A 57671-nucleotide genomic window follows, 5' to 3' on the forward strand; every position below is an offset into this window, starting at 1 on the left:
CGTAATCTGTCGTGCGGGCCGCGCTGCTGCCCGAGAAGAGAACATCGTCCGCATCGGCAACAACGCCGCGCGCACTGTATTGAATGTCTTCTTCGTCATCGTCCATCCGTTTACCGGAGAACAGCGCTTCGTCGGTTTTGCGCCCCATCGGGTTGGCGAATTTATCCGCCAGACGTTTGCGGCGAGCCAACGCGCCGCGCAGGATACGTGCCCGGCGGGGTTCACGGCGAGGNCAATTTTTTCGGCGATGCTGACCCATGACCAGCCAGTGAAGAGCGTCAGCCCGGCCGCCCAGATACACAGAAGCGCAATAGTACCGCCACTGCTGTGCAGCATCGGTTGCAGCGCGGTGCTGAGCAGGCTGCCAATCACACCGCCTGAGGCGAAATACCAGATGTCGTCGGCGTTAATCGCCGCCAGCCCACAGGAGGTCAGGATCAGCGCCAGCACGCCAATCAGGCGCAGCGATACGGCAAAGTAATCAATGTAATCTTCGTTAGCGCGATGCCGGTAGGCAAACCAGCAACCGCCGATGATAATCACCGGGAGGGTGTAGGCCATCACGCCAAAAATAAAGAACAGCGTATCCGCAAGCCATGCGCCGGGCGCACCGCCAAGATTATGGATAGGCTCATGCCAGGCGGTTTGTGACCAGCTGGGATCGGAGGGGTTAAAACTGAGTAGCGCTGCCATCAGCCAGATGGCAAAAAGAGAACATAGGATCAGTAACGCCTCCAGAAGTCGGCGCCCGCTGCTTAATCTTGTCAATCTGACTTCTTTGTCTTCAGTGTATTCCTGGCTCAAGAAAGGCTCTCCAGGTTTCGGGCTTTTCCTGCCCGATGCTAAAACGGACAACAGCGCCGGGTCTCCCCGGCACTGTTGCTGTATGGATTAACAGGAGTGTAATCAAACTATGTCGATTTTGCACCTGTTCCGTATTAGCGAGTCTTAATTACCAGACGATTGCTCTGTTTGACCTCTTCCATGACCACGTAAGTACGGGTGTCGTTTACACCCGGCAGACGCAGCAGGGTCTCGCCCAGTAACTTACGATACGCTGACATATCCGGTACACGGGTCTTCAACAAATAGTCGAAATCGCCGGAAACCAGATGACACTCTTGAATTTCTTCAAGTTTCTGTACAGCGGAGTTGAATTGCTCAAACACATCCGGCGCACCACGATTCAGAGTAATCTCAACAAAAACCAGAAGTGATGCATCCAGATAATGCGGGTTCAACAGCGCGGTATAGCCCTGAATAAAACCCTGTCTTTCCAGCCGGCGCACACGCTCAAGGCAAGGCGTCGGAGAAAGTCCCACTCGTTTAGAAAGCTCGACGTTGGAAATACGCCCATCCTTTTGCAACTCATTCAGAATGTTGCGATCGATGCGGTCGAGATCTTTGCCTGGGCGCTTCTTGCTATCTACCATTATTATTGTCTCTCTGTATTCCTTCCCTACTCCTGTCTGGACTCTTAGCACGTCACTGTTCAGAGTCTGCGCCCGTTGTTTACGTGCCGCTCTGTTGGCAGAGACATGACGTAACCCAGGGTACGTGTTGAGAAGACCGTTGCCAGTCGGCAGCTATCGCTATCTCGTATGGCGTCTGTCCACGCCATGCGCGGATTGCGCTAGCCCGGGTATACACGGAACCGTGTATATAAATGGTATTTGCATGCAGGGTAATTCAGCACACGCGAAACACTTCTTTAATCTTCCTTGAATGTTTTCGCAAAAGCACAGGTGATTGTCAAAGCAAAACATCGATTTTTAGTACAACATGCCAGATATTCCTGAGCTGCCCCTGCTGATCCTCATGTTTTCGACTTATAACATGCGCAATTTCAGAAGAAATAATTATAGTCAGCGGCGAAAAAATCGACTATCCATTGGCGTTTTCTATTACACATATTGCTATCAACATTGCTGAGCCCTTTTTTTACTGCAACAAATTCCCTACAATCGCGGCAAACGTCTGCCAACAATTATGGGGATCTCATGGGCACGACCAAACACAGTAAATTACTTATTCTGGGTTCCGGCCCTGCGGGATACACCGCTGCGGTCTATGCTGCGCGCGCAAACCTGAAACCGGTGCTGATTACCGGCCTGGAAAAAGGCGGTCAGCTGACCACCACCACCGAAGTGGAAAACTGGCCTGGCGATCCTAACGACCTGACCGGGCCGCTGCTGATGGAGCGCATGCATGAGCATGCAACCAAGTTCGACACTGAAATCCTGTTTGATCACATCAACAAGGTGGATCTGCAGAACCGTCCGTTCCGCCTGACCGGCGATAATGGCGAGTACACCTGTGATGCGCTGATCATCGCCACTGGCGCTTCTGCGCGTTATCTGGGTCTGCCGTCCGAAGAAGCGTTTAAAGGCCGCGGCGTTTCTGCCTGTGCGACCTGCGACGGGTTCTTCTATCGCAATCAGAAAGTCGCGGTCATTGGCGGCGGCAACACCGCTGTTGAAGAAGCGCTGTATCTGTCGAATATCGCCTCTGAAGTACATCTGATTCACCGCCGCGATTCATTCCGCGCGGAAAAAATTCTTATCAATCGTCTGATGGATAAAGTCGCCAGCGGCAACATCGTGCTGCACACTCACCGTACGCTGGAAGAAGTGACCGGCGATCAGATGGGCGTGAGCGGCCTGCGTATTCGTGATACTCAGAACACTGACATCGTTGAGACGCTGGAGGTCGCGGGCCTGTTTGTCGCGATCGGTCACAGCCCGAACACGGCGATTTTCGACGGTCAACTGGAACTGGAAAACGGCTACATCAAAGTGCAGTCCGGGATCCACGGCAACGCCACCCAGACCAGCATCCCTGGCGTGTTTGCCGCAGGTGATGTAATGGACCATATCTACCGTCAGGCGATCACCTCTGCAGGCACCGGCTGTATGGCTGCGCTGGACGCAGAGCGTTATCTCGACGGCCTGGCTGACGCGTGCAAATAATCTTTACAAGTCAGTAACAAAGGTAAAGAAGGCGACGAAAAGTCGCCTTTATTTTTGCCCCGATGTAACATTGCCGTGCCCAATAAAACTCATAACTGCACCTGCTAAGCACGCAATGAATAAAACCCGTCAACAAGAGCTTACCCGCTGGTTAAAACAGCAGAGCATCCTGTCCCGTCGCTGGCTGACGATCTCTCGTCTGCTGGGCTTCGTCAGTGGGATCCTTATCGTCGCGCAGGCCTGGCTACTCGCCCGCACGCTCCATCACATGATCATGGTGAACATTCCGCGCGAAGCCCTGCTGCTGCCGTTCGTGCTGCTGGTGTTGACTTACGTGCTGCGCGCCTGGGTGGTGTGGTTGCGCGAGCGCGTCGGGTTTCATGCCGGGCAAACCATTCGCTTTGAGATCCGCCGTCAGGTGCTTGACCGCCTGCAACAGGCCGGTCCGGCGTGGATTCAGGGTAAACCCGCCGGGAGTTGGGCGACGCTGATTCTGGAACAAATCGACGACATGCATGATTACTATGCCCGCTACCTGCCGCAGATGGCGCTGGCAGTCTGCGTGCCGTTGCTGATCGTGATTGCGATTTTCCCGTATAACTGGGCCGCCGCGCTGATTTTGCTCTGCACCGCGCCGCTTATTCCGCTGTTTATGGCGCTGGTGGGTATGGGCGCGGCCGATGCTAACCGTCGTAATTTTCTGGCGCTGGCTCGCCTGAGCGGTCATTTTCTCGATCGTTTGCGCGGCATGGACACCCTGCGCCTGTTCGGGCGTGGCGATGCAGAAACTGAAAACATCCGCCACGCGTCGCAGGATTTTCGTCAGCGGACGATGGAAGTGCTGCGTCTGGCGTTTCTCTCCTCCGGCGTACTGGAATTCTTCGCCTCGCTGTCGATTGCGTTGGTGGCGGTCTATTTCGGTTTCTCCTACCTCGGCGAATTTAATTTCGGCTCTTATGGCCTCGGTGTGACGCTCTCCGCCGGTTTCCTGGCGCTGATCCTGGCACCGGAATTTTTCCAGCCGCTGCGCGATCTCGGCACCTTTTATCATGCCAAAGCGCAGGCCGTTGGTGCGGCAGACAGCCTGAAAACCTTTCTTGAAACGCCGCTGGCGCAGCCTGAGCCGGGTGAACATATGCCTGCTGACAACGAGATGGTCAGCATTCAGGCGCAGGGGCTTCTCATCAAATCGCCGGAAGGCAAAACGCTGGCCGGACCGCTCGATTTTGAACTTGCCGCCGGGCAGCGCGTAGTGCTGGTCGGGCAAAGCGGTTCCGGGAAAAGCTCGCTGCTGAATACGCTGGCCGGTTTTCTCCCTTACGAGGGCAGCCTGCGTATTAATGGCGTCGAGCTGCGCGAGCTGCATGCTGAAAGCTGGCGACGCCTGATCAGTTGGGTCGGACAAAACCCGCAGCTTCCCGCCGCCACGCTGCGTGAGAACGTGCTGCTGTCCGATCCGGATGCCAGTGACGAACAACTGCAGGCCGTGCTCGACGCCGCCTGGGTCAGCGAATTTATTCATCAGTTGCCGCAGGGCATCGACACGCCCACCGGCGACCAGTCCGCGGGACTTTCCGTTGGTCAGGCGCAGCGTGTTGCCGTCGCCCGCGCGCTGCTGACGCCGTGCCGGTTGTTATTACTGGATGAACCCGCCGCCAGCCTCGATGCGCACAGCGAATTGCGCGTCATGCAGGCTTTAACAAAGGCGTCGACTCGCCAGACCACGCTGATGGTCACGCATCAGCTGGAAAATCTGACCGACTGGGACGCCATCTGGGTGATGCACGACGGCCGTCTGGTTGAACAAGGGCGCTATGCGTCGCTGGCGCAGGCGGAAGGCTCGTTTGCCCGCCTGTTGGCCCACCGTCAGGAGGAGATTTAAATGCGCACACTGTTTCCTTACCTGGCGCTCTATAAACGCCACAAATGGCTGCTGTCGCTCGGCGTCGTGCTGGCGATTATTACTCTGCTCGCCAGCATCGGCCTGCTGACGCTGTCGGGCTGGTTTCTGTCGGCTTCCGCAGTGGTCGGTGTCGCCGGACTGTACAGCTTTAATTACATGCTGCCTGCGGCGGGTGTTCGCGGCGCGGCGATTATCCGTACCGCCGGGCGCTACTTTGAGCGTCTGGTGAGCCATGACGCGACGTTCCGCGTATTGCAGCATTTGCGTGTCTTCACCTTCAGCAAACTGCTCCCCCTCACCCCTGCCGGGCTGGCGCGTTTTCGCCAGGGCGAACTGCTTAACCGCGTGGTGGCAGATGTCGATACGCTTGATCATCTCTATCTGCGGGTGATTTCGCCGCTGGTGGGCGCGCTGGTGGTCATCCTGGTGGTGACGTTTGGCCTGAGTTTTCTTGATGTCACGCTGGCGCTGACGCTGGGCGGCATTATGCTGGTGACGCTGCTGGTCCTGCCGCCGATGTTCTATCGCGCCGGAAAACCAACCGGTGAAAGTCTGACCCGTCTTCGTGGTCAGTACCGTCAGCAGGTGACGGCGTGGCTGCAGGGCCAGGCCGAACTTTCGCTGTTTAACGCCAGCACCCGTTATCGTCAGCAGATGGAACAGACTGAAATGAACTGGCATGAGGCACAGCGCCGCCAGTCTGAACTGACGGCGCTGTCGCAGGCCGTTATGTTGCTTATCGGCGGGGGNGGTGATTGCGATGCTGTGGATGGCCGCGGGCGGCGTCGGTGGCAACAAGCAGCCTGGCGCGCTGATTGCCCTGTTCGTCTTCTGTGCGCTGGCCGCCTTTGAAGCGCTGGCACCGGTCACCGGCGCATTCCAGCATCTCGGCCAGGTGATTGCCTCCGCGTTACGCATCAGTCAGATCACCGAACAGCAGCCGGAAGTCACCTTCCCGGAGACCGCAACGCCGGTGCCGCAACAGGTCAGCGTGACGCTCACTGGCGTCTCATTCCGCTATCCGGAACAGGTACAACCGGCGCTGGACGGCATTTCCGCCCACATCGCCGCAGGGGAACACGTGGCTATTCTCGGGCGCACTGGCTGCGGGAAATCCACCCTGCTGCAGTTGCTGACCCGCGCCTGGGACCCGCAGCACGGCGAGGTTCGGCTGAACGGCAGCCCCGTGCGCGAATTCGACGAAACGTCGCTGCGCCGCACGATGAGCGTCGTGCCTCAGCGCGTTCACCTGTTCAGCGCCACGCTGCGCGACAACCTGCGGCTGGCGAAACCGGACGCAACGGACGATGAGCTAAAAACGGTCCTGCAGCGCACCGGGCTGGACAAACTGCTTGAGGACAACGGTCTGAACAGCTGGCTTGGCGAAGGCGGTCGTCAGTTGTCGGGCGGCGAGTTGCGCCGACTGGCCATTGCCCGCGCGCTGTTGCACGACGCACCGCTGATGTTACTGGATGAACCGACCGAAGGGCTGGACGCGGCAACCGAGAGCCAAATACTTGATTTACTTGCGGTTGTGATGCGGGGAAAAACCGTGCTGATGGTGACGCATCGCCTGCGCGGACTGGCGCGTTTTGATCAGATAATTGTAATGGACAACGGACAAATTATTGAGCATGGTAGTCACGCAGATCTGTTGATGAAACAGGGGCGTTACTACCGGTTCACGCAGCGTCTGTAGGCTATTATAAATCATCGATTGCCATGTAAGAGGTCGTCCTGGCATGCGTCTGGTCCAGCTATCCCGTTACTCGATTGCGTTCCCCTCGCCAGAAGGGGCTCTGCGTGAACCCAATGGGTTACTGGCATTAGGGGGCGACCTTAGCCCGGCGCGGCTATTGATGGCGTACCAGCGCGGCATTTTCCCCTGGTATTCGCCGGGCGATCCGATTCTGTGGTGGTCGCCCGACCCCCGCGCCGTGCTGTGGCCGAATGAATTTCATGTCAGCCGCAGCATGAAGCGCTTCCATAAAAATTCGCCCTATCGTGTAACGCTGAACCATGCGTTTGAACGCGTGATCGAAGGCTGCGCCAGCGATCGCGAAGAAGGCACGTGGATCACCAGCGACATCGTCGAAGCCTATCACCGCCTCCACGAGCTTGGTCATGCGCATTCGATTGAAGTCTGGGAAGAGAATGAACTGGTGGGCGGCATGTATGGCGTGTCGCAGGGCGCGCTGTTTTGCGGCGAGTCAATGTTCAGCCGGGCAGAGAATGCCTCTAAAACCGCGCTACTGGTCTTCAGCGCCGATTTCTCCCGTCAGGGTGGCAAACTCATCGACTGCCAGGTGTTGAACAGCCACACGGCCTCCCTGGGCGTAACAGAGATACCCCGGCGGGTTTATCTTGAGCATCTTTCCGCGTTACGGGTGCATACGCTCGCGCAGCGTTGCTGGGTGCCGAGAACGCTCTTTTCCCCTTCGGTATAAATGTTTTCGAAACATTTTTTTATCAGGGTGATATAATTGTGCCGAAGAGTCGCTTCTGCATCTTGCCCCGCCGCCGTTTGGGACCGTTCGAGTCAGTTAATTCCGCTGCTCCCTCTCTACGTTTGCGCTGTCATACGGTCTTTTCGTGTGGCATCAGGGTAATGCGCAAAAACGACTTTTGCGTTTTTTACGCACAAATCTTTACTTAATTACTGAATTTCGGCATTATCTTGCCGGTTCAAAACTACGGTAGTGATACCCCAGAGGACTAGATGGCCAAAGAAGACAATATTGAAATGCAGGGTACCGTTCTCGAAACGTTACCTAACACTATGTTCCGCGTAGAACTGGAAAACGGACACGTGGTAACCGCGCATATCTCCGGTAAAATGCGTAAAAACTATATCCGCATTCTGACGGGCGACAAAGTGACTGTTGAGCTGACCCCGTACGACCTGAGCAAAGGCCGCATTGTCTTCCGTAGTCGCTGATTGTTTTAATGCCGTAACGGCAACCGAATTATTATGCTGAAAGGCCGGGAGTGCTTCCCGGCCTTTTTCCATGGTATGACGGACGAAAAAAAACGGGCTTTCGCCCGTTTTTTAATGCGGTAAGAAAATTAATGTGCCGCTTCCGGTTTGTGCTTTTGTGCACTCTGGAAATCATACGTCAGCGCATTTTTCTCTTTATCCAGTTCGACGGTGACCTGACCGCCATCAACCAGTTGACCAAACAACAGCTCGTTCGCCAGTGGTTTCTTCAGGTTGTCCTGAATCACACGCGCCATCGGACGTGCGCCCATTGCGCGATCGTAGCCTTTGTCTGCCAGCCAGTTGCGGGCATCCTGGCTCACTTCCAGCGACACGCCTTTCTGATCCAGTTGCACCTGCAGTTCGACGATGAACTTATCGACTACCTGATGGATAACCTCGGTAGAGAGGTGATCGAACCAGATGATGTTGTCCAGACGGTTACGGAACTCCGGCGTAAAGATCTTCTTGATCTCTTCCATCGCATCGGTGCTGTTATCCTGCTGGATAAGGCCGATGGATTTACGTTCGGTTTCACGTACCCCGGCGTTGGTCGTCATTACCATCACCACGTTGCGGAAGTCCGCTTTGCGGCCGTTGTTATCGGTCAGCGTACCGTTGTCCATCACCTGCAGCAGCAGGTTGAAGACGTCCGGGTGCGCTTTCTCGATCTCATCGAGCAGCAGCACAGCGTGAGGATGCTTGATCACCGCATCAGTCAGCAGACCGCCCTGGTCAAAGCCGACATAACCCGGAGGCGCACCAATCAGGCGGCTCACCGTGTGGCGTTCCATATATTCGGACATATCGAAACGCAGTAGCTCAATGCCCAGCGCTTTCGCCAGCTGAACGGTTACCTCGGTTTTCCCGACCCCGGTCGGCCCGGCGAACAGGAAAGAACCTACCGGCTTGTGATCGTGACCCAGACCGGCGCGGCTCATCTTGATGGCTTCGGTTAACGCCTCTATGGCGTTGTCCTGACCAAAGACCAGCATTTTCAGACGGTCGCCGAGGTTTTTCAGCGTATCGCGATCGCTTTGCGAAACACTCTTCTCCGGAATACGCGCAATGCGCGCCACCACAGATTCGATGTCCGCCACGTTGACCGTTTTCTTGCGCTTGCTGACCGGCATCAGACGTGCCCGCGCGCCCGCTTCGTCGATCACGTCAATCGCTTTATCCGGCAGATGACGATCGTTGATGTATTTCACCGCCAGCTCCACCGCCGCACGCACCGCTTTCGCGGTATAACGCACGTCGTGGTGCGCTTCGTACTTCGGTTTCAGGCCGTTGATGATCTGCACCGTCTCTTCCACCGACGGCTCGGTGATATCAATTTTCTGGAAGCGACGCGCCAGCGCCCGATCCTTCTCAAAAATGTTGCTGAATTCCTGATAGGTGGTGGAACCAATCACCCGAATCTTGCCGCTGGAAAGCAACGGTTTGATCAGATTGGCGGCATCCACCTGCCCACCCGACGCCGCACCCGCACCGATGATGGTGTGGATCTCGTCGATGAACAGAATGCTGTTAGTATCCTGCTCCAGCTGTTTCAGCAGCGCTTTGAAGCGCTTTTCAAAATCGCCACGGTATTTGGTACCCGCCAGCAGTGAACCGATATCGAGCGAGTAGATAGTGCAATCGGCAATCACTTCCGGCACGTCACCCTGCACGATGCGCCAGGCGAGACCTTCGGCGATGGCGGTTTTACCGACGCCGGATTCCCCCACCAGCAGCGGGTTATTTTTACGACGGCGGCACAGCACCTGGATAGCGCGCTCCAGTTCTTTGTCCCGTCCGATTAACGGGTCGATGCCGCCAACACGCGCGAGCTGATTGAGGTTGGTCGTGAAGTTTTCCATACGTTCCTCCCCACCTGCTTGTTCTTCGCTGTTCGGTTGGCTTCCGGCATCGGAAGACTGGCTCGGCTCGTCTTTGCGCGTGCCGTGAGAAATGAAGTTCACCACATCAAGGCGGCTGACTTCGTGTTTACGCAGCAGGTAAGCCGCTTGCGACTCCTGCTCACTGAAAATAGCAACCAGCACATTCGCACCGGTAACTTCGCTGCGACCGGAAGACTGAACGTGAAAGACCGCGCGCTGCAGCACACGCTGGAAGCTGAGCGTCGGTTGCGTATCGCGCTCTTCTTCACTGGCGGGCAGGACGGGTGTGGTTTGTTCGATGAAGGCTTCGAGTTCCTGACGCAGCGCCACCAGATCCACGGAGCACGCTTCCAGTGCTTCACGGGCCGATGGGTTGCTGAGCAGAGCCAGCAACAGATGCTCGACGGTCATAAACTCATGACGGTGCTCGCGCGCTCTGGCGAAAGCCATATTTAAACTGAGTTCCAGTTCTTGATTGAGCATAGGCACCTCCCCCAATTTTCATGCCTGTCTTCAGGCTTTTTCCAGCGTACACAGCAACGGATGCTCGTTCTCCCTTGCGTATTTGTTCACCATCGCCACTTTGGTTTCTGCGACCTCTGCGGTAAACACACCACAAATGGCCTTACCTTGATAATGAACCGTGAGCATCAGTTGCGTTGCACGTTCTACATCATAAGAAAAGAATTTTTGTAACACGTCAATAACAAACTCCATGGGAGTATAATCATCATTGACCAATATCACTTTATACATAGATGGCGGCTTTAGCGCATCGCGCAGTTTATCTTTTGCCAGCTGGTCAACGTCCAGCCACTCTCTGGTCTTGCTCATCGTCAGTTATCATCTTTGGTTACAGGTGCCGGCAGGCCTGAAGCTCACCGCTGACAAGAGTCTACACACTATTGAATCTACACGAGATCGCAGATAACTATCATCTATTGTTGCCATCCGCGACGGCTGTCACATTCCCCGGTAATAGCGTTAACTGCTTCAAATTTTGATTCATTTTCCACCGTTTCGCGACGCCATCCCCTTGACGCGATACCCGCTTTATCTACATTCTACTGACGAGAGTTGGCGAGGATTTGAACAACCCCCACTCTACCACCGGTCATTCCATCTACTTATAAAGATTTACGAAGGATGTCGAAGTATGGAAATGGGTACTGTTAAGTGGTTCAACAATGCCAAAGGGTTTGGTTTTATCTGTCCCGAGGGCGGCGGCGAAGACATATTCGCTCATTACTCCACCATTCAGATGGATGGTTACAGAACGCTAAAAGCCGGGCAATCTGTTCGGTTTGATGTCCACCAGGGCCCTAAAGGCAATCATGCCTCAGTGATTGTGCCCGTCGAAGCAGAAACGACTGCATAGCTCTTATGCATTATTGTGTACATCCCGCAGGCAAAATGCCAGTCCTTATGACTGGCATTTTTTTCGCTTATTCGCGCGCCAGCGCATCCACCGGATCGAGTCGGGCCGCGTTACGTGCAGGCAACCAGCCAAACAAAACGCCGGTCAGCGTCGAGCAGAAAAACGCGGTCAACAGCGCCAGCGGTGAGAAACCAATCTCCCAGCCCGGTAAAAAGAGCTGCAACACAACGGCGATCATCAGCGACAGCGTCACGCCAAGCGCACCGCCCACCAGGCACACCAGTACCGCTTCAATTAAGAATTGTTGCAACACATCGCTGGCCCGCGCACCGACCACCATACGGATGCCGATTTCACGCGTTCGTTCCGTCACCGACACCAGCATAATATTCATCACGCCAATCCCGCCGACCACCAGCGAAATCACCGCTACCAGCGTCAGGAACAGCTGAAGAGTATGTGTGGTCCTTTCCGCCGTTTTCAAGACGCTGTCCATATTCCAGGTGAAGAAATCTTTCTTACCGTGGCGCAACGTCAGTAACCGGGTCAACTGTTGCTCCGCCACCGCGCTGTCATAACCCTCTTTAACCCTGACGGTGATGGAGTTTAACCACGACTGCCCGACCACGCGGCCTGACATGGTGGTATACGGTAGCCACACGCGCAACACTTTGCTGCTGCCGAACATTGACTGTTTCTCATCCGCCACGCCAATGACCGTTGCGGGCGTATTGCCCACCAGAATGACTTCACCCACGACCCGCGCCTTGTTGGGAAAGAGCTGGCGACGGCTGTTGCTGTCGAGTACCACCACCTGCGCGCGGCCGTTGAGCTGGATATCGTTAAACGTATTCCCTTCGCTGAAGGTCATGCCGTAAACATTAAAATATTGTCCGCCGACGCCTTCCGCGTTCGCCNNGACCCAGGACTGTTTCTGAATCGCCAGCAGATCGTCATATTTCAGCGACTGCTGGTATTGCGGATCGTCGTCGCCAAAATCTTTGCCGGGGTAGATATCAATCGTATTGGTGCCAATCGCCCGAATGTCCGCCAGCACCATCTGTTTGGCGGCATCGCCTACCACCACAATCGACACCACCGAGGCGATGCCGATGATAATCCCCAGCATTGTCAGCAGCGTACGCATTTTGTTGGCCGCCAGCGCACGCCAGGCCATCGACAGCGCTTCACGAAAACCGCTGGTGAACTGCCGCCAGCCGGAACCGTTCACCTGACGCGGGCTGACCGCCTGCGACTGCGCCGCGCTTTTCGCCGGGGGATTCGCAATAATCTCCCCGTCGCGGATTTCGATAATCCGTTCCGCCTGCGCCGCCACCTGCGGATCATGCGTCACGATAATCACCGTGTGGCCCTGCTCTTTGAGCTGATGCAGGATCGCCATCACTTCATCGCCGGAATGGGTATCCAGCGCCCCGGTGGGCTCATCCGCAAGGATTACCTGCCCGCCGTTCATCAGCGCACGGGCAATACTCACGCGCTGCTGCTGGCCGCCGGAGAGTTTTGATGGCTGATAATCCACACGATCGTCCAGCCCAAGCCGCTTCAGCAGTTCCAGCGATCGTTGCCGCCGCGCTTTGCGTTCGGTTCCGGCATAAACCGCCGGGATCTCCACGTTCTGCGCCGCCGTCAGGTGCGAGAGCAGATGATAGCGCTGAAAGATGAAGCCAAAATGTTCGCGGCGCAGCTTTGCCAGCGCATCGCCATCAAGCGTGGCGACATCGGTTCCGGCCACGCGGTAGGTGCCGCTGCTCGGCTTATCCAGACAGCCGAGGATGTTCATCAGCGTCGATTTTCCCGAGCCGGACGCGCCGACAATCGCCACCATTTCGCCCGCTTCAATGCTGAGCGTGATCCCTTTCAGCACATCAACGCTGCCGTCCCCGGAAGGATAACTACGCCGAATATTATTCAGCTCAAGCAGTGCCGTCATTTCGCGGCCCCGGGCTTGCCTTCGCCGGTAATCACTTCATCACCCTCTTCAAGCCCTTTGGTGATCTCCACGTCGGTGTCGTTGCGCGCGCCGATGGTCACTTCGCGCTCTTTGACCTCGCCGTTACGCAGCAGCCGCACGTTATAGCGGTTGTCGCCAACAGCNNTCGCCAAGTGCCGACAGCGGAATGGTCATCACGTTTTTCACGCCGTTGAGCTGAATGTGCACCTGTGCGGTCATCTCGAGGCGCAGCACGCCCTGCGGGTTCGGCACTTCAAACCGGGCATAATAGAAGATGGCGTCATTCACTTTTTCCGGCGTCGGCAGAATGTCTTTCAGCGTGCCTTCGTAGCGCGTCAGCGGATCGCCCAGCACCGTGAACCACGCTTTTTGCCCCGGTTTCAGGTGAATAACATCCGCTTCCGATACCTGCGCTTTCACCAGCATGGTGCTGAGATCCGCCAGCGTCAGGATATTCGGCGCCTGTTGCGCAGCGATGACCGTCTGCCCCTGCAGGGTGGTGATCTGCGTCACTTCNTGTAGTCGAGATTAGTTTTCGCGGTATCGAGGGTGGCCTGATTGCGTTTGATCTGTGCTTCAATGGTGCCGATTTGCGCCTGTTTGACGGCGAGATCGGTCGCCGCGGTGTCCAGATCCTGCTGTGAGATCAGGTTGGTTTTCGCCAGCTTTTGTTGCCGCGCCAGCGTCACCTGCGCCAGTTTCTGCTCCGCCTGTGCCTGTCGGAGCTGCGCACGCAGTTCCATCAGCGTCGCGTCCACTTCTTTGATCTGGTTTTGCGCCTGTTCCGGGTCAATAACCCCCAGCAGCTGATCTTTTTTCACCTTATCGCCAATGTTTACCGACAGCGTTTTCAGCTGACCGCTCACCTGCGCGCCCACGTCCACTTTACGCAGCGCATCGAGTTTGCCCGTCGCCAGCACGCTCTGTTGCAAATCTCCCTTGCGAACAATCAGCGTCTGATATTGCGGAAGCGGGGCATTCAGCGTGCGCCACAGCCAGACACCGGCAATGACAATCAGCACGGCCAGAATCAGATAAATTTTTTTGCTTTTTCCCTTCAAATTCATAAAAAGTCCAACGCTATGCACGGGCATAAATAAAGGATGATTTTATCTAAACCTGACCTCAACGAAACCCTCTCTTTTATCAGTGGGTCCCGTTTGTTTAGACAGTATTGATTATTTACCTGCTGAAATAATGCCATCCCTTCCTGACCAACAGATTTCATCATGTCATTCATCGTCGAAATACCGCAATCGGAATCCACGCAACTGAAGTCAGGCTGGCAGCTTTTTCAGTTATTGAGAACCGGAAAACTGATCCCGGGGCTGGCGTGGCGCAATCCTGCTTATCGTCACAAATTCATGCTTCGTTCGCTGGCGACGCCGTTCAGCACCTTACGCTTCTTGAATGATCTGGCGCAGCAGCCGCAACTGATGCAAATCCTCAACGCGCAGCCAGGACTGCCCTGCCGTCTGCATCGTCCGTGGTTATCGATTACTATGCCCCGCACGCAGGCGATTGACGCGCTGCGCTGGCATTATCAGCAATTCACCAGAGTGTTACCAGTACGGGTATTTAACCGCTACCTCACGCCCAATGGTGTGACGCTGGCGGTGCTAAGCGGTAAAGACGAGCAGAGGTATACGGTGCGCCTGCGGGCCGATGCGATGCTGGACAAAGAAGGCGAAGCGACGCTGCTGTTTTGTGATTCGCAGGAGACCATGCTGGCGGAGCTGACCTTTACGTTGTGCCGCGTCGGCGGTAAAAACACGCTCTACATCGGCGGTCTGCAGGGCGCTAAAGCGCAGGTTCCGCATGCGCGGATCCAGACGGCGACCAAAGCCTGTCACGGTCTGTTTCCAAAGCGTCTGCTGGTGGAAGCCGCCATGACGCTGGGTCAGCAGCTTGGCGCAGAGCAGATCCGCGCGGTGAGCAATGAAACGCATATTTACCGCAGCCTGCGCTATCGCCGGAAAAAACACGAACACCTGCATGCGGATTACAACAGTTTCTGGGCGTCGCTCGGTGCCAGCGTCGACGGGCACGGCGATTATCTGCTACCGCGCGACATGCCGCGCAAGCCGATGGAGGAGATTGCCAGCAAGAAGCGCGCCGAATATCGCCGTCGCTACGCGCTTTTAGATAGCCTGCATCACCAGACGCGGGAAACGTGCCAACGCTAATCCGCTCTCCCGCGCGCCAGCCACAGCACGCGGGAGAACATTTTTCGCAGCAACGTCGGGACGGCCTCAATACCGCGCCGCCCGGCCTCCATGGCCACTTCAATCGCCAGATCCGGCTTGGACGAACGATGAATGGCTTTGATGATCACCCGTCGCATGTTCATCGGAACCCCTTCCGGGATCTGCGCCACCCGGTGATAAACGCCTGCGAACCCTTGTTTATACATGAAGTGCTCCATGTCCATCGCCGGTAATGCGGTCAGGTGATCGCGCTCCAGCTCACCGTCATTGTTGAGCAGGCTGCGCACCGTCGCGGCATATTTTTTACCGGCCTCGTCGCCATCGACCAGTACGTGCCACTCGATGCCCATCCGGCGGGCGAACTTGATCAGTGGTTTCAGGCCTGACTGGGCAAACTCAATCACTTTCACCCCTTCCGCATCAAAGTGGTGGCCACACTGGCGCGCCATTTCATTGATCATCCAGGTTTCGGTCTCGCCTTCCACCAGTAACCAGCAGCGCGCAAAGAGCGACGAGGCGCGGTTGAAGCGGATATGAAAGGCGATGCGGCGCCCCTCTTCGGCGTTGATGCCCCCTGGCCCGAGCCGCCATGCCGCGACGCGGGATGATTCACGCACCAGCCGACACACCTGCTCGACCGGCGTCATTGACAGCAGCTCGCTGGAATTGGTGGTGGTCACCTGCTGCAGTGGCAGAAGGTTGAGTAAATTCCAGGCCACGGAGAGCATGATCGGATGCAGACGGGTTTCGGGATCTTCCACCAGCAGTAGCGGGCGCGCGTCCCTGTCCAGCCTGACCGTGCCTTTTGCCTGCAACAGGGTGGCGAACAACCCGAGCAGGATCACCCGGTGGCTGCGACCGCCAGGCTTGTCGATCATACGGTTGATGATGTCGAGATAACGCCAGCTGCGCTGCTCATCATGCGAGCGGCGACGCAGTAACCGGTGGCGCGATTCGGCGGAGCCCTGCTCGGAAAAGTAGTGTTCCAGCAGTTGCACCATGGCGGAAAGCCCCTGACGGATCTGGCCGTCGGTGAGGTTCTGCGGGCTGCGCACCAGCTCGCGGGAGAGAAAATCAAGCTGGCGGGCGGTGACTTCAACGTCCGGCAGATGCGGCACCGTTCCGTTGCTGATACGGCGCATAAAACGGGCATCGCGCAGGCGCAGCACCGGTTTCAGGCGGATCAGGTGGTGTGCCAGGCCGTCGATGTCGTCCAGCTCCAGCGGCTCGCCGTCGCCGTCGAGGAAACTGCGTAACGTCATTACGCTGCCGTCTTCCGCCAGTTCGCCTTCGAGACGATAAAAAACGCGCTGATAGCCATCCGCACAGGGCACCCAGATCTGTGAAAGCGGGCGATAGCGCCGCACCCGATGACGGCCAGGCTCCTGCTCACGGAAGGTCAGGATGATATGCAGATGATGCTCGCGCCCCTGAATATCGCCGGTAGGAAACCAGAAGTCATCGCGCACAAAATGGTAGAGCGCAGGTTCAGGAGATAACAGCAACGTTAAGGCATCCAGCAGGCTTGATTTACCCCAGGCGTTTTCACCGATCAGCACGTTGTTATGTTCCAGCATCAGCGATAAACGCCTGATGCCACGAAATCCAACGATTTCCACCCGTTCAAGAAGCATACCCCCTCCCCTCAGTCGCCAGATTCTCCTTTAGCTATCAGCAGTATAGCGGCAGAGTCAGGCGCTGAACACCGATCGGATCGCATCTGTTTTGCAAGGATTCGTTTCTGATAACAACCTGAAAAGACGGGAACAGAATATAAATAAGAAGCTGAAAGTATATTTTATGCTGCGCGTTTACTTTCAGTCGAAGCATTCTACACTTACATTACCTCAGAATTTTCTAAGGAATGAGATCGTATTGCCTTAAATCAAACCAATAAGACTTATTTTACTGGCAAAGGGATGGTTTTCATTTTTAGAATACATAGTCTTTATTTTCATCGCATCCCTTTGTAGCGATAAATAAATAACCAGTGCAATTAATTCATGCACTGAAACTCTATTCTCCATTGAGGTGGCTATGTTCAGAAAATTAGCAGCGGAATGCTTCGGTACATTCTGGCTGGTGTTCGGTGGTTGCGGTAGCGCGGTACTGGCGGCGGCATTCCCTGAATTAGGCATTGGTTTTGCGGGTGTTGCACTGGCATTTGGTTTAACGGTACTGACCATGGCCTATGCCGTAGGCCATATCTCTGGCGGCCATTTTAACCCGGCGGTAACGCTCGGCCTGTGGGCTGGCGGTCGTTTCCCGGCCAAAGATGTTATTGGTTATATTATCGCCCAGGTGGTTGGCGGTATTATTGCCGCCGCGATCCTGTACCTCATCGCCAGTGGTAAGGCAGGCTTTGATGCGGCAGCCAGCGGATTTGCCTCCAACGGCTATGGCGAACACTCGCCGGGCGGCTTCTCCATGCTGTCAGCGATTGTGATTGAGATTGTCCTGACCTGTGGATTCCTGCTGGTGATCCACGGTGCGACCGATAAACACGCACCGGCCGGATTTGCGCCGATTGCCATCGGCCTGGCGCTGACGCTGATCCACCTGATCAGTATTCCGGTCACCAATACCTCGGTGAACCCGGCGCGCAGCACCGCCGTCGCCATCTTCCAGGGCGGCTGGGCACTGCAGCAGCTGTGGTTGTTCTGGGTCATACCCATCGTTGGCGGTATCCTCGGCGGCGTGCTCTATCGTACTCTGCTTGAAAAACGCGATTAAGCATTACTGTCAAACGCCCGGCGACACCTCTGCGCTCGCCGGGCGTTTTTTATTCCTCATCATCTCTTTACTGGCTCCCGGGAATTCGGTAGTGTCTGGTGCGCTATTTTTATTCAAAGGACCGGGCTGTTCATGTTCTCAGGCTTGCTGATTATCCTCCTGCCGCTGATTGCAGGTTACCTGATTCCCCTGCGCCATAGCGCAACGCTGAAACTGATAAATCGTCTGTTAAGCTGGATTGTTTACGTCATTCTCTTTTTTATGGGAATTAGCCTGGCGTTTCTGGATAACCTGGCCAGCAATCTGCTGTCCATCCTGCACTATTCTGCGGTCAGTATCGTAATTATTTTATTGTGTAATATCGCAGCGCTGTTTTGGCTGGAACGTATACTTCCCTGGCGCCATCAGCACCAGCAGGAAAAATTACCGTCACGAATTGCAATGGCGCTGGAATCATTAAAATTGTGTGGCGTTGTGGTGCTCGGTTTTTTACTTGGCCTCACCGGACTCGACATTCTTCAGCATGCCACTGAAGCCAGCGAATATACGCTGATCTTTTTATTATTCCTCGTGGGTGTGCAATTAAGAAATAATGGCATGACGCTCAGACAAATTGTCCTGAATCGACGCGGAATGATCGTCGCGGTCATTGTGGTGGCCAGTTCACTGGTCGGCGGTGCCATTAATGCCTTTATTCTCGACCTGCCGTTAAAAACCGGTCTGGCAATGGCGTCCGGTTTTGGCTGGTATTCGCTGTCGGGTATTTTGCTCACCGAAGCTTTCGGCCCGGTGATTGGCAGCGCCACCTTCTTTAACGATCTGGCGCGCGAACTTATCGCCATTATGTTAATTCCAGGCATGGTACACCGCAGCCGCTCGACGGCGCTTGGCCTGTCTGGTGCCACCTCGATGGACTTTACCCTGCCGGTGCTGCAACGCTCCGGGGGGATTGAAATTGTGCCCGCCGCCATTGTGCATGGCTTTTTGTTGAGTCTGCTGGTGCCTGTCCTGATGGCCTTCTTCACTGCCTGAAATCCTCCCTGGCGGTAACACGTTTACCGCCAAAATTGCGCTAAATCAATCTCTGTGTAAGTTGTGTTAAAAATGCCTTTTCAGTCGCTTAGCCGAAGCTTAACCTTAAACATGTATCTCAAATATAACTTTAAAAGGTGTGACCATGTTTTGTGTGCAATGTGAACAAACCATTCGTACCCCGGCAGGTAACGGCTGTTCTTACGCGCAGGGTATGTGCGGTAAAACCGCGGAAACCTCGGATCTGCAGGACCTGCTGATCGCCACCCTACAGGGCCTGTCGGCATGGGCAGTGAAAGCACGTGAATACGGTATTATCAATCATGACGTTGATAACTTCGCCCCTCGCGCGTTCTTCTCCACGCTGACCAACGTTAACTTTGATTCCCCCCGCATTATTGCCTACGCGCGCGAAGCTATCGCCAAACGCGAAATGCTGAAAGCGCTGTGCCTGCACAACGATCCTGCTGTTGCCGTCGATAACCCGATGGCGGGCCTGCAACTGGTCAGCGACGACCTCGGCGAGCTGCAACGTCAGGCCGCTGAATTCACCCCGAATAAAGACAAAGCGAGAATTGGCGAGAACATTCTCGGCCTGCGTCTGCTCTGCCTGTACGGACTGAAAGGCGCCGCGGCGTATATGGAGCACGCGCACGTACTGGGCCAGTACGACAACAGTATCTACGCGCAGTACCATAAAATCATGGCGTGGCTGGGCACCTGGCCGTCCGACATGAACGCGCTGCTGGAATGCTCGATGGAAATCGGCCAGATGAACTTCAAAGTGATGAGCATCCTCGACGCCGGTGAAACCGAGACTTACGGCCACCCGATCCCGACTCAGGTCAACGTGAAAGCCGTTGCCGGGAAATGCATTCTGATCTCCGGCCATGACCTGAAAGATCTCTACAACCTGCTGCAGCAAACCGAAGGCACCGGCGTTAACGTCTATACCCACGGTGAAATGCTGCCTGCGCACGGCTACCCTGAACTGCGTAAATTCAAACACCTCGTCGGCAACTACGGCAGCGGCTGGCAGAATCAACAGGTGGAATTCGCCCGCTTCCCGGGTCCTATCGTCATGACTTCAAACTGCATTATCGACCCGACCGTGGGCGCTTATGACGACCGTATCTGGACCCGCAGCATCGTCGGCTGGCCGGGCGTGAGCCACCTCGAAGGCGACAATTTCGCCCCGATTATCGAACAGGCGCAGCAAATGGCGGGCTTCCCGTACAGCGAAATTGAACACCTGATCACTGTCGGCTTTGGCCGCCAGACGCTGCTCGGCGCGGCAGACACCCTGATTGACCTGGTCAGCCGTGAAAAACTGCGTCACATCTTCCTGGTGGGCGGCTGTGACGGCGCGCGCGAAGAGCGTAACTACTTCACCGATTTCGCCACCAGCGTCCCGGACGATTGTCTGATCCTGACCCTGGCATGCGGTAAATACCGTTTCAACAAGCTGGAGTTCGGCGACATTGAAGGCCTGCCGCGCCTGGTGGATGCCGGTCAGTGTAACGACGCCTACTCGGCGATCATTCTGGCGGTGACCCTGGCGGAAAAACTGGGCTGCGGCGTGAACGATCTGCCGCTGTCGCTGGTGCTCTCCTGGTTCGAACAAAAAGCGATTGTCATTCTGCTGACCCTGTTGTCACTGGGCGTGAAAAACATCGTCACCGGCCCGACCGCGCCAGGCTTCCTGACGCCAGATCTGCTGGCCGTTCTGAATGAGAAATTTGGTCTGCGTTCGGTCACTACCGTTGAACAGGATATGCAGCAGTTACTGTGCGCGTAAGGAGTAAAGCATGACGATGCCAACATCACAGTGTCCGTGGCGGATGCAGGTTCATCACATCACTCAGGAAACCCCGGATGTCTGGACGCTGTCACTGCTGTGTCACGACTATTATTCGTACCGTGCCGGGCAGTATGCGCTGGTCAGTATTCGCAACTCGGCGGAGACCCTGCGTGCCTACACCATTTCTTCAACGCCGGGCATCAGCGAGTACATCACGCTGACCATCCGTCGTATTGATGATGGCGTGGGTTCGCAATGGCTGACGAACGAGGTGAAACGCGGCGACTATCTGTGGCTTTCCGACGCGCAGGGGGAATTTACCTGTGATGACAAAGCGACCGACCGTTTTCTGCTGCTGGCCGGTGGCTGCGGCGTGACACCGGTGATGTCGATGCGACGCTGGCTGGCGAAAAATCGTCCGCAGGCGGATGTGCAGGTGATCTTCAACGTGCGTTCGCCGCAGGACGTGATTTTCGCTGATGAGTGGCGCAAGTATCCCGTCACCCTGGTGGCGGAAAACAACGCCACCGACGGTTTCGTCGCCGGTCGTCTCACCCGCGAACTGCTGGAACGCGTGCCGGATCTGGCGTCCCGTACGGTGATGACCTGCGGTCCGGCACCATACATGGCGATGGTTGAAGACGAAGTGAAAGCACTGGGCGTCACGCAGTTCTATAAAGAGCAGTTCTTTACGCCAGTCGCACAAGCGGCCACCAGTGGGCTGAAGTTCACCAAACTGCAACCGGCGAAAGAATTCTTTGGTCGCGTCGGTACCACGCTGCTGGAAGCCCTGGAAAGCAATAAAGTGCCGGTTAACGCCGCCTGCCGTGCCGGGGTGTGCGGAAGCTGTAAAACCAAAGTGGTCTCTGGCGATTATACCGTCAGTAGCACCATGACCCTGACGGAACAGGAAATTGCCAGTGGCTATGTGCTGGCATGTTCGTGTCATCCGCAGGGCGATTTGGTGCTTGCATAAACGTTAAACCTCAAACGTTCAATCGTAGGCCCGGTAAGCGTCAGCGCCACCGGGCTTTTTTTGTCGGATGGCACTACGTTTACCCGACCTACAACGGTCCTACCGCCACGCCGGACCGTTTCCTACCGCAAAACGCCCTGCCCCTAAAAATGCGACCGCCAGCGAACCAATAAAGAAATACACCAGGCTTTCAATGGCCCACGCCCCGACCTTGTCCAGTACAAAGGTTTCACCCATTCCGACCATCAGCCATGCCACGATCATCGTAAACGCCAGTACCAGCGCCGCCGGACGCGTCATCACGCCGAGAATAATCAGTACCGGCGCGACCACTTCGCCAATCAGGACGCCATACGCGATAAACCCCGGTAACCCTTTGGCCACCAGCATACCGCTAATGCCATCAATCCCCCCAAATAACTTATGTAACCCGTGAAACAGCATCAGCCCGCCCACGGCAAGTCGTAACAAAAGCTTGCCAAGATCGTCGCATGTTAGCTTTTCATTAACAGCACTTAACAATGATTTAACCATTTGGAATGATTCCTGTTTTCATCTGAGATATCACCAGATTATGCCGAATAATTGCGCCTGAAAAGCACCTTTTAATTGGGGGGTTTTGTCGGGCAATACAGCGACTTTCTTCTAAGCTTGTAAGCGATATCACTAAAAGGAGAAGGGCACCCATGAAACAAACCGTGGCGGCTTATATTGCAAAAACACTTGAGCAGGCGGGCGTTAAACGTATCTGGGGGGTCACTGGCGACTCTCTGAACGGTCTGAGCGACAGCCTGAATCGCATGGGAACCATTGACTGGATGTCGACACGCCATGAAGAGGTAGCGGCCTTTGCCGCAGGCGCAGAAGCCCAACTGACCGGGGAGCTGGCGGTATGTGCGGGCTCGTGCGGGCCAGGCAACCTGCACCTGATTAACGGTCTGTTTGACTGCCATCGCAACCACGTGCCGGTGCTGGCGATCGCCGCGCATATTCCGTCGAGCGAAATCGGCAGCGGCTATTTCCAGGAGACGCATCCGCAGGAGCTGTTTCGCGAATGCAGCCACTATTGCGAGCTGGTTTCGAACCCCGATCAGATCCCCCAGGTGCTGGCGGTGGCGATGCGTCAGGCGGTGCTGAAACGCGGCGTGTCGGTGGTGGTATTACCTGGCGATGTGGCTCTGAAACCGGCGCCGGAAACCGCCAGTTCGCACTGGTATCACGCCCCGCAGCCCGTGGTGACACCTGCCGACGAAGAGCTGAGAAAGCTCGCGCAACTGCTGCGCTATTCGAGCAATATCGCCCTGATGTGCGGCAGCGGTTGTGCCGGGGCGCATAAAGAGCTGGTCGAGTTTGCCGCCAAACTGAAAGCGCCGATTGTCCATGCCCTGCGCGGCAAAGAGCATGTTGAGTACGACAACCCGTACGACGTCGGCATGACCGGGCTGATTGGCTTCTCGTCCGGCTTCCACACCATGATGAACGCCGATACGCTGGTGCTGCTCGGCACCCAGTTCCCGTACCGCGCCTTCTACCCGACCGACGCCAAAATCATTCAGATTGATATCAACCCCGGCGGGATTGGTGCGCACAGCAAAGTCGATATGGCGCTGGTGGGCGATATCAAATCCACGCTGGCGGCGCTGCTGCCGTATCTGGAAGAGAAAACCGACCGCAAATTCCTCGACAAAGCGCTGGAGCACTATCGCGATGCGCGCAAAGGGCTGGATGACCTGGCCAAACCGAGCGACAAATCCATTCACCCGCAGTATCTGGCGCAGCAAATCAGTGACCTCGCTGATGACGACGCGATCTTTACCTGCGACGTGGGCACGCCTACCGTCTGGGCGGCTCGTTATCTGAAAATGAACGGCAGGCGCCGCCTGATTGGCTCGTTCAACCATGGCTCAATGGCCAACGCCATGCCGCAGGCGCTGGGGGCTAAAGCCGCTGCCCCTAACCGTCAGGTAGTGGCGATGTGCGGCGACGGCGGTTTCAGCATGCTGATGGGGGATTTCCTGTCGGTGGTGCAGATGAAACTGCCGGTGAAAATTATCGTCTTCAACAACAGTGTGCTCGGTTTTGTGGCAATGGAAATGAAAGCCGGCGGTTACCTGACCGACGGCACCGAACTGCACGACACCAACTTCGCCCGCATCGCCGAAGCCTGCGGCATTACCGGCATTCGGGTAGAGAAAGCGGCGGACGTCAATGATGCGCTCCAGCGCGCCTTCAGCATTGATGGCCCGGTGCTGGTGGATGTGGTGGTCGCCAAAGAAGAGCTGGCGATCCCGCCACAAATAAAACTCGAGCAGGCCAAAGGGTTCAGCCTGTATATGCTGCGCGCCATCATCAGCGGACGCGGTGATGAAGTGATCGAACTGGCGAAAACCAACTGGCTCAGGTAAAAAGGGGGGCATTACCCTGTATCTGATAAGGAAATGCCGTGATCGATCTACGTAGTGATACCGTCACCCGCCCCGGGCGCGCCATGCTTGACGCAATGATGGCCGCCCCGGTCGGGGATGACGTTTATGGCGACGACCCTACCGTCAACGAACTGCAACGCTACGCCGCCGAACTGGGCGGCAAAGAAGCCGCGCTTTTTTTACCTACCGGTACCCAGGCAAACCTCGTGGCGCTGCTGAGCCATTGCGAACGCGGCGAAGAGTATATCGTCGGCCAGGTAGCGCATAACTATCTGTATGAAGCGGGCGGCGCCGCTGTGCTGGGCAGCATCCAGCCGCAGCCAATTGACGCCGCGCCGGACGGCACGTTACCGCTCGACAAAGTGGCGGCAAAAATCAAAGCCGATGATATTCACTTTGCCCGCACGCGCCTACTGAGTCTGGAAAACACCCACAACGGCAAAGTACTGCCGCGCGACTACCTGAAACAGGCCTGGGAATTCACCCGCGAGCGCGGTCTTTCCCTGCACGTCGATGGCGCACGTATCTTTAACGCCGTGGTGGATTACGGCTGCGAGCTTAATGCGGTGACGCAATACTGCGACTCCTTCACCATTTGCCTGTCAAAAGGGCTGGGAACGCCGGTCGGTTCACTGCTGGTCGGCAGCGCGGACTACATCAGGCGGGCAACCCGCTGGCGTAAAATGGCCGGTGGCGGGATGCGTCAGGCCGGTATTCTGGCCGCCGCCGGGCTGTATGCGCTGAAAAACAACGTTCAGCGGCTGCAGGAAGATCACGACAACGCCGCCTGGATGGCCTCGCAGCTGCGTGACATTGGCGTCGATGTGATGCGCCACGACACCAACATGCTGTTTGTTCGCGTCGGTGAAGCGCATGCTGCCGCGCTGGGCGAATTTATGCGTGAGCGCGGTGTGCTGATCAACGCCGCCCCTGCGCTGCGTCTGGTGATGCACCTTGACGTCAACCGCGAGCAGCTGGCGCAGGTGGTCAGCCACTGGCAGGCATTTTTACAGCGTTAAGGAGCTGCGTACGTGTCGCAACCCATCCTGGTGCTCGGCGCCAGTGGCTATATCGGCCAACATCTGGTGACTGAACTGAGCCAGCGCGGGTATACCGTGCGGGCGGCGGCACGTCGTATCGAACGGCTGGAGAAACGGCAACTGCCCGGCGTCAGCTGTCATTACGTCGATCTCAACTGGCCGAAAAATCTTCCCGAACTGTTAAATGGCGTGGAGACGCTCTACTACCTGGTGCACGGCATGGGCGAAGGGGGGGATTTTGTCGCTCATGAACGGCAGGTGGCGCTGAACGTGCGCGATGCGTTGCGTGAAACGCCGGTAAAACAGGTCATTTTTCTCAGCTCGCTACAGGCACCTGAAAGCGAGCAGTCGGAACACCTGCGCGCCCGGCAACTCACCGCCGACGTGCTGCGTGACGCAGGCTGTCCGGTGACGGAACTGCGGGCCGGGATCATCGTCGGCGCGGGATCTGCCGCCTTCGAGGTGATGCGCGACATGGTTTACAACCTGCCGGTACTGACGCCGCCGCGCTGGGTGCGCTCGCGCACCACGCCGATCGCGCTGGAAAACCTGCTCTACTATCTGGTGGAACTGTTAAACCACCCCGCTCCGGCGCACCGCGTTTTTGAAGCCGCCGGGCCGGAGGTGCTGAGTTATCAACAACAGTTTGCGCATTTCATGGACGTCAGCGGTCGCCACCGGCCGCTGATCCCCGTCCCCTTCCCCACCAGTTGGGTGTCGGTGTGGTTTCTGAATGTGATCACCTCCGTGCCGCCGACCATCGCCAAAGCGCTGATTCAGGGGCTGAAACACGATTTGTTAGCCGATGACGCCGCGCTGCGCGCCCTGATTCCACAACCGTTGATTCGCTTTGACGACGCGGTGCGTCGCACGCTGAAGGAAGAAGAGAAGCTAGTCAATTCCAGCGACTGGGGTTATGACCCGCAGGCGTTTGCCCGCTGGCGACCAGAGTATGGCTATTACGCCAAACAGGCGGGCTGCACCGTGCAGACCTCTGCCAGCCTGAGCGCGCTGTGGGAAGTGGTTAACCGCATCGGCGGCAAAGAGGGCTACTTCTTCGGCAATATTCTGTGGAAAATTCGCGCCAGTCTCGATCTGCTGGTCGGTCATAAGCTGGCAAAAGGCCGCCCTACCCACCCGTACCTGCAAACCGGCGACGCCGTGGACAGCTGGAAAGTGATCGTGGTCGAGCCGGAAAAACAGCTCACTCTGCTGTTTGGCATGAAAGCGCCGGGGCTCGGTCGCCTCAGCTTTACGCTCAGCGATAAAGGCACCCACCGCGAGCTGGACGTACGCGCTTGGTGGCACCCGCATGGCATGCCGGGGCTGTTTTACTGGTTGCTGATGATCCCCGCGCACCTGTTCATTTTCAGGGGCATGGCACGAACAATTGTGCGTTTTGCAGAACAAATCACAGTCAAAGACTTAAGATAGCAGCAGTTCTTTCATGTTTCCCATTGCATACTGCGGGATTTCACGGAAAAATGCGCACGAAATTCTTTTTTTATCATGTGGACGGATATGAAGGTTCTGGTCACCGGCGCCACCAGCGGTTTAGGCCGCAATGCGGTGGAATACCTGCGCAACAAAGGCATCAGCGTACGCGCCACGGGTCGCAACGAAGCGATGGGCAAGCTGCTGATGAAAATGGGTGCGGAGTTCGTCCATGCCGATCTTACCGAACTGGTCTCTTCTCAGGCCAAAGTGATGCTGGCGGGCGTCGATACGCTGTGGCATTGCTCAAGCTTTACTTCGCCCTGGGGCACGCAGCAGGCGTTCGATCTCGCTAACGTGCGCGCCACCCGCCGTCTGGGTGAATGGGCCGTGGCGTGGGGCGTGCGTAATTTTATTCATATCTCATCCCCGTCGCTCTATTTCGATTATCACCATCACCGGGATATTCAGGAAGCGTTTCGCCCGCACCGCTTTGCCAACGAATTCGCCCGCAGCAAGGCCGCCGGTGAAGACGTCATCCAGATGCTGGCGCAGGCCAACCCGAACACTCGCTTTACCGTTTTGCGCCCGCAAAGCCTGTTCGGGCCGCATGACAAAGTGTTTATCCCCCGTCTGGCGCAGATGATGCACCACTACGGCAGCGTGCTGCTGCCGCGTGGCGGCGAGGCGCTGNCGCACGCTGCGCAGCATTGTGCAAAAGCTCATCGACGAGCTGGGCATCACATGCCGCATCCGCTCGGTGCCCTACCCGATGCTGGACATGATCGCCCGCAGCATGGAGCACTTCGGCAATAAATCCGCCAAAGAACCTGCCCTGACGCACTATGGCGTCTCAAAGCTGAATTTTGATTTCACGCTCGACACCACCCGTGCGCAGGACGAACTGGGCTACCAGCCGGTGATCTCTGTGGATGAAGGGATTGTGCGCACCGCCGCCTGGCTGCGCGACCACGGGAAGCTGCACCGCTAGCGCCCGGCGGCACTCCGTTTGCACGGGCCTACACGCTACACCTGACAAAATCTCGGGGCTTTTAATTACCCGGCCATGAATTCCACGACATCATGCAGCAAGAGGATTGAGGCAGACTTTCTGCTGTCAGTTGCATCATACGAAAGTCAGCCATGGTCTCGTCGAGAGAGTCATACAACGCATCCAGATAGTCAGCGACAGACTGGCGCGGCATCTTCGGCATACTGGCAATCAAGCAGGATCTGCGGCAGTAACTCGCACCGTTCGGCAAGATCGATAAAGTCAGGATGACGGACGGTGAGTTCGCTATAGATCAGCAGAGTGAGAGGTCTTGTCATTGGTATATTCCACATGCAAAGTGAATAAACCACCGCCGGAAACGCCAGGTTCACTGGCGGTGGATGAACCGGAATTGGCGTACCAGTGCATGTGATAACTGGCGCTTCTTACGAAGCTCCCGGTCATCCACCATAAACATGAGGGAGTATACCCAGCTATCGCTAGAAATAAATTCTGGAAAGCGGCTCGCAATTTTTTTATAGCGGCTTGTTAAATATAAGAAAAACGCTTTTCGGCGCTCTGCATGGCTGCACAATTGCCGATGTGTGGATAGTCCGGCTGAAAATTGCCGACGCGTTTCCGTAAGACCGGGGAAGCCCACAGGGATGTGGGCTTAGGGCGCGCTTTACAGGGATGTTACCTCGCGCCCGACCCGATAGCCTGGAGGAATAAGCGGAGGGGACCGCGAAGCGGCAATTTTCCTGCCGGGAGCCGGGATTGTTAAGGGCGTGGCGGAGAACGCCCTTAACACGTTCACGGGCGCAGACCTGCCAGAGGAACGGTGAACTTGAGGTGAACGGAACCCTGTGCTCAGCGTCACATATGCCGTTAAGCTTCGCGATAATCTCACCCCTGCCCGTATTTCTCTAACAACGCTTCGGCGATCGCCTGACTTTCCGCATCCGCCGCGCCATCCCAGCGTGCCGGGCGGAAGTGCATCTGAAACGCCATAATCACCCGTTTCTGCTGCGCGTCAGTCATATCCGGCGTCACCTCATACCCGTAACGGGAAAGCAGATCGAGCAGCGAGGCGGTCTCTACCGGTTCGTACGGCGAACGCCCGTTGAGGTAAAACGCGACGCGGGCGGCATCCGGCCAGGCACCAATGCCCTGTTGCGCCAGTTGCCGCCAGGGGAACAGCGGACCGGGATCGTCCTTACGCTGCGGCGCGACGTCAGCATGTGCCACCACGTTGTTCGGGGCGATGTCATAGCGGGCGATAATCTCCTTCGCCAGCGGGATCAGCGCGCTTATTTGCCCCGGCGCGAACGGTGTAAAATGCTTCAGGCCAGCAGATTTCTGCCAGCCGTGGTTTTCCAGCTCAAGGCCAATTGAGGTGTCGTTAATGCGCGTGGCGCCACGCCAGAAGCTGATCCCCGCATGCCAGGCCAGTTTATCTTCCGGCACCAGCTGCCAGATGCGCGGTTTGCCGCGGTATACCGGCGGGTTTTCGGGGATCAGATAATGCGCGCTGACGTGTTTATCGGTCAACGTTGCCAGCGAAACGTCGAAATCATCGGCGGTATAGTGGATCACCAGCACCTTGATGCGTGGCAGCGCGACCTGCGCGGGGTAACGGGTATCCAGTTGATACCCGTCTTTGTCCACAATGCCCTGCTCACCGGCACAGCCCGCGAGCAGTACAGCCAACAGCAGTAAAAGGCGTTTCATCGACGGGTTTTGACCGCCGTCCCGCTGACGCTCACCATCAGCATACTGCCGTTCTGGCCGACCGTTTCGTAATCGATATCAATACCGACGATCGCATCCGCGCCCATCGATTTTGCCTGATCGCCCATCTCTTCGAAGGCGATTTCCCGCGCCTTGCGCAGCTCTTTTTCATAGGAGCCGGAGCGTCCGCCGACGATGTCGCGGATGCCGGCAAAGAAGTCGCGGAAGATGTTGGCACCCAGGATGGCCTCACCGGTGACCACGCCGCAGTATTCCACGATGGTTTGCCCTTCCAGGGTCGGTGTCGTTGAGAATTGCATTTCCAGGCTCCTTTGTTTAGGTTCAATGCGTTAGCTCAGATACGCAAACGCATTATCGGATCGATACGCTATGCTTGAAAAGATATTTACCACATTAGTTTATAAGGAAATCCTGATGCGCTATACAAAACTCGCTCTTCTGGCTCCCTGCGCGCTGTTGCTCAGCGCCTGCACCACCGTCACACCAGCATTTAAGGATATTGGCACCCGCAGCGGCCCGTGTGTTGACGGCGGGCCAGACGCGGTCGCTCAGCAATTTTACGACTACCGCATTCAGCACAACAATAACGATCTGACCGGTCTGCGTCCGTATCTCAGCGACAGCCTGGCAAAACTGCTGAACAATGCCAGCAGTAACCCTGACGATCGCGCCATTCTGCAGTCCGATCCGTTCTCCAGCAGCACCACGCTGCCGGAAAGCGCCGATGTCGCCAGCGCCTCCACCATTCCGAATACCGATGCACGAAACATTCCGCTGCGTGTCGACCTGAAACAAGGGACACAACGCTGGCAGGACGAGGTGCTGATGATCCGCGAAGGCCAGTGCTGGGCGGTGGATGACGTGCGCTATCTGGGGGCGAATGCCCACGCGCCAGCCGGTACGCTGCGCCAGGTGCTTGAAAAGCGCTAATTATGCCAGCTGCCGCCACGCGCTGAATGATAACCCCGATAAAATGTCTGGCATTCTGTGATGAATGCCGACATTTCTGCCTTCCGCCCTTTGCTTTCGCTATTTTGTGCTAAGTTTAGTAAGTAACGTGGTTTATATTTAAGTTTTAACGCATAAATATTGCATAACTATTCTGTCAACGTTACTATTTCCGGCCTCAATGTCTGCCCTTTCTGTAAGCATGAAGAGTATCGATGAGTATTAAATTAGACGGCATCAATTGCTTCTATGGCGCACATCAGGCGCTTTTTGACATTACGCTGGAGTGTCAACAGGGTGAAACTCTGGTACTGCTTGGCCCAAGCGGTGCAGGCAAAAGCTCTTTGCTACGCGTACTTAACCTTCTGGAGATGCCGCGTTCCGGCAAACTCTCCATTGAAGGCAACCATTTCGATTTTGCTAAAACCCCGTCCGACAAGGCTATCCGCGAGCTGCGGCAGAACGTCGGGATGGTGTTTCAGCAATACAACCTGTGGCCTCATCTGACCGTGCTGCAAAACCTGATTGAAGCGCCCTGCCGTGTGCTGGGGCTCAGTAAAGATCAGGCGCGTGAACGTGCGGGTAAGCTGCTGGAACGTCTGCGTCTTACGCCCTACAGCGATCGTTATCCGCTGCACCTTTCCGGCGGTCAGCAGCAGCGTGTGGCGATTGCCCGCGCGTTGATGATGGAGCCGCAGGTGTTGCTGTTTGATGAACCGACCGCGGCGCTGGATCCGGAAATCACCGCGCAAATCGTCAGTATCATTCGCGAACTGGCAGACACTAAAATTACCCAGGTGATCGTCACCCATGAAGTGGAAGTGGCGCGTAAAACCGCCAGTCGGGTGGTCTATATGGAAAACGGTCACATCATCGAGCAAGGTGACGCGCGCTGTTTCGCGGAACCGAAAACCGATGCCTTTAAAAACTACCTTTCACACTAAAGTTTTCGGGACAATGACAATGAAAAAAATACTGATTGCCGCGCTGCTTGCCAGCGTCAGCCTTTCTGCAACAGCAGCTCAGTCGATTCGTTTTGCGACGGAAGCTTCTTATCCTCCGTTTGAATCGATTGATGCGAATAACAAGATTGTCGGTTTTGACGTGGATCTGGCGAATGCGCTGTGTAAAGAGATCGACGCCACCTGTACCTTTACCAACCAGGCCTTTGACAGCCTGATCCCGAGCCTGAAATTCCGCCGCATCGACGCCGTCATGGCCGGTATGGATATCACCCCGGAGCGTGAGAAACAGGTACTGTTCACCACCCCTTACTACGACAACTCCGCGCTGTTTATCGGTCAGCAGGGTAAATTCACCGGCATCGATCAGTTGAAAGGGAAAAAAGTAGGCGTGCAGAACGGCACCACGCACCAGAAATTCATCATGGATAAACATCCGGAAATCACCACCGTACCTTACGACAGCTACCAGAACGCGAAACTGGATCTGCAAAACGGTCGTATCGATGCGGTCTTCGGTGATACCGCAGTGGTCACTGAATGGCTGAAAGCGAACCCGAAACTGGCGCCAGTGGGCGACAAAGTGACGGATAAAGACTACTTCGGCACCGGCCTCGGCATCGCCGTGCGTCAGGGCAATACCGAACTGCAGCAGAAATTTAACGCTGCGCTGGAAAAAGTGAAGAAAGATGGGACATACGAAACCATCTACAACAAATGGTTTCAGAAGTAATTCCTGAATGAACGAATTTTTTCCTTTAGCAAGCGCCGCCGGGATGACCGTCGGCCTTGCCCTTTGTGCACTGATCATCGGCCTTGTGCTGGCGATGTTCTTTGCGGTCTGGGAGTCTGCCAAATGGCGCCCGGTCGCATGGGCGGGGTCCGCGCTGGTGACCGTGCTACGCGGGCTGCCGGAAATTCTGGTGGTCCTGTTTATCTATTTTGGCTCCTCTCAGCTGCTGCTGATGCTCTCCGACGGCTTTACCCTGAACCTGGGCGTGGTGCAGATCCCGGTGCAGATGGCGATCGAAAACTTCGACGTCAGCCCGTTCCTGTGCGGCGTGATTGCGCTGTCGCTGCTCTATTCCGCCTATGCCTCGCAAACCCTGCGCGGTGCGCTGAAAGCGGTGCCAGTGGGCCAGTGGGAGTCGGGTCAGGCGCTGGGGCTGTCGAAAAGCGCGATCTTCTTCCGTCTGGTGATGCCGCAGATGTGGCGTCATGCGTTGCCGGGGCTGGGTAACCAGTGGCTGGTATTGCTGAAGGACACGGCGCTGGTGTCGCTTATCAGCGTGAACGACCTGATGCTGCAGACCAAGAGCATCGCGACGCGTACCCAGGAGCCGTTTACCTGGTATATCGTGGCGGCGGCTATTTATCTGGTGATCACCCTCTTCAGTCAGTACATTCTCAAACGCATTGACCTGCGTGCCACTCGCTTTGAACGGAGACCAGGCTGATGGTTGAGTATTTTCCTGAACTGCTGAAAGGGCTGCATACCAGCCTGACGCTGACCGTAGCGTCGCTGCTTGTCGCGTTGGTTCTGGCGCTGATTTTCACCGTCATCCTGACGCTGAAAACGCCGGTGCTGGTGTGGTTTGTCCGCGCCTACATCACGCTGTTTACCGGTACGCCGCTGCTGGTGCAGATCTTCCTGATTTACTACGGTCCGGGCCAGTTCCCGACGCTGCAGGAATATCCGGTTATCTGGCATCTGCTGTCGGAACCGTGGCTCTGCGCGCTGATTGCGCTGTCGCTCAACAGTGCGGCGTACACCACACAGCTTTTTTACGGTGCCGTCCGCGCCATCCCGGAAGGGCAATGGCAGTCCTGCGGCGCGCTGGGGATGAGCAAGAAAGACACGCTGGCGATTCTGTTGCCGTACGCGTTCAAACGCGCCCTCTCCTCCTACTCCAACGAGGTGGTGCTGATCTTCAAAAGTACCTCGCTGGCGTACACCATCACATTGATGGAAGTAATGGGTCACGGACAGTTGCTCTACGGGCGGACTTATGATGTTATGGTATTCGGCGCAGCGGGGGTGATTTACCTCATCGTCAACGGTCTGTTGACACTGATGATGCGTCTTATCGAACGCAAAGCACTGGCCTTTGAAACACGCAAATAACGTGCCGGTGTTTTTACCAGACATTGAATAGTTTTGTATCATCCAGACGGGCAAGTACCTTTACTTCCCGTCTTTTTTTATTCTTATAAAAATATTTACTCATGTTTATTGCATATAAATTCATTTTGTGACATCGTAAAGCCCTGCCTTACGGCACCACATCATAAGATTGACAGACGGGAGCTTTAGCATGAAAAAATTACTTCTGGCCGCAATGTTTGCCACCTTTGCCACTGGCGCAGTCGCCGCGGAAAAAATCAGCTTTGGCGTGTCCGCCACCTATCCACCTTTTGAATCGCTGGACGCCAGCAACCAGATTGTGGGTTTTGATATCGATCTGGCGAAGGCGCTGTGCAAGCAAATGCAGGCAGAATGCACCTTCACCAACCACGCCTTTGACAGCCTGATCCCGTCGCTGAAGTTTAAGAAATACGACGCGGTGATTTCAGGGATGGATATCACTCCGGAGCGTAGCAAACAGGTGACGTTTACCGATCCGTACTACGCCAACTCGGCGGTAGTGATTGCGAAGAAAGACGCCTATAAGACGTTCGACGATCTGAAAGGCAAGCGCATCGGCATGGAAAACGGCACCACGCATCAGAAGTATTTGCAGGATAAGCACCCGGAAGTGAAAACCGTCGCTTACGACAGCTACCAGAACGCGATTATCGATCTGAAAAACGGCCGTATTGACGGCGTATTTGGTGATACCGCGGTGGTTAACGAATGGCTGAAAACCAACCCGCAGCTGGGTACCGCGACAGAGAAAGTGACCGATCCGCAATACTTCGGCACCGGTCTTGGCATCGCGGTTCGCCCGGATAACAAGGCGCTGGTGGAGAAACTGAACGCCGCACTGAAAGCCATCAAAGCCGATGGCACCTATCAGAAAATCAACGACCAGTGGTTCCCGGGCTAAGACTTAAAAACCACATCAAGCCGGAGCAATCCGGCTTTTTTTATGCCTGATGCAGACGCACCGTCAGACCGCGCAGAAAATAGCGCAGGAACTGATCGCCGCACTCGCGGAAGTTTTTGTGTTCCGGGGCGCGCATCATGGCGGTGATTTCCGGCATTGATACGCGGAATTTTTGCTCGGTGAGGATCGCCAGAATATCGTCCGTTTTCAGGGAAAAGGCGATACGCAGCTTTTTCAGCACGATGTTGTTATTCAGCCGGCGTTCCAGCGCCAGCGGCGGCGCATCTTCATCACGCCCGCGTTTGTCGTAAATCAGACCATTCAGCAATGCGGACAACACGATGTCCGGGCAACGCTCAAACCCCTCTTCCTCTTCTTTGCGCAACCAGGGCGCAATCTGCGCTTCAGTCACGTCCGTTTCGCCGAGCGCCATGAGACGCACCAGACCCTGGTTGTTGGTTTTCAGGGTGTAGCGCAGGCTACGTAAAATGTCATTATTCAGCATGTTGCCTTCAGAAAATTAAGCGGTTGACCCGGCACGTACAGGCCGCCGGGTAAAAAAACGATGGCTGGAATCAGGCGCAAGCCGGTAGTGTAACCGCAACCGGGCTACAACCCAATCGCCTCTTTCAGGCTTTTCAGATAACGACGGCTGACCGGAACGGTTTGCCCGGCGCGCAGCAGCAGTTCCGCCTGACCGTTTTCCTCAAGGCGGATCTCTTTCAGGTGCGCCAGATTGACCAGATACTGACGGTGGCAGCGCACCAGCGGGGTACGGTTTTCCAGCGTGCGCAGGGTTAATTCGGTGAACCCTTCTTTGCCTTCGCTGCTGGTGACGAACACACCGCTCATCCGGCTGCTGACGAACGCCACATCTTCCATTTGCAGCAGGTAGATCCGGCTGTGTCCGCTGCAAGGGATGTATTTCAGCGCCTGCTGGTTTTCACCGAGCACGGAGACATCCTGCAGGTGACGCTCCTGGCGCAGGCGCGTCAGGGTCTTCTCCAGCCGCTTTGCTTCGATGGGCTTGAGCAGGTAATCAAACGCATGCTCTTCAAAAGCTTTTACCGCGTACTCATCGAAAGCAGTCAGAAAAACGATGTACGGCCGGTGTTCCGGGTCGAGCATGCCGACCATCTCCAGCCCGCTGATGCGCGGCATCTGGATGTCGAGAAACAGCACGTCCGGGCGAAGACGATGCACGGCGCCGATACCTTCGACCGCATTCGCACACTCGCCCACAATCTCAATATCGTTTTGTTCCTGTAGCAGAATGCGCAGATTCTCTCGTGCCAGGGGTTCATCATCGACAATCAGCACATTTAGCATGCAGTCTCCTCCAGGGGCAGTCGCAGAGTGATACGGGTAAAACGCTCCGGTTCACAAGTGACCGTAATGCCGCACTTGTCCCCGAAGCGGGCGCGAAGGCGTTTATCCACCAGATTCATGCCCAGCCCACTGGCGTTTTCTCTGGGTTGATACAGTCCGGCATTATCTTCGATATCCAGTTGCAGATACTGCCCGTGCTGGCTCGCCTGAATGGAGATCTCGCCCACGCCAAGATGTTGCGAGGTACCGTGTTTTATCGCGTTTTCCACGATGGGCTGCAGCGTAAACGCGGGCAACTGATGGTGCGACAGCGATTCCGGGACAAACAGCGTCACTTGCAGGCGGGACTGGAAACGCGCCTTTTCGATTTGCAGATAGGCGTTCACATGTTCTATCTCATCCGCCAGGGTCACCACTTCCGAGGGCCGCTTCAGGTTTTTACGGAAGAAGGTCGACAGGTACTGCACCAGTTGCCCCGCCTGATCGCTGTCGCGACGGATCACCGCCATCAGCGTATTCAGCGCGTTAAACAAAAAGTGTGGATTCACCTGCGCGTGCAGCAATTTGATTTCCGACTGGGTCAGCAATGCCTTTTGCCGCTCGTACTGCCCGGCGAGGATTTGCGCCGACAGCAGCTGCGCGATCCCCTCGCCCAGCGTGCGGTTAATCGAACTGAACAGGCGGTTTTTCGCTTCATAGAGCTTAATGGTGCCGATAACGCGCTGATTCTCACCACGTAAGGGAATGACCAGCGTCGAGCCGAGCTTGCAGTTCGGGTGAATCGAGCAGCGATACGGCACTTCATTGCCGTCGGCATATACCACGTCGCCGGTATCAATCGCTTTTTGCGTGTATGACGACGAAATGGGTTTGCCCGGCAGATGGTGGTCGTCGCCAATGCCGGTGAAGGCCAGCAGCTTATCGCGGTCGGTGATCGCTACCGCGCCGATATCCAGCTCCTGAATCAGCACCTGCGCCACCTTCATGCTGTTTTCTTCGTTAAAGCCCTGGCGCAAAATCCCTTCCGTCGAGGCTGCGACTTTCAGCGCGGTGGCGGAAAACGCCGAGGTGTATTTTTCGAACATCGCCCGCTTGTCGAGCAGAATGCGCATGAACAGTGCCGCGCCCACGGTATTAGTGACCATCATCGGCGCGGCAATGCTTTGCACCAGATGCAGCGCATCGTTAAATGGCCGCGCAATCAGCAGGATGATGATCATTTGCACCAGTTCAGCAAAACAGGTGATGGCACCTGCGGTGATCGGGCTGAACACTTTGTCCGGGCGGCCACGGCGAATCAACACGCTGTGTACCAGACCGCCCAGCAGCCCTTCGACAATGGTCGAAATCATGCAGCTCAGCGCCGTCATACCCCCCATCGAATAGCGGTGCAGCCCACCGGTCAGGCCGACCAGACCGCCCACCACCGGGCCGCCTAACAGGCCCCCCATCACGGCACCGATGGCGCGGGTGTTAGCGATAGAGTCTTCGATATGCAGACCAAAGTAGGTCCCCATAATGCAGAAAATGGAGAACGTAACGTAACAGAGGAGTTTGTGCGGCAGGCGCACAGTAACCTGCATCAGCGGAATAAAGAGCCGGGTTTTGCTCATCAGCCAGGCGATGACCAGAAACACACACATCTGCTGAAGCAGCAGCAACACCAGATTAAACTCGTACATACCCGACCTAAGCCATACAACGCCTGAATGTGCGTAATCTACCCTGCGGCTATAAAACTTTCTTTGAAGCGAGGCATAAAAACGAAAAAACGCGGCTAAGATCACGCTTTCGTTACGCTTTTTTCACCCGTTTCGGCTGAGCACTGAACAAAAAACAAACAAATTTTCCTGGTTCGGGATTTAGTGACTACAGTTAAACTGGGAAGTTAGTGGCAAAGGTGAAAACATGGCGCTTTACAGCATCGGTGAAGTAGCTCTGCTTTGTGACATCAATCCTGTAACGTTACGCGCCTGGCAGCGCCGCTATGGATTGCTAAAACCACAACGCACGGACGGCGGACACCGCTTATTTAATGAAGAAGACATCGACCGTATTCGGGAAATCCAGCGCTGGATAGACACCGGCGTGCAGGTCGGTAAAGTCAAATCGCTGTTATCTGAAAAGACCAGCGCGCAGCAGACCGGCTGGCTGGAGCAGCAGGAGATCCTGCTCAGCTACCTGCAAAACGGCAACCTGAACCGACTGCGCATGTGGATCAAAGAGCGCGGGCGCGACTACCCCGCGCAAACGCTGGTGACCTATCTGTTCATTCCGCTCCGCCGACGCCTGCAATGCCAGCAAGCCACGCTGCATATGTTGCTGAGCATGCTCGACGGCATCTTAATCAACCATATTTCGCATTGTTTATTGAGCGGACACCGCAAAGCCGGAAAAGAGGCGCTGGTGGTCGGCTGGAATATTCATGATACCACCCGTCTGTGGCTTGAAGGCTGGATGGCCTCAGAGCAGGGCTGGCGGGTAGATATACTTGCCCACTCGCTGACCCAGCTGCGGCCGGAAATTTTTGAAGGCAAAACGCTGCTGGTCTGGTGCGGAGAGTCGCCATCGTCCTTGCAGACACAACAACTTGCACGCTGGCGGGACGCGGGTTACGAGGTGGTCTCCCTCGGCGCGTAGCGTTACGTCGAGGCATTCATTTAATAACAAAGGCGTTTCATAGTAGAATAACGGCGTTAACACAGGAGCCTGCTATGAAACCCGCAAAAATCGCTGTTATTACTCTCTTCGCGCTGATGGCTATCGGCGGCATCAGTGGTGTGATGCTCGCGGGATATTCGTTTATTGTTCGTGGCGGTGTCGGCTGAGCCAGCGGTTCAGCCGCTCAAACCCACGGTCAACAATAATCGCCGCCAGCGCCACCAGAACCGCCCCCTGCAACACATAAGCCGTATTAAAGCCGCTCAGCCCGATGATGATCGGCGTACCGAGCGTGTTTGCCCCTACCGTTGACGCGATAGCCGCCGTGCCGATGTTAATAATGACCGAGGTGCGGANGGAAAGGTCTGCCCCATCGCCGCAATGGTTTCCACCAGCGTACGGAATTCACGCCCCGCCGGACGCGTTACCAGTATGCCTGCGCCAACGCCCAGCACGACCGCCGCCAGGCTCGACACCCCCACCAGCCAGAAATGCGCCAGCGTCAGCGTCAGGAAGCTCTCCTGTTGATAGAGCGGGCGCGGCAATTGAGGGAACAGCGCCTGAAACAGCGGGCCACTGTGCGGCAGCAGCCACAGCAACGCGACAAACAGCGCAATCAGCCACAGCAGCGGGTCACGAAACCGTTGCACCGTTTTCCTCCTCACGCAGCAGATCGGCAAAATGCAGCACGCCGCATGGCGCGCCCTGCGCATCAACCACCGGCAGACTGAGCCGCTGCTGCGCCACAAACGCCGACAGCGCCTCGCGCANNATCGCCTCCTGCAGCGGTTCGCCTTCAGCCTGTTCATCATGGCGCAGATAATGCCGGACTTCGCGCAGCGACAGCAGCCGCACGCCCAGCTCGCTGCTGCCGAAAAAGGTGCGTACAAAGTCGTTGTGCGGATGGCTTAAGATCTCCAGCGGCGTGCCCTGCTGGATCACTTCGCCGCTGTCCATCAACACCAGGTGATCGGCGAGGCGCAGCGCTTCGTCGATGTCATGGGTGACCAGCACAATGGTTCGTCCGAGCAGCCGATGTATACGGCTCATCTCCTGTTGCAGCGCGGTACGGGTTACCGGATCAAGCGCGCCAAAGGGTTCGTCCATCAGCAGCACTTCCGGGTTCGCCGCCAGCGCCCGCGCCACGCCGACGCGCTGCTGCTGGCCGCCCGACAGCTGATGTGGATAACGCTCACGCAACGCAGGCTCAAGGCCGAGCAACGCCATCAGTTCCTCAATACGCTGGTCGATTTTGCCGCGCGACCATTTCTGCAGTTGCGGCACGGTAGCGATGTTCTGCGCCACCGTCCAGTGCGGAAAGAGCCCGATCGACTGAATGGCGTACCCCATTCGCCGACGCATTTCGAGTACCGGTTGCTGACGGATTTCTTCCCCGGCAAAACGAATGATGCCGCTGTCGTGCTCCACCAGCCGGTTGATCATTTTCAGGNCGTGGATTTCCCCGAGCCGGAAGTGCCCACCAGCACCGAGAACGCCCCTTCCCGCAGGTTCAGCGAGAGATCTTTTACCGCCTCCAGCCCTGAGAAGCTTTTGCTCACATGCTCAAATTCAATCATTTCGCTCCCCTTTCAGCAGGGCAATCCACAGGCCAAACAGCGCATCCAGCACGACGGCCAGCACAATCGTTGGGATCACCCCTAACAGGACAAGATCCAGCGCACTGCTCAGCAGCCCCTGAAACACCAGCGCACCAAAACCGCCCGCGCCGATGAGGGCGGCAATCACCGCTATGCCCACCGTTTGCACCACCACCACCCGCAGGCTTACCGGCAATACCGATTTTCGCCAGCGTCGGGAACTGTTGCACCAGCCCGGCCAGCGGCGCAATCAGCAGGCCAAACAGCGCCACCGAAGGGATGGTCTGAATAATGTTCAGGGTGGTAAACACAGAGGTCTGGCGTGAATCATGGCGGTAACACCACAGCCCGAGCGGAATGCCGATTGCCAGCCCCGGCAGCAGCGTGCCGAACAGCAGCGTCAGGTGCTGCATCAGCGCATCGTTAAACACGTCCTGGCGGTTGCTGTACTCCTTCAGCAGCGAAAGATTGTCCAGTTTCCCCAGCCACAGCAGTACGCAGGGAATAATCCAGATCTGCGCGTTGAGCAGCCAGCGCCAGGCGGAACGCGTGGTCAACCGCCGCGCCGTGTCGCTGCAAATCAGCAACGACAGCGCCAGCCACAGCCATAAACCGCTACCNGCCAGCGGGCTTTCGCTGGTGGCCAGCAACGTGGCGGCCTGTCCGGCTGACCAGAACAAGGTGATGAACGCGAGTTGCGCGAGAATGAACGTGGCCCATAGCGGGAACCTGCCAGGCAGCAGACTAAGCACAACAAAGGCCACAGGCAACGCCAGCAGCCAGTAAGAAGAGAACGTGCCAATCTGCCACAGTTGCCGCCCCTCGCCCGACATCAGCCGGTTGGGTGCGTAGTTGATAAAGGGAAGCATCGCTGCCGCCAGTGCAATCAGCACCAGCAGCAGCACGACCCGGTTATGACATTGAATCGACACGGTTCCGTTATTTCACCAGTCCTTTTTGTTTCAGGTAATCAGCCGCCACTTTTTTGGCATCCAGCCCTTCCACGGCAATGCTGGCATTCAGCTGTTGCAGCGTTTTTTCATCGAGGCTGGCGAACACCGGTTTCAGCCATTCGTCCAGTTGCGGATACGCTTTCAGCACCGCTTCTCTGACCACCGGCGTTGGCGCGTAAATAGGCTGTACACCTTTCGGATCGCTCAGGGTCTGTAACCCGAGTGCGGCTACCGGGCCGTCGGTACCGTAGGCCATCGCGGCGTTGACACCAGATGTTTGCTGCGCCGCGGCTTTGATGGTCACGGCGGTATCGCCCCCGGCCAGCGACAGCAGCTGATCCTGATTCAGTTTGAAATCATAGGCTTTTTCGAACGCGGGCAGCGCATCCGTTCGCTCGATAAATTCTGCCGATGCCGCCAGCTTAAATTTACCGCCCTCTTTCAGATAACGACTGAGATCCGCCAGGGAAGTCAGTTTGTTTTCCTTCGCCAGATCCTGACGGACGGCGATAGTCCAGGTATTGTTGGCAGGCGCAGGCGTCAGCCAGACCAGCTTGTTCTGCTCCGCGTCCAGTTTTTTGACTTTTTCATAGCCCTGTTGGGCATTTTTCCACGCCGGATCGTTTTCCTCTTTGAAGAAAAACGCGCCGTTGCCGGTATATTCCGGGTAGATATCCAGCGCGCCAGAGGTGATGGCGCCCCGCACTACCGGCGTGGTACCGAGCTGTACTTTATTGACCGTTTTGACGCCGTGGCTTTCCAGCACCTGCAAAATGATATTGCCGAGCAGCGCGCCTTCGGTATCAATTTTCGATCCGACTTTGACCGGCTCCGCGGCCTGAAGCGGCAGACTGAATGCCGCCGCGAGTGCCACCGTCGCCGCCCACCCCTTTGTCATTGTCATGCGTTATTCCTCGTGTTTTATGCTCTTTTTCATAGCCTTGAATGAAAAGCGTAGACGAAAACGGTCCGTTTAACCGGAGAATGCGTGATTATCTGTACCGCCGGTCTGGCGGGGAAANNCCTGTTTCACCCGAGCAGAATCGACACCGATAAAGACGTTGAACTTGCCGGGCTCTGCGTCATATTTCATCCGCTGGTTCCAGAATTTCAGCGCTTCTACGTCAATCGGGAAGCTCACGGTCTGGGTTTCGCCGGGTTTGAGGTTCACTTTCTCAAAGCCGCGCAGCTGTTTGACCGGGCGGCTCATCGAGGCGGTGACGTCCTGCAGGTACATCTGAATCACCGTCGCCCCTTCGCGCTTGCCGATGTTGGTGACGTCCACGCTGGCGGTGACTTTGCCGTTGCGCTGCATCGACGGCGCCGACATTTTCACATCGGAGACGGTGAAGGTGGTGTAGCTCAGGCCATAACCAAACGGGTAGAGCGGCCCGTTGGCTTCGTCAAAGTAGCGCGAGGTGTATTTGTTCGGTTTTTCCGGATTATACGGACGACCGGTGTTGAGATGGCTGTAATACACCGGGATCTGCCCCACCGAGCGCGGGAAGGACATCGGCAGCTTGCCGGACGGGTTGTAGTCGCCAAACAGCACATCGGCGATGGCGTTTCCGCCTTCCGTCCCGGCAAACCAGGTTTCCAGAATCGCATCGGCCTGCTGATCTTCTTTCACCAGCGCCAGCGGACGACCGTTCATCAGCACCAGCACCAGCGGTTTACCGGTGGCTTTCAGCGCGGCAATCAGGTCGCGCTGGCTCTGCGGAATGGTGATATCAGTGCGGCTGGAGGCTTCGTGCGCCATCCCCTGCGCTTCACCCACCACAGCGACCACCACGTCAGACTGCTTCGCCGCGGTCACGGCCTCGTCAATCATCGCCTGCGGCGTGCGCGGATCAACCACCACGGCAGGCTCATACTGATTGAGGAAATCAACAATGCCTTTGTCGCTGGTGACGTTCGCCCCTTTGGCGTAGATCACTTTACCCTGCGTACCCACCGCGTTGCGGATCCCGGTCAGCAGCGTGACGGACTGATCGGCCACCCCGGCGGCAGACCAACTGCCCATCATGTCGCGCTTGCTGTCGGCCAGCGGGCCAACCACCGCAACGGTGTCAGTCTTCTTCAGCGGCAGCGTGTCGAGGCGGTTTTTCAACAGCACCAGACTTTCACGCGCCACGTCACGGGCTTCTTTACGATGCAGGCGGCTTTCGGCGTTGGTGTCTTTCGGGTCCGAATCTTTCGGCCCCAGATGGCTGTACGGATCGTTAAACAGCCCCATGTCGTATTTCACGTTCAGCACGTGACGGGTTGCGTCGTCCAGTTCCGCCATGGTGACTTTGCCCGACTTCACCAGCTCCGGCAGGTATTTGCTGTAATACTCGTCGCTCATGCTCATGTTGATGCCGGACTTGAGCGCCACGCGCACTGCATCTTCCGGGTCAGAAGCCGTACCGTGTTTGATCAGCTCTTTAATCGCTCCGTGGTCGGAAATGGTGATGCCCTTGAAGCCCCACTCGTCGCGCAGCAGATCTTTCAGCAGCCATGAATCTGACGACGCCGGAGTGCCATTCAGCGAGTTCAGAGCCACCATCACCCCGCCGCTGCCCGCATCCAGCGCCGCTTTGTACGGCGGCATATAGTCGTTGAACAGGCGCTGTGAGCTCATGTCGACGGTATTGTATTCTTTACCGCCCTCCACGGCGCCGTAGGCCGCGAAGTGTTTGACGCTGGTCATCACCGAGTAGCGGTCCGCCGGGCTTTTACCCTGCATCGATTCCACCATGGTTTTCCCCATGATGGCGGTCAGGTAGGTATCTTCACCGAAGCCTTCCGAGACGCGCCCCCAGCGCGGATCGCGGGAGACGTCGACCATCGGTGCCCATGTCATGTTCAGACCGTCGTCCGCGGCTTCATACGCCGAAACACGGCCCACGGTTTTCACCGCATCGAGGTTAAAAGAAGAGGCAAGGCCGAGGCTGTTCGGAAACACGGTGCGCTGACCGTGGATCACATCGTAGGCAAAGAACAGCGGAATTTTCAGGCGGCTAAGTTCCATCACCTGATCCTGCATCGCACGGATGTCCGGGCGGGTGACGGTATTGAAAATAGCGCCCACCTGCCCCGCTTTGATCATCTCCCGAATCGCCTCTTTCGGGTTATCCGGGCCAACGCTGATAAGACGCAGTTGACCGATTTTTTCATCCACGGTCATTTTCTTGAGCAGCTCCGTGACAAACGCATCCCGGGCTTCGGGCGTCAACGGATGGTTACCGAACAGGTCGTCAGCCAGCGCCGGTTGCAGCGCCAGGCTAACCGCAACGCCTACAGAACATAGCCATTTCATGTGATGTTTTTACTCTCTATTTCGGGCCGGGTAACCCGGCAAAAGCACTTAAAAAACCGCTGGTTGCCATAAGCCTAAACGGGAGATAAGAATAATGCTAAGGTTATTCTCTGATTTTTCTACCGCATTCGCGGATCTAATTGTCATACAAAGCGCTATGCTTAAGCGCGACAAATATGCTCACCACAAGGAGTGGAAAGATGTCTTCCACAAAAATAACTGATAATAACGCCCTTCTGGCCGAACTCGCCCGCCTGGTTGGTCATGCTCACCTGCTGACCGATCCGGCCAAAACGCAACGCTATCGCAAAGGTTTTCGCTCAGGTCAGGGCGACGCGCTGGCGGTGGTATTCCCCGGCTCGTTGCTGGAATTCTGGCGCGTACTGAACGCCTGCGTCAACGCTGACAAAATCATTCTGATGCAGGCAGCCAACACCGGGCTGACCGAAGGCTCCACACCAAACGGTAATGATTATGACCGTGAGATTGTCATCATCAGCACCCTGCGCCTCGACAAACTGCATCTGCTCGACAAAGGCGAACAGGTGCTCGCCTTCCCCGGCACTACGCTCTATTCGCTGGAAAAAGCACTCAAGCCGTTCGGCCGCGAGCCGCACTCGGTGATTGGCTCCTCCTGCANGCAATAACTCCGGCGGTTCGCTGGTGCAGCGTGGCCCGGCCTATACCGAAATGTCACTGTTCGCGCGTATCGACGAACAGGGCAAACTGCAACTGGTGAACCATCTCGGCATCGATCTCGGCGAAACGCCGGAGCAGATCCTGAGCAAGCTCGATGATGATCGCGTCAAAGAGAGCGACGTGCGCCACGATGGCCGTCACGCGCACGACCACGACTACGTCACCCGCGTGCGCGACGTTAATGCCGAAACCCCGGCCCGCTACAACGCTGACCCGGATCGTCTGTTCGAATCTTCCGGCTGTGCGGGGAAACTGGCGGTGTTCGCCGTTCGTCTCGACACCTTCCCGGCAGAAAAAAACCAGCAGGTATTTTACATCGGCACCAACCAGCCAGCGGTGCTGACGGAGATCCGCCGTCATATTCTGGCGAACTTCGAAAACCTGCCGGTGGCGGGGGGAAATANNCGGCAAAGACACGTTCCTGATGATCGACAAGCTCGGCACCGACAAGATGCCATTCTTCTTCACTCTTAAGGGGCGCACCGACGCGATGCTGGAAAAAGTGTCGCTGTTCAAACCGCATTTCACCGACCGCTTTATGCAGAAAATTGGCCACGTTTTCCCCAACCATCTGCCGCCGCGCATGAAAGAATGGCGTGATAAGTATGAACATCATCTGCTGCTGAAAATGGCGGGCGATGGCATTGCTGAGGCGAAACGCTGGCTGAATGACTATTTTCAGCAGGCCGAAGGGGCGTATTTCGACTGTACCCCCGAAGAGGGCAGCAAAGCGTTCCTGCACCGTTTTGCCGCCGCGGGCGCCGCGATCCGCTATCAGGCGGTTCATGCCGATGAGGTGGAAGATATTCTGGCGCTGGACATCGCGCTACGCCGTAACGACACCGACTGGTTTGAATGTCTGCCGCCGGAGATCGACAGCCAACTGGTGCATAAGCTCTACTACGGCCACTTCATGTGCCACGTGTTCCATCAGGATTACATCGTCAAAAAAGGCGTGGACGCACATGCGCTGAAAGAACAGATGCTGGAATTGTTGCGCGAACGCGGGGCGCAGTACCCGGCGGAGCATAATGTCGGCCATCTGTATGACGCGGCGGACAGCCTGAAACAGTTCTATCGCGAAAACGATCCCACTAACAGCATGAACCCGGGGATCGGCAAGACCAGTAAGCGGAAATACTGGGGCGAAACGCCCGCCCCAGTCAGTAAGGCAGAATAAGGTTAATCCGCCTGGGTGGTTTGTTCACCGTGCAGCATGGCGTTCGCCATCTGTGCCTCGCGCTGTTTTTTGTAGCTCAGCGCGGCAGGCGGAACCGGCATGATTTTCCCGGTTTCCACCCACGTACGCAGGCGGCTGGCGTCGGCGAAGTGGGTGTATTTGCCGAACGCATCCATCACCACCAGCGCCACCGGGCGATTGTTAATGACCGTGCGCATAATCAGGCAGTGACCCGCCGCGTTGGTGAAGCCGGTTTTGGTCAGCTGAATATTCCAGTTATCGCGGTACACCAGATGGTTGGTGTTGCGAAACGGCAGGGTATAGGCCGGATGCGCAAAGGTCGCGGTATCTTCACGGGTGGTGCTGAGCTGGCCGATCAGCGGATACTGTTTGCTGGCGATCAGCAGTCTGGTCAAGTCCCGCGCCGTTGACACGTTCTGAATCGATAACCCGGTCGGCTCCACATAGCGCGTATGCGTCATGCCCAGCGCTTTCGCTTTTGCATTCATCGCATTAATAAACGCGCCGTAACCACCAGGGTAATGATGCGCCAGGCTCGCCGCCGCGCGGTTCTCTGACGACATCAGCGCCAGCAGCAGCATGTTTTTGCGGCTGATCTGGCTGTTCAGACGAACGCGAGAATAGATGCCTTTCATTTCCGGCGTCTGGCTGATATCCACCGTCAGCATCTCATCCAGCGGCAGATGCGCATCCAGCACCACCATCGCGGTCATCACTTTGGTAATCGACGCCATCGGACGCACAAGATCCGGGTGACTGGAATAAATCACTTGATTGGTATTCAGGTCGACAATCATCGCGCTACCGGACGCGATCTCCGGTTGCGCAGCCGCTGCGGCTGCAACGGTTTTGGCGCTCGCCTGTGGCGCAAATGGCACNATCAGCGCGAGGCTGAGGACGGACACTCGAAATTTCTGCATGGTGAGTATTCTGGTTATTTTTTCGGCAAAAGATTAATGTAGCTGATTGTTTTCAGGATTTCCTGAAGCCGAATCATACCCCGCTATACTCCCGCGTCGCCAGCAGATAATCGTGAGGAAATGCTGCACCGCCGGATAGCCGACGGTGCGCAATTCAGGACAGATCAGAACAGGCGATAACCGTAACCCCAGAGGATCACCGTCAGCGCCAGCAGGACTTCAAGCACCAGCACGCCGATGGCCAGCGTCGAACTGGAAAAACTTAAGCCCTCTTCTTTGTTGATATTGAGGAAGGCAGGAACACCGAGGTAGAGCAGATACCCCGTGTAGAACAGCGCCACCGTCCCCACCAGCACGCAAAGCCAGACCAGCGGATAGAGCGCGACAATCCCGCTCAGAAACAGCGGTGTGGCGACATAACCGGCAAAGACCATACAGTGCCGGAGCGACGGGCGCTGCGGATAGTGGCGCGCCATCCACCAGATCACCCGCCCCATCGCCGCGACCCCTATCAACATCACGGCATAAAAGAGGATAGCGATGAACAAACCGGTAATCGGCGACAGCCTCACGACGGTGCCGTCACCAAAATTCCAGCCCAGTTGCGTGGTACCAATGAAGGCGCAGATCACCGGGATCGCCGCCATGATGAGCACATGGTGAGTGTAGTGATGCGAAACAGTTTCATTTTCGCCACGGATGACGTTCATTTCTCGCTCGGGATGTGAAAACAGTCCCCAGACATGGTTCATAAAACCCCCTTGTCACGGCTTCGTAGAATCACCCTTCAAGTATAAGACACGCTGATAGATTATTTTATGTACTGACCAAAAAAGCAGAGTAACGCTATTTCCCTGTTATGCCGTCACAGGGTATATGCTTAACGATAAGCTTTGTTCAGGGAGTCCTTACTTTGTATGGATATCAATAGTCTGGTTTCGCAGTATGGTTACGCTGCGCTGGTCATTGGCAGCCTGGCGGAAGGAGAAACGGTCACCCTGCTGGGCGGGGTGGCGGCACATCAGGGATTACTTAAATTCTGGTTGGTGGTGGTGTCTGTGGCCCTTGGCGGGATGATCGGCGACCAGGTGCTTTACCTGCTCGGTCGTCGCTTTGGCGGACGGCTGTTGCGGCGGTTCAAACGCCATAAAGGCAAAATCCGCGCGGCACAGCGGTTGATCCAGCATCGTCCTTATCTGTTCGTTATCGGCACCCGCTTTATGTATGGCTTTCGGGTGATCGGTCCGCTGCTGATTGGTGCCAGCCGCCTGCCGCCGAAAATATTCCTGCCGCTAAATATTCTCGGCGCGATTATCTGGTCGCTGCTGTTTACCACACTGGGCTACGTCGGCGGTGAGGTGATCGGCCCGTGGCTGCACAGCCTTAATCAGCATCTTAAGCACTGGATCTGGCTGGCGCTGGCGGTGGGTCTGGTGGTTGCCGTGCGCTGGTGGCTCAAACGGCGCGACAAAAAACGGGCGCAGGAAGAGGATTAGGCGTTTTGCATGGCATAAGACTCAATCGCCTCCGCGATGGCGGCAGAGTCCTGCAAGGTTCTGACGACGGTAAACAACGCCGTGGCGTCACGGTATTCTTTGCGTAAATACCCAAGCCACTGTTTGATACGGGCAACGTGATACAGCCCGGTGTCGCCTTGTTTTTCCTTGCGGGAATAGGTCTGCAGCAGTTTCACCACCTCAGGCCACGGCATGCGCGGTTCGTTGTACTTCACTACCCGGCTCAGATTAGGCACATTCAGCGCTCCGCGGCCAATCATTACCGCATCACAGCCGGTGGTCGCCATGCACGCCTGCGCGCTTTGCCAGTCCCAGATTTCGCNTAGCCGTCTTCTTTGGTGCGACCATGCACCACCAGTTCCGTCGCGCCCGCCTGCTGTACCGCGTCGGCGATTTCAAACTGCCGGTCGCCGCTGTCCCAGCCGAGACGCACTTTCACCGTCACCGGCAGATGCGCAGGCACCGCTTCGCGCATCGCTTTGGCCCCGCGATAGATCAGGTCAGGATCTTTCAGCAACGTCGCCCCGCCGCCGCTGCCGTTCACCACTTTCGACGGACAACCGCAGTTGAGATCCACGCCCCACGACCCCAGCGCAACAGCGCGGGCGGCGTTTTCCGCCAGCCATTGCGGGTATTGCCCTAACAGCTGAACGCGTACCGGCGTGCCGGAGCCGGTGCGGCTCTGGTGATGCAGTTCCGGGCAAATGCGGTAAAACGATTTTTCCGGCAGCAGCTTATCCACCACCCGCAAAAATTCGGTGATGCAGAGATCGTAATCATTAACCTCGGTCAGCAGCTCGCGCACCAGCGAATCGAGCACACCTTCCATCGGCGCCAGTAATACACGCATATCGATACCCGGAGAAAAAGAGGCGCTATCTTAGCCTTATCCTCAGCAGGAATGAAGTCTGTTATAAAAGCTTCAGGCTACACTCTTTTACATCACTTTTTGCCGTCACATTTGTTGGAATGCCAGATGTGCCTCCGGGGAATCACAGGTATGCTCAGAATTCATGATGTGATCGGTAGCACATTTCTGACTTTAATTGTATGATGAATGCGTTTCATCAAGGGTAATTTTCATGAGCCAAACACTGAAGACTATCTGGCAGTACCTGCGAGCGTTCGTCCTGATTTACGCCTGTCTGTACGCCGGGAATTTTATCGCCGCCCTGCTGCCTATTACCATCCCCGGCAGCATCATCGGCATGCTGATTTTGTTTGTTCTGCTGGCGCTGCAAATCATGCCGGCAAAATGGGTGAATCCGGGCTGCTATGTGCTGATTCGCTACATGGCGCTGCTGTTTGTGCCTATCGGCGTCGGCGTGATGCAATATGTTGATCTGCTGCGCGCGCAGTTCGGGCCGGTGGTGGTCTCGTGCGCCATCAGTACGCTGGTGGTGTTTCTGGTGGTGAGCTGGAGCTCGCACCTCGTCCATGGCGAACGTAAAGTGGTCGGGCAAAAAGGAACGGAAGAATGATGCATTACATCTGGTGGTCACTGCCGTTGACCCTGCTGGTCTTTTTTGCCGCCCGCAAGCTGGCCGCGCGTTTTAAGATGCCGCTGCTCAACCCGCTGCTGGTGGCGATGGTGGTGATTATTCCTTTCCTGCTGCTGACCGGCATTCCTTACGATCACTATTTTCAGGGCAGTAAAATCCTTAATGATTTACTGCAACCGGCGGTGGTTGCCCTCGCCTTCCCGCTTTATGAACAGTTGCACCAGATCCGCGCCCGCTGGAAGTCCATCATCACTATCTGCTTTGTCGGCAGCCTGGTGGCGATGGTGAGCGGCACCGCTGTGGCGCTGTTGATGGGCGCAACGCCTGAAATCGCCGCCTCGGTGCTGCCAAAATCCGTGACCACGCCGATTGCGATGGCGGTGGGTGGCAGCCTGGGTGGCATTCCGGCCATCAGCGCGGTATGCGTGATTTTTGTCGGCATTCTCGGTGCCGTTTTTGGCCATACGCTGCTTAACCTGATGCGCATCCGCACCAAAGCCGCGCGCGGGCTGGCGATGGGCACCGCGTCGCATGCGTTGGGCACCGCCCGCTGCGCTGAGCTGGATTATCAGGAAGGGGCGTTCAGTTCACTGGCGCTGGTGATCTGCGGGATTATCACCTCTCTGCTGGCGCCGTTGATCTTCCCGGTTCTGCTGGCTGCCATGCACTAAAAGGCGATACATCACACATTTTTGCGTTGAATTTCATAAGTTGCACAGGTAGTGCGAAGTAGATCACATATAAAGCCGTTACAGGCCCGTAAACTACGATCCCATTACATTGTTAAGAGGCAACGCCATGCATTCACGTTTTCATTCTGCTTTTGCACAGCTTGCAGAAAATTTGCAGTCAGCTCTGGCCCCTATCCTGGCAGATGAGCATTTTCCCGCACTGCTGACGGCAGAACAGGTCGCGGCATTGCAGAAGGCCACGGGACTGGACGAAGACGCGCTGGCTTTCGCCCTTCTGCCACTGGCGGCGGCCTGCGCCCGCGCCGATCTCTCTCATTTTAATGTCGGGGCCATCGCCCGCGGCATCAGCGGCACCTGGTATTTTGGCGGCAATATGGAGTTCATTGGTGCCACCATGCAGCAGACGGTGCATGCCGAGCAGAGCGCCATCAGTCACGCCTGGTTGCGTGGGGAAAAATCGCTGCAGGCCATTACCGTTAACTACACGCCGTGCGGCCACTGTCGTCAGTTTATGAACGAACTGAACAGCGGTCTGGCGCTGCGCATCAACCTGCCGGGACGTGCGCCGCATACGCTGAAAGATTACCTGCCGGATGCCTTTGGGCCGAAAGATCTGGAGATCAAAACGCTGCTGATGGACGAACAGGATCACGGCTACAAACTGGAAGGCGATGCGCTGGCGCAGGCGGCCATTAAGGCGGGGGACCNCGCTGCAGGGCGCGCTGAATTTGCTGAGCCTCAACGGTTACGACTATCCGGATATTCAACGCGCGATCCTGGCCGAACGCGCGGACGCCTCGCTAATTCAATGGGACGCTACCGCCGCAACGCTCAGAGCGCTCGGTTGCCAGAGTCTCGACCGCGTTCTGCTGTCCTGATCCCCCTCGTGCGGGCCTCGCCGCCCGCACTGATGAAAATCCCCCCAATTAACCTGTTGTTTCTTGCGCTTACCGGGCGGGTAAAGTAGCCTGAGTGAAATAAATTCTGCCATCGAGTCAAGTTCATGTTAAAGCGCGTGTTATACAGCCTGTTAGTCCTTATCGGCCTGCTGCTGTTGACTGTGCTGGGTCTCGATCGCTGGATGAGCTGGAAAACCGCGCCGTATATCTACGACGAGCTGCAGGACCTGCCCTATCGTCAGGTTGGCGTGGTGCTCGGCACCGCCAAATATTACCGCACTGGCGTCATCAATCAGTATTACCGCTACCGCATTCAGGGCGCGCTCAATGCCTATAACAGCGGCAAGGTGAACTTCCTGCTGCTGAGCGGCGACAATGCCCTGCAGAGCTATAATGAACCGGTGACGATGCGCAAAGATCTTATCGCTGCGGGCGTTGACTCGACCGATATTGTGCTCGATTATGCGGGTTTCAGAACACTCGACTCTATCGTCCGTACCCGCAGGGTATTTGATACCAACGATTTCATCATCATTACTCAACGTTTTCACTGTGAGCGCGCGCTGTTTATCGCCCTGCACATGGGAATTCAGGCGCAGTGCTACGCCGTGCCGTCGCCAAAAGATATGCTCAGCGTCCGGCTGCGCGAATTTGGCGCCCGCTTCGGCGCACTGGCGGATCTCTATTTGTTCAAACGCGAGCCGCGCTTCTTAGGCCCGCTGGTGCCCATTCCATCACAGCATGAAGTCCCGGAAGATGCGCAGGGGTATCCATCCGTCACCCCTGAGCAATTACTGGAGTTGCAGGACAAACAAAGGTAGGCGACATGAGCCACTATGCGCTTCTGGTAGGGAACGGTATTAATAATCTGGCCGACGGCAATTCCTGGTTCGATGTCCTGCAAAGCCTTGGCGCAAAATACAAAATTGCCATTGATACCAATAACAAACCCTTTCCCCTCGCCTACGAAGAGATCTATTTCAACATTCTAAAAACGCAGCACAGCGCACGCACCGAAAGCACTATCAAACGCTTTATTGCGGATAAAATTCAGACCATTACTTTCAACGATATTCACCGGCACATCATGACGCTCAATTGCCAGAACGTTATGACGACCAACTACGATCTGGCGCTTGAAAGCTGTGTAAAGGCTCTTCCTGAGATTAAAAACGACGGGATTATCAAAGAGCAAAAATATAGCGTTTTCCGCCATCATCAGATTAACGATAAGCGTCTCTGGCATATCCATGGCGATATCACCGTCGCTAACTCCATTACCTTAGGTTACGAGCACTACAGCGGTTATTTGCAGGCGATGCGTAACTACACCGCCACCGGCAGCAGCTATACCAGAAAAGAGTTTAACGATCTCAAGCCACTTATCCGACGCTTAAGCACGCCAGGCGATGAATACAGTTGGATCGATAATTTTTTCCGCCGCAATGTCTATATTTTCGGCCTGACGCTGGACTTTGTGGAAATCGATTTGTGGTGGTTGTTAACCTTTCGCGAGCGCTGCCGCTTACTGAAAAAAAGCGACAAAGAAATTAGCAACCAGATTGTCTATTACGTTCCCGCCAGCTTCGCGGCCAATGAGAAATCGCAGGCCAAAATTACCCTGCTGAAGAGCGTCGGCGTGATTGTTAATGACAGACTGGGTCAGCATTTTCACCGGTCAAAAGACGACGAAAAGGCGTATTACGTTGCCGTAATTGCGGATATCGAGAAGAGTGAAGAATAAACCCGGCATGGAAATACCATGCCGGGTCTGAAGAACGCAGGAGATCTTATTTTTTGCGCGCGTACTTAAGGGAATCCAGCGCGACCGCAAAGATAATAATTGCCCCTTTGATGATGTACTGCCAGTACGGGTTCACGCCGATATAGGTCAGGCCGTAGTTGATGACGGTGAAAATAATCACACCGGTCACCACCCCCAGCACGGTACCAACACCGCCGCTGAAGGAAACCCCGCCCACCACGCAGGCGGCGATGGCGTCCAGTTCGTACATAAAGCCGAGGTTGTTCGTTGCGGAGCCGATACGCCCGGCCTCCAGCAAACCACCGAAGGCGTAGAACACGCCGGACAGCGCATAAATCATCAGCAGGTTCAGACCAACGTTAACACCTGACACTTTCGCCGCTTCCGGGTTACCGCCGATAGCAAAAATGTTTTTGCCGAAGCGGGTTTTCGTCCACAGGATCCAGACGAAAATAATGGCGATTAGCGCATAGAAAGTAATATACGAGAGCCTGAAAGTGCCCAGCGCCACAAACCCTTGCGCAAAGGTTGAGAAGTGGGAATCAAACCCGGAAATCGGCGATGCGCCGACGAAATCGTAATACAGGGAGTTGATCCCATAAACGATAATCATCGTACCCAACGTGGTGATAAATGGCGTCACATTCAGGTATGCGATGATAATGCCGTTCACCAGACCGATGACCGCGCCAATCGCACAGACAATCAGGATCACCAGCGGAATCGGCATAGTGGCCATTTCCGGGAACACTTTGTTGGCGTTCTCGACGGACTGCAGGAGCGTTGCGGCGATAACCGCTGCCAGCCCCACCTGACGACCAGCCGAAAGGTCGGTCCCCTGGGTGACAATCAGGCCAGCAACCCCCAGTGCGATGATAATACGCACGGAAGACTGCGTCAGGATATTACTTAAGTTCAGCAGACTTAAGAATGTGGGGTCCTGGAAAATAATAATCGCCAGCAAGACTAAAAGAACGACGTAAATACCGCCGTCTTTCAGATAAGTAAGAAAGCTTTTTTTGTTCAACGCACTCATGAGTGGCCCCTGATCTTAAAGGTGCAAAGACGCAAGACGCAGAATTTCGTTTTGCGTTGTCGTTTTGGTCTCAACAATACCGGCGACGAGCCCATTGCTCATAACCAGAATACGGTCAGTAATGCCCAGCAGCTCTGGCATTTCAGAAGAGATGATGATGATCCCTTTATTCTTTTTCGCCAGTTCAGCAATCAGCTGATAAATTTCGAATTTCGCACCAACGTCAATACCACGCGTCGGTTCATCAAGCATCAATATTTCCGGCTGGGTTAATAACCAACGACCGATAACTACTTTTTGCTGATTCCCGCCTGACAGCGAGCCGATTTGAGTACGGTGACCTGGCGTTTTTACCCGCATGGAGTCGATCACCCATTGGGTGTCGCTTTTCATACGCGAGTTATCCAGTAAACCCACCTTGTTTTTATAATTGCGAATATTGGAGATAAGCGAGTTAAAACCAACATCCAGGTATGCGTAAATCCCGGTTGAGCGGCGCTCTTCCGTTACCAGCGCGAAGCCGTTATTAATCGCTTCGTTGGCGCTGTGGTTATCAATTTTCTTACCATGGAGGGTGATGGTGCCGGCCGATTTTTCACGAATACCAAAGAGCGTTTCCACGATATCGGTACGTTTTGCCCCGACCAGCCCGGCAATGCCGAGAATTTCACCTTTGTGCAGATCAAACGAAATATCGCGAATCGACGGCTGACGGAGCGACGTGAGATTGCGGACCTCAAGGATCACTTCGCCCGGGGTGTTCTGCTTATCCGGGAAACGCTGATTCAGCGAACGCCCTACCATCATGGCGATGATCTTGTCCATGTCCAGCCCTTCCAGCGGCTGGGTGGCAATCCACTGACCGTCGCGCAGAACCGTAATTTCATCGCACAGCTGGAAAATTTCTTCCATTTTATGCGAGATATACACGATGCCGCAGCCACGCTCTTTCAGCTTGCGAATAATGGTAAAGAGATGGTTCACCTCTTTTTCCGTCAGTGATGACGTGGGCTCATCCATAATGACGATTTTCGCGTCATAGGAGAACGCCTTCGCAATTTCAATCATCTGCATTTGCGAAACGGATAATGTCCCCACGCGGGCGCGCGGATCAATATCGATATCCAGTTCGTCAAAAATGGCTTTGGTGTCGCGATACATTTTGTCCTGATCGACAAACATGCCTTTGGTGGGGTAACGCCCCAGCCACATGTTATCCATCACAGAACGTTGTAATACCAGGTTAAGCTCCTGGTGTACCATTGAAATACCGTTTTCCAGCGCTTCTTTCGCAGAATGGAAATCGACCTCTTTGCCCTGAAAAATAATGCTCCCGGCATCTTTTTGATAGATGCCAAAAAGACATTTCAATAATGTTGACTTACCAGCACCATTCTCGCCCATTAAGGCGTGGATAGAATGAGGACGCACCTTTAAGTTCACATTATCGAGCGCCTTTACACCGGGAAAGGACTTGTCGATATTGCTCATTTCCAACAAGAATTCGCCTGTCGACGCTGTATTATTGCTGACCATAGTTATACCTGGCTGCGCGTGTGTTTTCCCGTGCTGATTGCTCAGCACGGGGAGTATCGGTACTACAAGTAAACGGGCGTCACATGGCGGCCCGAATTATTATTTTACGAACTGTGCGAGATTATCTTTATCTACGCCCACGTACGGAACGCGAACGATTTTATTCTCGATTTTCCAGCTGGTGCCCGCGGCTGCTTCTTTGCCGTCAGCCAGGTTTTTCGCCAGATCAAATGTGGCTTTTGCCTGGTTGTTGGCATCGTTCAGCACGGTACCGGCCATGGCACCGGATTTCACCAGCGCCAGCGCTTCTGGCAGGGCGTCCACACCAAATACCGGAATGCTGGATTTGTTGTGCGCTTTCAGGGCTTCAACTGCACCCATTGCCATGGCGTCGTTGTTGGCGATAACCACTTCGATTTTGTTCGCGTTCGGACCGGAGAGCCAGGCGTCCATTTTATCTTTCGCCTGAGCGGTATCCCACATTGCAGTATCCAGCGCCAGCTGCTGCGTTTTAATACCTTTGTCGTTCAGCTCTTTAATCACGTAAGTAGTACGCGCTTCAGCATCCGGGTGGCCCGGCTCGCCTTTCAGCAGTACAAACTGAATCTGACCGTCTTTGTTCAGATCCCAACCCTGGTTGGCCTGCCAGTGTTTTGCAATCAGGTCGCCCTGGATAATGCCGGACTCTTTAGAGTCAGTACCGACATAGAAGGCTTTGTCATAGCTATCCAGCGCTTTGCGCGACGGTTCTTTGTTGAAGAAAACCACCGGCACATTCTGCCCACGCGCTTTCTCAATGACCGTGCCTGCTGCTGCCGGGTCAACGAGGTTAATCGCCAGCGCTTTCACGCCTTTCGCCAGCAGAACGTCAATCTGGTCGTTCTGTTTGGACTGGTCGTTCTGGGAGTCGTTCATCAGCAGTTGAACGTCCGGCGCAGATTTGCCGTCGTTTTCAATCGCTTTACGTACGACGGACATGAAGTTGTCGTCGTATTTATAAATAGTCACACCGATACGGGTATCAGCAGCGTGCGCAGCGGCACCGAACAACATGCTTGCCATAACAGCAGACAGGGTTAACACCTTCTTATTCATGGTATCTCCGGTTTTTATTATGCAGGGTAGTAATCTCGGCGGGCGCAACGTTAATGAAGTGTTACTGACCGCCGAAGTTAACTGATCAAATAAATGACTCTCTTCCGTGTTCGGTAACGCTCCAGTGTGCGTTTAATTGAATGTTTACAGCTTTACGCGATGCAAAAAGTGATTAATCACCGTGACATAGCGCCAGAGCCTTACAAACGCTGCCATCATAGCCCAGCGTAATGTTAAGTTACTGTGAATTTACTCACAGATTGGAAGCGGTTACATGACCGCAAATCAAAAGTTAGTGATCGTCCCCACAGATTGCCGTTGCGTCACCGAATGACGGCGTACCAGCGTCGGCATAAAGCAGTGCGTCGCCGCAGCATCCAGCTTGCCAGCGGCCCCCAGCAACGCCAGTTCCGTCGCCAGTTTAGCCATCGACACGATGGGATAGCGCACGGTAGTCAGTTGCGGATCGGTGTAACGGGCAATAGGAATATCATCGAAGCCAATGAGTGACAGATGCTGCGGCACCGCAACGCCAT

The 57671-nt window shown here is 55.8% G+C and carries 46 protein-coding genes and 10 pseudogenes (1 of these 56 running past the window's edge); 30 read left to right on the forward strand and 26 right to left on the reverse strand.

Annotated elements, in window-relative coordinates:
• Positions 1–804, reverse strand: a pseudogene (locus GM30_RS22360) (DNA translocase FtsK 4TM domain-containing protein); the annotation flags it as partial.
• A gap of 134 nt (positions 805–938) precedes the next feature.
• Complete coding sequence (gene lrp / locus GM30_RS22365) at positions 939–1433, reverse strand: leucine-responsive transcriptional regulator Lrp (RefSeq protein ID WP_002439523.1); 495 nt, start codon at positions 1431–1433, stop codon at positions 939–941.
• A gap of 567 nt (positions 1434–2000) precedes the next feature.
• Between lrp and trxB the strand changes: the two genes are divergently transcribed.
• The 5 genes and pseudogenes from trxB to infA all read left to right on the forward strand — a co-directional run bounded on the left by trxB (position 2001) and on the right by infA (position 7810).
• The gene (gene trxB / locus GM30_RS22370) at positions 2001–2969 is read left to right on the forward strand and encodes a thioredoxin-disulfide reductase (RefSeq protein ID WP_049850389.1); all 969 of its coding nucleotides are present in this window, start codon (positions 2001–2003) and stop codon (positions 2967–2969) included.
• A 115-nt stretch (positions 2970–3084) separates the two neighbouring features.
• Positions 3085–4851 carry a heme ABC transporter permease/ATP-binding protein CydD gene (gene cydD / locus GM30_RS22375; protein ID WP_049850390.1) on the forward strand — a complete coding sequence of 589 codons (1767 nt, stop codon included), beginning with the start codon at positions 3085–3087 and terminating at the stop codon, positions 4849–4851.
• Positions 4852–6571: pseudogene (cydC, locus tag GM30_RS22380) on the forward strand (heme ABC transporter ATP-binding protein/permease CydC). It abuts the gene before it with no gap.
• Between the two features lie 43 nt (positions 6572–6614).
• Positions 6615–7319 (forward strand): leucyl/phenylalanyl-tRNA--protein transferase, encoded by a 705-nt coding sequence (gene aat, locus GM30_RS22385; protein WP_049850391.1) that lies wholly within the window; start codon positions 6615–6617, stop codon positions 7317–7319.
• 272 nt (positions 7320–7591) lie between these two features.
• Positions 7592–7810 carry a translation initiation factor IF-1 gene (infA, locus tag GM30_RS22390; protein ID WP_001040187.1) on the forward strand — a complete coding sequence of 73 codons (219 nt, stop codon included), beginning with the start codon at positions 7592–7594 and terminating at the stop codon, positions 7808–7810.
• Positions 7811–7938: 128 nt separating this feature from the next.
• Here infA and clpA read toward each other — a convergent pair whose 3' ends face one another.
• Together clpA and clpS are read right to left on the reverse strand one after the other, a co-directional pair.
• Positions 7939–10215 carry an ATP-dependent Clp protease ATP-binding subunit ClpA gene (gene clpA, locus GM30_RS22395; protein WP_049850392.1) on the reverse strand — a complete coding sequence of 759 codons (2277 nt, stop codon included), beginning with the start codon at positions 10213–10215 and terminating at the stop codon, positions 7939–7941.
• 30 nt (positions 10216–10245) lie between these two features.
• Positions 10246–10566: an ATP-dependent Clp protease adapter ClpS gene (clpS, locus tag GM30_RS22400; RefSeq protein ID WP_049850393.1), complete on the reverse strand. Its 321-nt coding sequence runs from the start codon at positions 10564–10566 to the stop codon at positions 10246–10248.
• A gap of 322 nt (positions 10567–10888) precedes the next feature.
• Here clpS and cspD point away from each other — a divergent pair, with 322 nt between their 5' ends.
• Positions 10889–11110, forward strand: coding sequence for a cold shock-like protein CspD (gene cspD / locus GM30_RS22405; protein ID WP_038154727.1), 222 nt, complete (start codon positions 10889–10891; stop codon positions 11108–11110).
• Positions 11111–11177: 67 nt separating this feature from the next.
• Here cspD and macB read toward each other — a convergent pair whose 3' ends face one another.
• Together macB and macA are read right to left on the reverse strand one after the other, a co-directional pair.
• Positions 11178–13061, reverse strand: a complete 1884-nt coding sequence (gene macB / locus GM30_RS22410) for a macrolide ABC transporter ATP-binding protein/permease MacB (protein WP_049850394.1) — start codon at positions 13059–13061, stop codon at positions 11178–11180.
• A pseudogene (gene macA, locus GM30_RS26480) lies at positions 13058–14149 on the reverse strand (macrolide transporter subunit MacA). Before macA ends, macB begins: the two are co-directional and overlap by 4 nt.
• Before the next feature lie 162 nt (positions 14150–14311).
• On the opposite strand from macA, the gene GM30_RS22420 reads away from it, so the two are divergent.
• A complete protein-coding gene (locus GM30_RS22420; protein ID WP_049850395.1) occupies positions 14312–15268 on the forward strand; it encodes a VirK/YbjX family protein in 957 nt (318 codons plus the stop codon).
• Here the strand turns inward: GM30_RS22420 and GM30_RS22425 are convergent.
• The gene (locus GM30_RS22425) at positions 15265–16923 is read right to left on the reverse strand and encodes an ATP-dependent endonuclease (protein ID WP_049850396.1); all 1659 of its coding nucleotides are present in this window, start codon (positions 16921–16923) and stop codon (positions 15265–15267) included. The genes GM30_RS22420 and GM30_RS22425 overlap by 4 nt on opposite strands.
• Positions 16924–17326: 403 nt before the next feature.
• Here GM30_RS22425 and aqpZ point away from each other — a divergent pair, with 403 nt between their 5' ends.
• The 4 genes from aqpZ to hcr all read left to right on the forward strand — a co-directional run bounded on the left by aqpZ (position 17327) and on the right by hcr (position 21831).
• Positions 17327–18022: an aquaporin Z gene (gene aqpZ, locus GM30_RS22430; protein WP_049850397.1), complete on the forward strand. Its 696-nt coding sequence runs from the start codon at positions 17327–17329 to the stop codon at positions 18020–18022.
• Between the two features lie 132 nt (positions 18023–18154).
• Positions 18155–19054, forward strand: a complete 900-nt coding sequence (locus GM30_RS22435; RefSeq protein ID WP_049850398.1) for a LysO family transporter — start codon at positions 18155–18157, stop codon at positions 19052–19054.
• Between the two features lie 145 nt (positions 19055–19199).
• Positions 19200–20852 (forward strand): hydroxylamine reductase, encoded by a 1653-nt coding sequence (gene hcp / locus GM30_RS22440; RefSeq protein ID WP_049850399.1) that lies wholly within the window; start codon positions 19200–19202, stop codon positions 20850–20852.
• Positions 20853–20862: 10 nt separating this feature from the next.
• The gene (gene hcr, locus GM30_RS22445) at positions 20863–21831 is read left to right on the forward strand and encodes an NADH oxidoreductase (RefSeq protein ID WP_049850400.1); all 969 of its coding nucleotides are present in this window, start codon (positions 20863–20865) and stop codon (positions 21829–21831) included.
• A 99-nt stretch (positions 21832–21930) separates the two neighbouring features.
• Here the strand turns inward: hcr and GM30_RS22450 are convergent, their stop codons facing one another.
• Positions 21931–22365, reverse strand: a complete 435-nt coding sequence (locus GM30_RS22450) for a DoxX family protein (RefSeq protein ID WP_049850401.1) — start codon at positions 22363–22365, stop codon at positions 21931–21933.
• Positions 22366–22517: 152 nt separating this feature from the next.
• On the opposite strand from GM30_RS22450, the gene poxB reads away from it, so the two are divergent.
• The 4 genes and pseudogenes from poxB to GM30_RS22470 all read left to right on the forward strand — a co-directional run bounded on the left by poxB (position 22518) and on the right by GM30_RS22470 (position 27722).
• Positions 22518–24236, forward strand: a complete 1719-nt coding sequence (poxB, locus tag GM30_RS22455) for a ubiquinone-dependent pyruvate dehydrogenase (protein WP_049850402.1) — start codon at positions 22518–22520, stop codon at positions 24234–24236.
• A 38-nt stretch (positions 24237–24274) separates the two neighbouring features.
• The gene (ltaE, locus tag GM30_RS22460) at positions 24275–25276 is read left to right on the forward strand and encodes a low-specificity L-threonine aldolase (protein WP_049850403.1); all 1002 of its coding nucleotides are present in this window, start codon (positions 24275–24277) and stop codon (positions 25274–25276) included.
• A gap of 12 nt (positions 25277–25288) precedes the next feature.
• Positions 25289–26731: an SDR family oxidoreductase gene (locus GM30_RS22465; RefSeq protein WP_049850404.1), complete on the forward strand. Its 1443-nt coding sequence runs from the start codon at positions 25289–25291 to the stop codon at positions 26729–26731.
• Positions 26732–26818: 87 nt separating this feature from the next.
• Positions 26819–27722: pseudogene (locus GM30_RS22470) on the forward strand (NAD-dependent epimerase/dehydratase family protein).
• A gap of 191 nt (positions 27723–27913) precedes the next feature.
• Here GM30_RS22470 and GM30_RS26485 read toward each other — a convergent pair.
• The 3 genes from GM30_RS26485 to GM30_RS22480 all read right to left on the reverse strand — a co-directional run bounded on the left by GM30_RS26485 (position 27914) and on the right by GM30_RS22480 (position 29773).
• The gene (locus tag GM30_RS26485) at positions 27914–28060 is read right to left on the reverse strand and encodes a hypothetical protein (RefSeq protein WP_155484037.1); all 147 of its coding nucleotides are present in this window, start codon (positions 28058–28060) and stop codon (positions 27914–27916) included.
• A 568-nt stretch (positions 28061–28628) separates the two neighbouring features.
• Complete coding sequence (locus tag GM30_RS22475) at positions 28629–29453, reverse strand: N-acetylmuramoyl-L-alanine amidase (protein WP_049850405.1); 825 nt, start codon at positions 29451–29453, stop codon at positions 28629–28631.
• A complete protein-coding gene (locus tag GM30_RS22480; protein ID WP_038154748.1) occupies positions 29450–29773 on the reverse strand; it encodes a heavy metal-binding domain-containing protein in 324 nt (107 codons plus the stop codon). The genes GM30_RS22475 and GM30_RS22480 overlap by 4 nt, the downstream gene beginning before the upstream one ends.
• A gap of 115 nt (positions 29774–29888) precedes the next feature.
• On the opposite strand from GM30_RS22480, the gene GM30_RS22485 reads away from it, so the two are divergent.
• The 6 genes from GM30_RS22485 (at position 29889) to artJ (ending at position 34431) form a co-directional block, all read left to right on the forward strand.
• On the forward strand, positions 29889–30404 hold the full coding sequence (locus tag GM30_RS22485; protein WP_049850406.1) for a lipoprotein: 516 nt from the start codon (positions 29889–29891) through the stop codon (positions 30402–30404).
• Positions 30405–30637: 233 nt separating this feature from the next.
• Entirely contained in the window at positions 30638–31366 is a 729-nt protein-coding gene (gene artP / locus GM30_RS22490) for an arginine ABC transporter ATP-binding protein ArtP (protein WP_049850407.1), read from the forward strand.
• A gap of 19 nt (positions 31367–31385) precedes the next feature.
• A complete protein-coding gene (gene artI / locus GM30_RS22495) occupies positions 31386–32117 on the forward strand; it encodes an arginine ABC transporter substrate-binding protein ArtI (protein WP_049850408.1) in 732 nt (243 codons plus the stop codon).
• A gap of 7 nt (positions 32118–32124) precedes the next feature.
• Complete coding sequence (gene artQ, locus GM30_RS22500; RefSeq protein WP_049850409.1) at positions 32125–32841, forward strand: arginine ABC transporter permease ArtQ; 717 nt, start codon at positions 32125–32127, stop codon at positions 32839–32841.
• A complete protein-coding gene (artM, locus tag GM30_RS22505; RefSeq protein ID WP_049850410.1) occupies positions 32841–33509 on the forward strand; it encodes an arginine ABC transporter permease ArtM in 669 nt (222 codons plus the stop codon). The genes artQ and artM overlap by 1 nt, the downstream gene beginning before the upstream one ends.
• 190 nt (positions 33510–33699) lie before the next feature.
• Positions 33700–34431 carry an arginine ABC transporter substrate-binding protein ArtJ gene (artJ, locus tag GM30_RS22510; RefSeq protein ID WP_049850411.1) on the forward strand — a complete coding sequence of 244 codons (732 nt, stop codon included), beginning with the start codon at positions 33700–33702 and terminating at the stop codon, positions 34429–34431.
• 40 nt (positions 34432–34471) lie between these two features.
• On the opposite strand, the gene GM30_RS22515 is transcribed toward artJ, so the two are convergent.
• From GM30_RS22515 to GM30_RS22525, 3 genes are all read right to left on the reverse strand, one after another.
• A complete protein-coding gene (locus GM30_RS22515; protein ID WP_049850412.1) occupies positions 34472–34936 on the reverse strand; it encodes a YehS family protein in 465 nt (154 codons plus the stop codon).
• 104 nt (positions 34937–35040) lie between these two features.
• On the reverse strand, positions 35041–35760 hold the full coding sequence (btsR, locus tag GM30_RS22520; RefSeq protein ID WP_049850413.1) for a two-component system response regulator BtsR: 720 nt from the start codon (positions 35758–35760) through the stop codon (positions 35041–35043).
• Entirely contained in the window at positions 35754–37442 is a 1689-nt protein-coding gene (locus tag GM30_RS22525) for a sensor histidine kinase (RefSeq protein WP_049850414.1), read from the reverse strand. Before GM30_RS22525 ends, btsR begins: the two co-directional genes overlap by 7 nt.
• Positions 37443–37668: 226 nt before the next feature.
• Here GM30_RS22525 and mlrA point away from each other — a divergent pair, with 226 nt between their 5' ends.
• Positions 37669–38400, forward strand: a complete 732-nt coding sequence (gene mlrA / locus GM30_RS22530; RefSeq protein ID WP_049850415.1) for an HTH-type transcriptional regulator MlrA — start codon at positions 37669–37671, stop codon at positions 38398–38400.
• A 74-nt stretch (positions 38401–38474) separates the two neighbouring features.
• Positions 38475–38588: a protein YohO gene (locus GM30_RS25255; protein ID WP_072091900.1), complete on the forward strand. Its 114-nt coding sequence runs from the start codon at positions 38475–38477 to the stop codon at positions 38586–38588.
• Here the strand turns inward: GM30_RS25255 and GM30_RS22535 are convergent.
• The 5 genes and pseudogenes from GM30_RS22535 to bglX form a co-directional block, all read right to left on the reverse strand.
• Positions 38563–39071: pseudogene (locus GM30_RS22535) on the reverse strand (hypothetical protein). The gene GM30_RS25255 and the pseudogene GM30_RS22535 sit on opposite strands and share 26 nt — an antisense overlap.
• Positions 39055–39998, reverse strand: a pseudogene (locus tag GM30_RS22540) (ABC transporter ATP-binding protein). The pseudogenes GM30_RS22535 and GM30_RS22540 overlap by 17 nt, the downstream one beginning before the upstream one ends.
• Positions 39991–40951, reverse strand: a pseudogene (locus GM30_RS22545) (ABC transporter permease). Before GM30_RS22545 ends, GM30_RS22540 begins: the two co-directional pseudogenes overlap by 8 nt.
• A 7-nt stretch (positions 40952–40958) precedes the next feature.
• Positions 40959–41876, reverse strand: a complete 918-nt coding sequence (osmF, locus tag GM30_RS22550) for a glycine betaine ABC transporter substrate-binding protein OsmF (protein WP_049850416.1) — start codon at positions 41874–41876, stop codon at positions 40959–40961.
• Between the two features lie 69 nt (positions 41877–41945).
• Positions 41946–44273: a beta-glucosidase BglX gene (bglX, locus tag GM30_RS22555; RefSeq protein WP_049850417.1), complete on the reverse strand. Its 2328-nt coding sequence runs from the start codon at positions 44271–44273 to the stop codon at positions 41946–41948.
• 200 nt (positions 44274–44473) lie between these two features.
• Here bglX and dld point away from each other — a divergent pair.
• Positions 44474–46152: pseudogene (dld, locus tag GM30_RS22560) on the forward strand (D-lactate dehydrogenase).
• A gap of 2 nt (positions 46153–46154) precedes the next feature.
• Here dld and pbpG read toward each other — a convergent pair.
• Together pbpG and GM30_RS22570 are read right to left on the reverse strand one after the other, a co-directional pair.
• Positions 46155–47093, reverse strand: coding sequence for a D-alanyl-D-alanine endopeptidase (pbpG, locus tag GM30_RS22565; RefSeq protein ID WP_049850418.1), 939 nt, complete (start codon positions 47091–47093; stop codon positions 46155–46157).
• A gap of 164 nt (positions 47094–47257) precedes the next feature.
• Positions 47258–47845 carry a Yip1 family protein gene (locus GM30_RS22570; RefSeq protein WP_049850419.1) on the reverse strand — a complete coding sequence of 196 codons (588 nt, stop codon included), beginning with the start codon at positions 47843–47845 and terminating at the stop codon, positions 47258–47260.
• A gap of 165 nt (positions 47846–48010) precedes the next feature.
• Here GM30_RS22570 and GM30_RS22575 point away from each other — a divergent pair, with 165 nt between their 5' ends.
• Positions 48011–48589, forward strand: coding sequence for a DedA family protein (locus tag GM30_RS22575; protein ID WP_049850420.1), 579 nt, complete (start codon positions 48011–48013; stop codon positions 48587–48589).
• Here the strand turns inward: GM30_RS22575 and GM30_RS22580 are convergent.
• A pseudogene (locus tag GM30_RS22580) lies at positions 48586–49460 on the reverse strand (tRNA-dihydrouridine synthase). The gene GM30_RS22575 and the pseudogene GM30_RS22580 sit on opposite strands and share 4 nt — an antisense overlap.
• Before the next feature lie 232 nt (positions 49461–49692).
• Between GM30_RS22580 and GM30_RS22585 the strand changes: the two are divergent.
• The 5 genes and pseudogenes from GM30_RS22585 to GM30_RS22605 all read left to right on the forward strand — a co-directional run bounded on the left by GM30_RS22585 (position 49693) and on the right by GM30_RS22605 (position 53447).
• Positions 49693–50091 (forward strand): CidA/LrgA family protein, encoded by a 399-nt coding sequence (locus tag GM30_RS22585; RefSeq protein ID WP_049850421.1) that lies wholly within the window; start codon positions 49693–49695, stop codon positions 50089–50091.
• Positions 50088–50783: a CidB/LrgB family autolysis modulator gene (locus tag GM30_RS22590; protein WP_049850422.1), complete on the forward strand. Its 696-nt coding sequence runs from the start codon at positions 50088–50090 to the stop codon at positions 50781–50783. Before GM30_RS22585 ends, GM30_RS22590 begins: the two co-directional genes overlap by 4 nt.
• Before the next feature lie 127 nt (positions 50784–50910).
• Positions 50911–51682 (forward strand): annotated as a pseudogene (cdd, locus tag GM30_RS22595) (cytidine deaminase).
• Positions 51683–51807: 125 nt separating this feature from the next.
• Complete coding sequence (sanA, locus tag GM30_RS22600; RefSeq protein WP_049850423.1) at positions 51808–52524, forward strand: outer membrane permeability protein SanA; 717 nt, start codon at positions 51808–51810, stop codon at positions 52522–52524.
• A gap of 5 nt (positions 52525–52529) precedes the next feature.
• Positions 52530–53447 (forward strand): SIR2 family protein, encoded by a 918-nt coding sequence (locus GM30_RS22605; protein WP_049850424.1) that lies wholly within the window; start codon positions 52530–52532, stop codon positions 53445–53447.
• 46 nt (positions 53448–53493) lie between these two features.
• Here GM30_RS22605 and mglC read toward each other — a convergent pair whose 3' ends face one another.
• From mglC to galS, 4 genes are all read right to left on the reverse strand, one after another.
• Positions 53494–54504: a galactose/methyl galactoside ABC transporter permease MglC gene (gene mglC, locus GM30_RS22610; RefSeq protein WP_049850425.1), complete on the reverse strand. Its 1011-nt coding sequence runs from the start codon at positions 54502–54504 to the stop codon at positions 53494–53496.
• 15 nt (positions 54505–54519) lie between these two features.
• Entirely contained in the window at positions 54520–56040 is a 1521-nt protein-coding gene (gene mglA / locus GM30_RS22615) for a galactose/methyl galactoside ABC transporter ATP-binding protein MglA (protein ID WP_049850426.1), read from the reverse strand.
• 99 nt (positions 56041–56139) lie between these two features.
• Entirely contained in the window at positions 56140–57135 is a 996-nt protein-coding gene (gene mglB / locus GM30_RS22620) for a galactose/glucose ABC transporter substrate-binding protein MglB (RefSeq protein ID WP_049850427.1), read from the reverse strand.
• Between the two features lie 285 nt (positions 57136–57420).
• Positions 57421–57671 carry the end of an HTH-type transcriptional regulator GalS gene (gene galS / locus GM30_RS22625; protein ID WP_049850428.1) on the reverse strand. The gene runs 775 nt beyond the window's last position, so 251 of the gene's 1026 nt are visible here — the last part of the coding sequence; its start codon lies off the right edge, out of view — the gene reads right to left on this strand; the stop codon is at positions 57421–57423.

The sequence above is a fragment of the Trabulsiella odontotermitis genome, from assembly GCF_001188485.1.
Lineage (GTDB): Bacteria > Pseudomonadota > Gammaproteobacteria > Enterobacterales > Enterobacteriaceae > Trabulsiella > Trabulsiella odontotermitis_A.

Coding starts and splice junctions, on each gene's coding strand:
- lrp (WP_002439523.1), bottom strand. CDS start 1,433: ATGGTAGATAGCAAGAAGCGCCCAGGCAAAGATCTCGACCGCATCGAT.
- trxB (WP_049850389.1), top strand. CDS start 2,001: ATGGGCACGACCAAACACAGTAAATTACTTATTCTGGGTTCCGGCCCT.
- cydD (WP_049850390.1), top strand. CDS start 3,085: ATGAATAAAACCCGTCAACAAGAGCTTACCCGCTGGTTAAAACAGCAG.
- aat (WP_049850391.1), top strand. CDS start 6,615: ATGCGTCTGGTCCAGCTATCCCGTTACTCGATTGCGTTCCCCTCGCCA.
- infA (WP_001040187.1), top strand. CDS start 7,592: ATGGCCAAAGAAGACAATATTGAAATGCAGGGTACCGTTCTCGAAACG.
- clpA (WP_049850392.1), bottom strand. CDS start 10,215: ATGCTCAATCAAGAACTGGAACTCAGTTTAAATATGGCTTTCGCCAGA.
- clpS (WP_049850393.1), bottom strand. CDS start 10,566: ATGAGCAAGACCAGAGAGTGGCTGGACGTTGACCAGCTGGCAAAAGAT.
- cspD (WP_038154727.1), top strand. CDS start 10,889: ATGGAAATGGGTACTGTTAAGTGGTTCAACAATGCCAAAGGGTTTGGT.
- GM30_RS22420 (WP_049850395.1), top strand. CDS start 14,312: ATGTCATTCATCGTCGAAATACCGCAATCGGAATCCACGCAACTGAAG.
- GM30_RS22425 (WP_049850396.1), bottom strand. CDS start 16,923: ATGCTTCTTGAACGGGTGGAAATCGTTGGATTTCGTGGCATCAGGCGT.
- aqpZ (WP_049850397.1), top strand. CDS start 17,327: ATGTTCAGAAAATTAGCAGCGGAATGCTTCGGTACATTCTGGCTGGTG.
- GM30_RS22435 (WP_049850398.1), top strand. CDS start 18,155: ATGTTCTCAGGCTTGCTGATTATCCTCCTGCCGCTGATTGCAGGTTAC.
- hcp (WP_049850399.1), top strand. CDS start 19,200: ATGTTTTGTGTGCAATGTGAACAAACCATTCGTACCCCGGCAGGTAAC.
- hcr (WP_049850400.1), top strand. CDS start 20,863: ATGACGATGCCAACATCACAGTGTCCGTGGCGGATGCAGGTTCATCAC.
- GM30_RS22450 (WP_049850401.1), bottom strand. CDS start 22,365: ATGGTTAAATCATTGTTAAGTGCTGTTAATGAAAAGCTAACATGCGAC.
- poxB (WP_049850402.1), top strand. CDS start 22,518: ATGAAACAAACCGTGGCGGCTTATATTGCAAAAACACTTGAGCAGGCG.
- GM30_RS26485 (WP_155484037.1), bottom strand. CDS start 28,060: ATGACAAGACCTCTCACTCTGCTGATCTATAGCGAACTCACCGTCCGT.
- GM30_RS22475 (WP_049850405.1), bottom strand. CDS start 29,453: ATGAAACGCCTTTTACTGCTGTTGGCTGTACTGCTCGCGGGCTGTGCC.
- GM30_RS22480 (WP_038154748.1), bottom strand. CDS start 29,773: ATGCAATTCTCAACGACACCGACCCTGGAAGGGCAAACCATCGTGGAA.
- GM30_RS22485 (WP_049850406.1), top strand. CDS start 29,889: ATGCGCTATACAAAACTCGCTCTTCTGGCTCCCTGCGCGCTGTTGCTC.
- artP (WP_049850407.1), top strand. CDS start 30,638: ATGAGTATTAAATTAGACGGCATCAATTGCTTCTATGGCGCACATCAG.
- artI (WP_049850408.1), top strand. CDS start 31,386: ATGAAAAAAATACTGATTGCCGCGCTGCTTGCCAGCGTCAGCCTTTCT.
- artQ (WP_049850409.1), top strand. CDS start 32,125: ATGAACGAATTTTTTCCTTTAGCAAGCGCCGCCGGGATGACCGTCGGC.
- artM (WP_049850410.1), top strand. CDS start 32,841: ATGGTTGAGTATTTTCCTGAACTGCTGAAAGGGCTGCATACCAGCCTG.
- artJ (WP_049850411.1), top strand. CDS start 33,700: ATGAAAAAATTACTTCTGGCCGCAATGTTTGCCACCTTTGCCACTGGC.
- GM30_RS22515 (WP_049850412.1), bottom strand. CDS start 34,936: ATGCTGAATAATGACATTTTACGTAGCCTGCGCTACACCCTGAAAACC.
- btsR (WP_049850413.1), bottom strand. CDS start 35,760: ATGCTAAATGTGCTGATTGTCGATGATGAACCCCTGGCACGAGAGAAT.
- GM30_RS22525 (WP_049850414.1), bottom strand. CDS start 37,442: ATGTACGAGTTTAATCTGGTGTTGCTGCTGCTTCAGCAGATGTGTGTG.
- mlrA (WP_049850415.1), top strand. CDS start 37,669: ATGGCGCTTTACAGCATCGGTGAAGTAGCTCTGCTTTGTGACATCAAT.
- GM30_RS25255 (WP_072091900.1), top strand. CDS start 38,475: ATGAAACCCGCAAAAATCGCTGTTATTACTCTCTTCGCGCTGATGGCT.
- osmF (WP_049850416.1), bottom strand. CDS start 41,876: ATGACAATGACAAAGGGGTGGGCGGCGACGGTGGCACTCGCGGCGGCA.
- GM30_RS22570 (WP_049850419.1), bottom strand. CDS start 47,845: ATGAACCATGTCTGGGGACTGTTTTCACATCCCGAGCGAGAAATGAAC.
- GM30_RS22575 (WP_049850420.1), top strand. CDS start 48,011: ATGGATATCAATAGTCTGGTTTCGCAGTATGGTTACGCTGCGCTGGTC.
- GM30_RS22585 (WP_049850421.1), top strand. CDS start 49,693: ATGAGCCAAACACTGAAGACTATCTGGCAGTACCTGCGAGCGTTCGTC.
- GM30_RS22590 (WP_049850422.1), top strand. CDS start 50,088: ATGATGCATTACATCTGGTGGTCACTGCCGTTGACCCTGCTGGTCTTT.
- sanA (WP_049850423.1), top strand. CDS start 51,808: ATGTTAAAGCGCGTGTTATACAGCCTGTTAGTCCTTATCGGCCTGCTG.
- GM30_RS22605 (WP_049850424.1), top strand. CDS start 52,530: ATGAGCCACTATGCGCTTCTGGTAGGGAACGGTATTAATAATCTGGCC.
- mglC (WP_049850425.1), bottom strand. CDS start 54,504: ATGAGTGCGTTGAACAAAAAAAGCTTTCTTACTTATCTGAAAGACGGC.
- mglA (WP_049850426.1), bottom strand. CDS start 56,040: ATGGTCAGCAATAATACAGCGTCGACAGGCGAATTCTTGTTGGAAATG.
- mglB (WP_049850427.1), bottom strand. CDS start 57,135: ATGAATAAGAAGGTGTTAACCCTGTCTGCTGTTATGGCAAGCATGTTG.